Here is a 57,671-nt window from a genome sequence, read left to right as displayed (position 1 = left end):
ACCGCCGATTGCTGTAAAGATATAATCAACTGGTTTATCCATATCATGCATAATTTCAACTGCCACTGTTCCTTGACCAGCAATAACATATGGATCATCAAACGGATGAACGAACGTCATTCTATTTTCCTCACAATAGCGCTGTGCTTCTTGGAAAGAGCTATCAAATGTATCACCAACTAATACAATTCCCGCGAAATCACCACCGAAAAATTGTACTTGTGATACTTTTTGTTTAGGTGTCGTCGTCGGCATGAAGATTCTTGACGGAATCTTCAATAAATTACACGTATAAGCCACTCCTTGTGCATGATTACCAGCACTGGCACAAACAACGCCGTTTTGTAATTGTTCTTTCGATAAACTTTGAATTAAATTGTATGCACCACGAATTTTGAAAGAGCGAATTAATTGTAAGTCTTCTCTTTTTACATAAACGTCACAATCATATTTCTCAGATAAAACTGTATCACGTTGTAACGGTGTTTTAATAACGATATCTTTCATGCAATTATGAGCCATTAAGATATCTTCAATTTTCACTCTCTCCTTTACCTTCTGCACCATTTCATATCATCCTTATCTCTTTTAAATTGGCTCAATCGAAATTCGGGATTTTTAGAACTGCACCTGTATTCGCCGATGTTACCATTTGTGCATAACGTCCAAGCCAGCCAGTTTTCACTTTCGGTTCTGGTCGTTTCCATTCTTTTTTACGCTTATCTAATTCTTCATCACTAACTCTTACTTCTAACAATCTTTCCTCAACATCGATACAAACGATATCCCCTTGCTTGAGAAGTGCAATCGTTCCGCCCGCAGCTGCTTCTGGCGAAATATGCCCTACCGAAATACCACGTGAAGCTCCAGAAAAACGACCGTCCGTTAATAGCGCAACATCTGCACCTAATCCCATACCAGCAATCGCTGATGTTGGTGCTAACATTTCCGGCATACCAGGGCCGCCTCTTGGTCCTTCATAGCGAATAACAACTACATCGCCTTTCTTAACCTTTCCAAGCATAATGCCCGCAAGCGCCTCATCTTGTGAATTAAAAATAACGCAAGGTCCTTCAAATCGTTTTACTTCGGTTGCCCCACTTTTAATAACTGCCCCATCTTTCGCAAGGTTTCCTTTTAATATACGTAATCCCCCTTCTTCACTATGAGGGTTTTCGAGAGAATGAATAACTTCCTTATCTTTAATCTCTGCATGAGCAATGTTTTCTCTTAACGTCTGCCCAGTAGCCGTTATTCGGTCTAGATGAAGTACCCCTTCTTTTCGGCTCATCTCTTTCAAAATTGCACTAATCCCGCCCGCTCGATCAATATCTTCCATATGCCAATTGGAAGCAGGGCTTACTTTACATAAATGTGGTACACGTCTTGAAACGGCATCAATGCGGTTCATATCGTAATCTAAACTCGCTTCTTGTGCGAGAGCTAATGTGTGCAATACTGTATTCGTTGATCCACCCATTGCCATATCAAGCGCGAACGCATCATCAATCGCTTCTTCCGTTACAATGTCTCTCGGTTTAATATCTCTTTCAATTAAAATTTTTAATTTCTCTGCTGCTTGTTTAATTAATTCTTCACGTCTTGGATCGATGGCTAAAATACTCCCGTTACCCGGAAGCGCTAAACCTAACACTTCACATAAACAGTTCATAGAGTTTGCTGTAAACATACCCGAACAAGAGCCACAAGATGGACAGCCATGATCTTCAATATCCTTTAATTCTTCTTCTGAAATTTTACCAGATTGATAAGCTCCTACCCCTTCAAAAACGGAACTAAGGTCAACCACTTCCCCTTTAGAAGTTTTCCCCGCTGCCATCGGACCACCTGAAACAAAAACAGTTGGAATGTTAATACGAAGTGCAGCCATCATCATACCCGGTGTAATTTTGTCACAGTTTGGAATACAAATCATGCCGTCAAACCAATGTGCATTTACAACCGTTTCTACTGAATCTGCAATAATTTCACGACTCGGAAGCGAATAACGCATACCGATATGCCCCATCGCAATACCGTCATCTACTCCAATTGTATTAAATTCAAATGGAACCATACCTGCTGCACGCACTGCTTCTTTAACAAGTTTCCCAAACTCATTTAAGTGTTTATGACCTGGAATAATTTCAATAAAAGAATTACAGATAGCTATAAACGGTTTATCAAAATCTTCATCTTTCAAACCAGTTGCTTTTAATAAACTACGATGCGGCGCTTTATCAAAACCTTTTTTAATCATGTCACTTCTCATCTTGTCAAATCCCCTCTTACGTATTTTTCACTTACAATCACTTACTCTATTTCTTTACCAGTTCTTTCGGTGCATGAATCCAGCTCATCATTTCACGAAGCTCTTCCCCTACTTTTTCTAACTGATGATTTTGCTCTGCTCTTTTCATCGCATTATATGTTGGACGCCCAGCTTGATTTTCTAAAATCCATTTCTTCGCGAATTCACCTTGCTGAATTTCTGTAAGAACACGTTTCATTTCTTTCTTCGTTTCATCTGTAACAATTCTTGATCCTGTTACATAATCTCCGAACTCAGCCGTATCTGAAATAGAATGGCGCATGTTCGTTAAACCACCTTCGTACATTAAATCAACAATCAACTTTAATTCATGTAAACATTCAAAGTATGCAATTTCAGGACGATATCCACCTTCTGTTAATGTTTCAAAACCAGCTTTCACAAGTGCAGTTACCCCGCCGCAAAGCACTGCTTGCTCTCCGAATAAATCTGTCTCCGTTTCTTCTTGGAATGTCGTTTCAATTACACCTGCATGTGTACAACCTACACCTTTTGCATACGCAAGCGCTACACTTAATGCCGTGCCTGTTGCATCTTGATGTACTGCGATTAATGCTGGAACACCATTCCCTTCTTGGAATACACGGCGAACGAGATGACCTGGACTTTTTGGTGCGACCATCGCTACATCTATATAACTTGGCGGATTAATTTGTCCGAAGTGAATATTAAATCCATGTGAGAAAAGCAACATTTGTCCTTCACGGAGATTTTCTTCTACTTCTGCTTTATACACATGTGCTTGCTGTTCATCTGGCAATAACATTTGTACAACTTGCGCGGTTCGAACCGCTTCTGAAACAGACATTACTTCAAATCCATCTGCTTTTGCTACTTCAAAAGACTTACCCTGCCTAACACCAACTACAACTTCCACACCAGAATCACGTAAATTTTGTGCCTGCGCATGACCTTGAGATCCATAACCAATTACCGCAATTGTTTTCCCTTGTAATAACTCTACATTTGCATCTTTCTCATAATACGTTTTCATATTCCATACACTCCTTATAATTTATTTACTTGCAGTACATCAATTAATTTTTTCAACTGACCAACAAGTAATGTCGCTTCATTTTCAGTACAAACCGCTGTGAGTTTCATTTCAGAAACACCACTAGTATCTCTTTCGTTTAAATGTAAAGAAGAAATATAATAACCACGCCGAGCAAAAATCCCACTTATACGTAATAAGACGCTTGGCTCGTTATGAATAACGAGTGAAAAAGTATGACTCATTCTTCCCACCTCTTCATAATCATTTCGTTATTCCCTTTGTTTGGCGGAACCATTGGAAATACATTTTCACCTTCTTCTACACAAAAATCAACTACGACAGGACCCTCATGAGCAAATGCTTCTAACATCACTTGTTTCGCCTCGGTTGAATTTGTCGCTCTTAATCCTTTCACTCCATAAGCTTCTGCCACTTTCACAAAGTCTGGCGATCCAATTTTTGATTCTGACAAACGATTTTCATAAAACATTTCTTGCCATTGCCTTACCATCCCTAAAAATTTGTTATTTATAATAAATACTTTTACAGGGATGTTATTTTCAGCAATTGTTTGTAATTCTTGAATGTTCATTTGAAAAGAAGCATCGCCTGCAATACAAATGACGAGTTCTTCTTCTTTCGCAAGCTGAGCACCAACTGCCGCCGGGAAACCAAACCCCATCGTTCCTAGTCCGCCAGATGTTAGAAAAGTCCGTGGGTTTTTCGCTTTATAAAAATGCGCAGCCCACATTTGATGCTGTCCTACTTCTGTCGTAACAATCGCTTCACCGTTCGTTAATTCACTTACTAGACTAATAACATGCTGTGGTTTTAACTCACCTTCTTTTTGATTGTAGGAAAGAGGATATTCCTCCTTCCATTCCTCTATTTTCGTAAGCCATTCATTTGTTTGTGTACGAATTGGCATATGTAACAACATGTGTAACGCTTTTTTCACATCTCCAACAATCGGATATTCCACAGTTACATTTTTATGGAACTCCGAAGGATCTATATCAATATGTACCTTTTTCGAATGCGGAGAAAAGAGTTCTAATTTTCCTGTTACACGATCATCAAAGCGAACACCCAAAGCAAGTAGTAGATCACATTCTGTTACTGCCATGTTTGCAGCATACGTTCCATGCATGCCGAGCATTCCTAAAAATAATGAATCTCCCGGCGGATATGCACCAAGTCCCATTAAAGTGGAAACGACAGGAATACGGTTCTCCCTCGCAAATTTGATAAGTTCATCAGATCCACCCGAATGAATGACACCTCCTCCAATATAAAGAAGTGGGCGTTTTGCTTCGAAAATTACTTTAGCTACCTCTCTAAGCTTCCTACTGTCTGGCATAGGCTCTAATTTGTACCCTGGAATCTCAATTACTTCATTATAAAAACTTGTTACATTTTCATTTTGAACATCTTTTGGAATATCAATTAATACTGGTCCTGGTCGCCCGCTTTCGGCGATGTAAAAAGCTTCTTGTACAATACGTGATAAATGATTCACATCACGAACTTGGTAATTGTGCTTCGTAACAGGTACTGTAATCCCGACAACATCTGCTTCTTGAAATCCGTCTTTTCCGATGAGAGGTTTTGCAACTTGCCCTGTAATAACAACTAAAGGAATCGAATCCATATAAGCATCCGCTAAGCCCGTAACTAAATTTGTCGCCCCTGGTCCAGAGGTAGCAAAGACTACCCCGACCTTTCCAGAAGCTCTTGCATATCCTTCTGCCGCATGAATGGCAGCTTGTTCATGACGAGTTAAAACGTGCTTCAAACCACTTCCATATAACGCATCGTATACTGGCAAAATCGCTCCGCCCGGATAACCGAAAACAGTCGTTACACCTAAATTCTTCAAACATTGAATAACGTGTCCGGCACCTGTCACATCTTCACACTGTAATTTCTCACGTGTTGTATGCTGCTCCATTTTAATTAACTCCTCTCCCTATCTACAGTAAGCTCTCCGCCAGTCCTGGAAGACGTACGCCTCTTTCTCTCGTTAACTTTTTAAATTCCTCTGTCAATTGTTTCGTTACACTTCCTGGTTTTCCATCTCCAATTTCTCTTGAATCAACTTTTACAACCGGAATTAATTCTGCTGCCGTTCCCGTTAAAAATACTTCATCAGCTACATATACGTCATGACGAGTAAACGGTCTTTCCTCACACCGAATATTAAGTCGCTCACATAGCTCGATAACACTATTTCTCGTAATCCCTTCTAGCGCTCCTAAGTAAGAAGGAGGTGTTAACACTTTTCCATCTTTCACAACGAAAACATTATCTCCAGATCCTTCACAAACATATCCTTGTTGATTTAACATAAGGGCCTCTAACACTCCTGCTTGTGCCGCTTCAATTTTCACAAGTACGTTATTTAAATAGTTCATTGACTTAATACGTGGATCTAATGCATCTGGCGTATTACGTCTCGATGCAACAGATACAACGCTTAGTCCATTATCGTAAAATTCCTGTGGGAATAACTTTAATTGTTCTGCAATGATAATAACGCTCGGTTTCACACAACTTCTAGGGTCGAGCCCTAAGTCACCTTTTCCTCGTGAAACAATTAAACGAATGTAAGCATCCGCATACTCATTTTTTTGCAATGTTTGTAAAACCGCTTCTTCCATTTCTTCAACCGTCAGCGGGATTGTAAGTAAAATAGATTTTGCCGATTCATATAATCGTTTTACATGTTCTTTTAAACAAAATACATTTCCACCGTAACTACGAATCCCTTCAAATACACCGTCTCCGTATAAAAAACCGTGATCATATACTGAAACAACTGCTTTTTCTTTTTCTACAAATTCCCCATTCATATAAATGTACTGGTTTCCCATCTCACATCGCTCCTCTTTTTTCTCTCTATTTTTGCAATCTATTTCTAAATCGATTGCTGAGATGAGTATTTTAACAGAATATTCAGTATATATACCTTAAAAATATACTCGTCTCAGCAATCGATTACTTACATACTTGTAGCAATCCATTGCTGAGACGAGGGAATCGTGGTACCACTCAGCTTCCTTACACTTCTCACGAAATATAAGCTCTGCAAGTCCAATTAGACTTTTGTTTTTCTATCGGAAACAACTCCGCTACTTTTTACTTGTTTCAAAAGTAATGCTCCAAGGTGATCTTCAATGATTAAATTGTTACCACCCTCACAGCTTTTGGGCAGCTCTCTGAAACAATTCTTATCATTTACTCTCCTCTTCTACGCATTCTCTTATTCTATTTTTTAAAATAAAAACTCTCGCCTCAGCAATCAACTACTACAATTTAGTAGCTTTGATTGCTGAGGCGAGAGTTTCGCGGTACCACTCAGCTTCCTTATACTTCTCGCGAAATATAAGCTTTGTAGGTCCAATTAGACCCCCGTCCTTTTACCGGAGACGATGCCGTCGCCCTCTACTCAGTTTCCCTTTCGCAAGCGATGCTCCGAGGTGATCTCCAATGATTCGATTGTTACTACTCTCACAGCCTAGGAGTAGCTCTCTGAAACGATCATAACCATCTACTTTCCTCTTCTTTGCATATGCAACATATAAAGTTAGAAAATTCTTAATTCATTTTTATTTGTTAAACGTATTATAGGACGTTGTTCTTTTCATTGTCAACATGTTTTTAGAAAAAAATTAAAATTCATTCTATTTACTAGAAATCTATTTATTTTTTCTCAAAACAAAATCGGAATGAACTTCTTACACATACTCATATATTACTTAAGTATGTTCGCATTACTACATAAAGAAAAACTACTGACAAACATATAAAATTTATGGGGAGATGAGAAAAATATGTTAAAAGGAAAAGTGGCCTTAGTTACAGGAGCAAGCCGAGGAATTGGACGTGCTATTGCAAAACGTTTAGCAAACGACGGTGCATTAGTTGCTATTCATTACGGAAATCGAAAAGAAGATGCTGAAGAAACTGTTTATGAAATCCAATCAAATGGCGGATCAGCTTTTTCTATCGGTGCAAACCTTGAATCTTTACATGGTGTAGAAACCCTTTATAGTTCTTTAGATAGCGAATTACAAAAAAGAACTGGTAGTACTAAATTTGATATTTTAATAAACAACGCTGGAATTGGTCCTGGTGCTTTTATTGAAGAAACGACTGAACAATTTTTTGATAGAATGGTTTCAGTTAATGCAAAAGCACCATTCTTTATCATCCAACAAGCTCTATCTCGTTTACGTGACAATAGCCGAATTATTAATATTTCATCCGCTGCCACTCGTATTTCTTTACCTGATTTCGTTGCATATAGTATGACGAAAGGTGCTATTAATATAATGACTTTCACGCTAGCAAAACAGCTCGGAGCACGAGGAATAACGGTGAATGCAATACTTCCAGGCTTTATACAAACAGATATGAATGCGGAACTCTTGAGCGATCCAATGATGAAACAGTACGCTACTACTATTTCCGCTTTCAATCGCTTAGGTGAAGTTGAAGACATTGCCGATACCGCTGCATTTCTTGCTTCCCCAGACAGCCGCTGGGTTACTGGTCAATTAATTGATGTGAGCGGAGGATCTTGTTTGTAATTTTCTAATCTACTTACGCAAAAAAAGCCAGCATTTTTGCTGGCCTTTTTCACTGTGTAAAACGATATCCTACTCCCCAAATTGTTTCGATATATGATTTATCGAATGGATCGAGTTCAATTTTTTGACGAATATTTTTCACATGTACAGCAACCGTTGCTGCATCACCAATTACATCCATCCCCCATACAATTTCAAAGAGACGACCTTTACTAAATACTTGATTTGGATGTTCTGCCATACAAGTTAATAAATCAAATTCTTTTCCTGTTAGCATGATCTCCATCAGCTTCTAACTTAGGTGAAGGAGTATCTCCTACATTAAAAGAAGGTGTTGGATAGTCTCCATATCCATAAACTGGTGCTCCTCCTGTATGTCCATGTGCATAACTCGGAGACCATCCCTCTCCATGAGTATAAGATGGCGCTCCGCCATGATTTCCATGTGCATATGCAGGCGCTCCTCCTCCATCCCCTACTGAAGCCGCTTGAACAATACCTCCACCATTTCCATGAGTAAAACCAAAAATTCCAAATCCTAAAACAGATAAACCTACGACTGCTGTACCGATTTTTCTTTTCATAATCGCTCTCCTCTATGTGTATTTCATGTTAATTGACATATTATGGATATCAGTCGTGATGAAAATTCGACTCATTTCATTACCATATATTTATACTTCTATGTATTTTTTTGTAAAACCTTCTTGAAATCTGAAGGAAATAGTTATTTTTTGTAAAAACCCAAATGTAGTAACAAATCTGAAAGAACCCGAACTCCAGCGGGTTCTTTCTTTTATTCCTCTTCTTGTAAATCTATTTATTTAAATGTAAAATTATAAATAAGTTCTAAAAATTCGAATCGAGGTGAAAATCATGAGAAGTTTTGACTCATTAATGATTTCTACTGTCTGCTCAGTACTTCTTGTAATTTGGAATGCCTATGAATTCTATAACGGATTCACAACAGGGCGCACATACTACTGGATTAATGGCATCGGAGCTGTTATCTTCCTTCTATTCTTTATCCTCAACATGCGAGATTTCAAAAAGAAAAACTACAGAACCTCATAACAATAGGAGTTGATACATATGTGGAAAAAAATTAATAATTATAAGTTTCATCTAAAAGATTTGAAATTTATGACTTGGCTATTTCCAATTGTCGGTTTGTTATATGCCTATGAATTCTTCTCTGGGCTAATGTACCACCAGGAGGTTCGTTGGCTTAAGTTAATATGCATGGCGATAATGCTTATAGGATTTATGGATATTAGAAAAAAGCTTAAAAACAAAGATTAATTTCCCCATTTTTAACTAGGGTGTGTCTAAAAACTGTTGTTCATTGTGTTAATCGAAAAATGGCAGCGATATACACAAAGGCTAAAAAAGAAGATGCCAGCTTATCATAACGTGTTGCGATTCTACGGAAATGCTTGATTTTATTGAAAAAACACTCCACTAAATGGCGTTCTTTATATAAATACCAATCCACATTCCAAGGAGCTTTCGCATTTGACCTGGGTGGAATGGTATAGGTTGCTTCATGATCGGTAATATAGTTACGAATCGTATGAGAACCATAGGCCTTGTCACCAAGAATATTGCTGCCCTTAATCGGTATTTCATCCAAAAGCTCGCAAACAGGAGTGCTATCAAAAATATTTCCGCCAGTCAAATGAAATAAAATGGGGTTGCCTAAACCATCAACAATTGCATGGATTTTGGTAGTTTTTCCACCGCGACTCATGCCAATATGCTGATGACACTCATGATTTACAGCCTTTTTTTTGCACCAGCACTATGTTGATGCGCTTTGATACTGGTTGAATCTATGCTGAGGTTTTCAAGATCCGGTTCAGCATTTAATTCTTGAAAAATAGTCAGTAAGACACCTTCATCACGCCATTTGCAGAAGCGAGCATACACGGTTTTCCATAATCCGTAATGGTCCGGCAAATCACGCCAGGGAGCGCCGCTCCTAGCTATCCATAAAATAGCATTGAACATTTCACGATTACTCCTTTTAGGCGGACGACCAGTAAAATACGGTGGGAAAAAGTCTTTGATTTGTTCCCATTGTTCATTTGTAAGTTCGTAGCGGCGTGGCGTCATAGAAAATACCCCTCTCTAAATGATTTGAGGTAATCCTATCATAGAAATAGTTTTTAGACACACCCTAGTTAATAGAGAGAAATAAAAACAAAAGGAAGAAGTTCTTCTTCCAAGGTCAAGACCACTCTCAATCTTCTCGTTTATACTCCGTAGAGCTGGCTCAATACTTCGGCTACTTAATGTCATTTTCGCCTTGTTCCCCCTTGGAGATGGGCAGTTAGTTTTGGCTAACTGCTCCTTTATTTATAACAATGATAAAATTATTTCAAATGATTCTTCTTTATTTCTCAATATAAAGAGCCTTGGATTTCTATTAACACTCCTGTAGTATATAAACAAAGAGTAAGGTAAGAGTTACTCTTTGCCATTTTAGAAGAGGTTCTGTTGGAGACAACAGGACCTCTTTTCATATAGAGATTGTTTTGTTTAATTTTTTACCATTAGACACAAAAATATCTTATAATCCTTATATATAAAATTAAATTTAAGGATTAGGAGTAGATCAAATGCCAGTTACACTAGAACTTATTCTTTTCATTCTTCTAGCAATTTGTGCTGTTGGCTATTTAGTAAAAGAATTTCAAAAAACTAGGAAAAGAACACTTGGAATTTTACTAGAATTCATGGTTCTTTTCTGGTCAATATGGAGAATATCGACTATCATAATCTAATTTGTAAAATATAATCTCCCTTGGAGATGGGCAGTTAGCTTTTGCTAGCTGCTCTTTTATATGTAACCCCGTTAGACAAGTTTTCATATAATATAGTCATTCCTTTCTTATAAATTAAGCTCGTCACTTGAATTATAAAAATAGGAGTATCTCCTATAACCTTTTCAGAAACTATTCATATTTTATTTCTGAAAAAGTTGCTCTGTTTTTTAAAAAGGTGGTTGCGGAAACAACTGCCTTTTTATTTATGACAAAATGAAGTTTTTACCATAAAGTTAATTGTTAAATATTTAACGCATATGCACTATAATTGAATAGGTATTGTGTATTGGCATTAAGAGGAGCACCCTGATTAAGTGCTTCTCTTTTTTATAAAGTAGCGTTTTTATTCAAATTCACTTTCCAACCCTATAACCTCATACATTTGGAACTTTATAGAAAAAAACCCTTTACTTTCAATTTAATTATATTAATATATTAAATGAAAGGTGTGATCAACCAATGGAACAACTTGACTTTAGTTCTTTAGAACAACCACTATTTCTGTTAGCACTTCAATTAATTGCATTTGTATTAGCCATTTGTATCATATATGGAATCTTATACAACACTATATTAAAGTTAAATATGCCTAAATGGACTGCCCATGCGGTAGCTACGATATTTTCCCTCGGTAGTGCCTATCAAGCTTTTATGAATTTCATTTAAAAACCTTTTTCTTTATTTTCTCTCTTATTGAGAAATCTATTATTTACCATGCAAGAACGTAGCAGGCAACTTAATTGGTGGCCTGACGTTTTTGCAGTTATTTATTTTCAAATAACGCTTTTGTTCACTTTTGTAGCTTACTATTCCTCATAGTTGTGTTTTTCTTCTAGGGCTTTTATAAAGTTAAAGTGTCCATCGAGATAACAATCATTGATATAACCCCAAAAATATATTTCATTAACTTCGGTTAAAGTAAAATTTTCATTTTTTCATTCAACCAAGTTCATAACATATTCTTTTCCTCCGATAAAATAATGATTAGGTGCCCCATGCGCATTTTATCCACTGGAAATAATACCTTTCACGTACTTACGTATTAGAAACTTCATTTCTGCTTCTTCTGCAATAGCAATTTTGTTCACTTTTTTGATACATTTATGAAACATTCACATGTTATCTTCAATATGTTCTATTCTTTTTGAAGAACCATGTGAGAATACCAAAACAAGAAGCCCTAGAGCCCTAACTCTAGGGTCTTTTTGTTTCTAAATAAGGATTTTGTTTCAAATGTATTCACTCTTTATTTTCAACCTCCATATACTTATACGGACTATAAAAAATACACAATATAGTTCTTGGTCATAGAGCGTCATATGTCCTAATGTTGCTCTTTTCGATTCAAATAAGAATTTTATTAAAAACTTACATGTATATATTTTTCGTTATATAATTAGAGTATCGATATATTAGGAGTTTTAATTGTTTTAGGGACGATAATGATTTTGTTATACATTTGTTTCGGATTAAGTGCAGTTTTCAGCTTAATAAAAGAATTGAAAAAGCCACAGAAAAACCAGTTCTTGATTTTAGTTGATTCTCTAATTTTGCTAGGAGCCTTAATCCTAGCAGGTAGTATCTTCATCTAAATTACATAACTAGAACTCCAGTTGGGAGTGGAGCAGTTAGCGAAAGCTAACTGCTTTTTATAAATTAACTATTTTATTAAATTTCATTGTTCTATTTTTCTTATAAACCTTACAAATTTGTAATATTAATGTCACCTAAATGGATAGTTAATTGGTTAATCTTGGATTAACATACAGAATGACTAAACAAAACATCAATGAAAGGTGCCACTTGATGGAAAGAAAATTATTACGCTACGAAATTATAAGTATAGCTTTTCTCACTATCCCAATGATATTTATACTTTTGGTATCGTCTCAATCCATTCCCAAAGAATACGGTAAAGAATGGCCAGAAGTTAAAAGAACAGCAGAACTAGTAACTATCGGTTATTTTAAAAAAGAAAAAAATTTTGATATTGTAATTGATAAAATTAGTCCATCAGAAGAATATAGAACGCATGAAATCTTCCTATACGGACATGTCACTGATAACGAACTACAAAAAGTTTATGCTGTTGTAAATTTTAGTGAGCACTATTCGATTAAGGAAATTTCTGAATACGAATTGAAATCCAAGGGCAGTTAACTTAATGTTAGGTGCTCTTTTAATTAAAATAATGCTTTTGTTTAGTTTTAATCTTGCCATTTAGCCCAGTAATCCCAATCGAATCCTTCTTCCTTCGGTGTTGAAATAGCCATTTTTTTCCTCACCAACTACAACATGAGCTTTTTTAACTATTTCATAATCCTCAAAATCATTATTACTACTGACTAACTCTACATAGAAATCTTCCGTAACCCCTTCACCCATTGCCCAATCTTTTGTACGTTCGTACTCATCTGTAGCATCTTTCAGTTCTACAAATTCCTTACTTATCCAATATTCTGTTTGAACTCTATATTTTTCCAACGATAACCCCCTCACTTTTCTATAAAATTCAAATTTGGTCTTACTTTACACCTGTCAATCCATATCCATTTGTTCCGCGTTCACTATCCAATAGCTCGTCCACTTCAACAAAATGAGCTGTTATTACTGGCGCTATGACGCCTTGAGCTATTCGAGTTCCCTTTTCAATTACTTGCGCTTGCATATTAGCCGCTTTAGATACTTCAGCATTATCGACCAGCACCCCAACCTCTCCACGATAGCCACTATCCACCGCTCCAAGAACCACTCTTAACTTCGTATTACGCGTCATACCGCTACGCGGGCGCACCTGTAATTCGTATCCGGTTGGAATCTCAAATGCTAATCCAGTTGGTACAACCTTCGTTTCACCCGGCCAGATAACCGTGTCCTCTGCTGCTACTAAATCGAATCCTGAGTCACCAGGCTTCGCATATCGTGGCAACTCCACATCTTTCAATCGTTTAATTTTCACTCTTAACTTCATTTTCCCCGCTCCTTATAAATAACTTTTCAATTCTTCTTTCCGGTTCTTCAACTCTTCCAAAGAACGCTTTGTCTTACGTTTTTCGCTATCCAATCCAACCAAGTGATATTCCAACTTACGAATCTCACTTTCTACTACATCAAGTTCACTTTGCACCTGCACCACGGTTTCTTTTTTCATTACTTACCTCCCGCTCTGCTTCTTGCTTTCTGTAAAAATCCTTAATTGCTTGTTCCCAATACGTGTAATTGCAACTTGTTACGGCCATTACTCTGCAACTCCTTTCAATAGCTTTCTTAGTTCCTCACATGACCCTTCATATAAATCACGGCCATCAGGTAATTTAAATACCTGCCTAACAATTAGTCGTTCTATTAACCTGTCTTGCTCGCTCATGTTTCCTCCTAACTGATTTGTTTCTTTTTATACTTACGTGGTGACTTTGTAGCTGCTTCATATGGATCCACCTTCCTTTTAACTCTCTGGTAAAAGGTCTTATTACTAATCCCATTCGATTCCGCTAAAGGAATGTACTTTTCGAATCCTTTTGCCGAGGTAGCTGCCTCGTATGGCGTCATGCTGTTACGTTTTCGTCTGTAAAAGGTGGATTCACTAATCCTATTTTTCTCAGCTAATTTCAGTAACTTTGTATTCTTTTCATTTCCTTCCCAGCTCGTACCGACTGGTGTCGTTATAGTACCTTCCAAACTCCAATCCAGCCCCTCCCCATTCGTTGATCTACATTCTTCTTGCTAACGCCAATTTCAGCAGCCTTTGCATAATCCTTTAATGTTGGCTTCTCCATTTGCTCACTCCTAATCCAGTGACATAATTTCGTCTCGTGTACGATTTGAAATTCTTAGCCTAATCTTCTGAATACCTTTACCATGTTCTTTCACCGTCATGCTCCATGCTTCGTCTTCTGTTTCAACATCGAACCAGTCTATTAGGAAGACACCTTTAGGTGTCTTTTCTTTATATAATTCACATAAAATTAATTAAACCCTATAAACAGATGTAGTAAAATAAAATTGGTTGGAAACTCAGATATATTTGTGCTGTAAGAAAAATCTTATGTAGATCGGGGAAGGCATTTCAAAATGAGTGCTTTTTTCTGTGTTTGTACAAAGAAAGCTACATTAGAAGACACAATGAATTAATGAAAAGTAGGCTAAATTGAATATTATTGGGGGATTTAGTGATGAATCACGAAATAATTGAAAAGATTGATAAAGCTATAAAAAAGGTATGGAAAGAAGATTTGAAAATTAATTATGCTAACTACTTTCTTCTAAAAGAGGATTCATTAAAAAATGCTTTTTACTTTCATTTAAGAAACAGACTAGGAGAAGATTTTCTACACAGTAATAATTTGCGGATATTTACAGAGTACTATATTAATGGCGAAAGAATTGACTTAGCTATCGTTGAAATTGATTCAATAGCAGTTGAAGACTACCATTTAAGTGACTGTGTAACTAGAGTATTAGCAGCAGTTGAAATGAAATATAAGGGTGCCGCTGTAAGTGACGATGTATTCTACAAGGATGTTAATAAAATACTTTCTTTTATTAACAGTTGGGGGAATGAAACTAAACATTATTTGGCTTTCATTCAAGAGAAGTATTTTAAAACAGAAGATGTTATAAATTGGTTAGATGATGACCAAGCCAGCAAAGTGAAAGGAACAGTAACTGAGTTATATACCTATTGGAACCAAGAGAATGATGAAACTGTTTGGAGTGTTGTAGATCATTAAATATATCAAGTCGGAGGAAGGCACCTTTGGATGTCTTTTTTTTATACATTAAAAGGGAATTGACAGTATTCCATAGAAAAAACACGCTAAGAGTATGCAAGATTTTATACAGTTTTTCGGCTAATCCAGTAACAAATATTTTCTCCATAATTTCACCAAATATGATAAGAGAGCCATTTGGCTCTCTTATTTTTATTTATGGGGACGGTGGAAATACAATAGCATCCATTGACCTAGCTAATACTATAACACTATCTATATTAAATTCAAAAACACCTGTGCCACGACGAATTTCAAGCGAATAGGTATAGGTTCCTGGACCTGGAGGTATATCAGTCCACGTTAAATTATGGATATCAATTATAACGGAACTAGATCCTACTGGTTTAACAAAATTGATTACGTGTGAATCGGCCTCGATTATTTGTACATCCCCAGTTCGTGTGAACCTAAAAGTTAAACGACAGGTATACAATGTATCTTCGTTAAAAGTATCAATTACAGTTTCAATCATTGAATCTAGCCTTACTCTTTCCCCTGGTATAGTTGTAGTTACGTCAACTTGTAAAATAGTCTGAAAAGTAAAACCTGGATTTTCCGGAATATCCACTCTCTCTGTTGTTTGATTAAAAAAGTAAGAAGACCCTAAACCAATTGGACCTGTTGGGCCTGTTATTCCTGTAGTCCCTGTTGCACCTGTAAGCCCTGTGGCTCCTGTTGGGCCAGTTGGACCTGTTATTCCAATTCCAGTTTCCCCAGTCGGACCTGTAGCCCCTGTTGGACCAGTACTTCCAATTCCAGTAGGACCCGTTGGGCCAGTTGGACCTGTAGAACCAGTCGGTCCAGTTGGTAAAGTGAATGGCGGAATTGGTGGCAATGTAGGGCCCAACAAATTAGGATTAAATGCTGCTCCACTTAAAAACTCATTTTTTTCATTCATGTAAACACCTCCTTACAATACTTGTACTTATCATAATTATTAAATGCTCAATACTAGATAAATGATCTTCACATAAGCGGAATCTCTCTTTTTTTATTTTTGTTCGACAAAATATGACAAAATAGTTGTAACTGACTTTCAGTTCTGCTAAATTCGTTGAACCTAATGAATACATCAAACCCGAAAAAGGGAAAGTTCTAGAAATCGCGTTCAATGCTAAAAACAATGGAAAGAAGGATATATATTTCGGAACTTCTGAATTAAAAATCGCTAATGCTGAAGGTGACCAATTCAAAGAGTACTTCGGTGGAGAAAATACTTTCGTGAACGAAAATATTGCACCAGGTAATCAAATTACTAACAAAATGTCATTTGATGTTCCAGAAGGCGCTAAATTTGTTGGTACATTCAAACCAACATTTACATTTGGTGAAAAATCTGTCAAATTCGAATTTGACGTGGCTAAATAAGGAGAAATTAAAATGAAAAGAACAGCTGAATTTGTATTAGGACTTATTGGTGGGATTTTTGGAATCCTATGTGCATTTATCGCATTATTTATTGGTGGACTTGGATCTGCTCTTGAAGCTGATGGCGCAAACACTGTAATTGGCTTAGGATAGGGCGCTGTAGGCCTATCTGTATTAGGAATCGTTGGATCTGTTATGGTAAGAAGTAAAGTGAAAGTTGGTGGCATCATGATGACTGTTGCTGCTATCGGCGGATTTATTTGTATTTCTGTGATTTACTTATTACCAGGAGTATTATTATTAATCGGTGGATTAATGGGTATCTTCCGTAAAGATAAAGCTACAGTATCTGCTTATAAAATAGGCACTCGAAAGAGTGCTTTTATTTTGCTCTAAGAAATAAATAACATTAGGGGTGAAGTGCATGAGAAAGAGATTTGTTGTGGGATTACTACTTGCTGCATGTCTTTTTCCGCGGGCTGCTCAGCTGATATGAAAGTTGTAGAACAAGATGCTACAGAGAAATTGAAAGATAGCAAGGTGTCACCGTATATTGAAGAGGCTAGTTACAAAGCTGGTAACAGCAATAAAAATGAAACTTCAGTAAACATCAAAATAAATGCGGAGGAACGATTCTCTGCCCTAGAAAAAGTGGAGAAATATGAGGTAATGAGTGAAGCCATTACAAAATTAGTAGGGGCCTCTAACCTAATTAAATGTGGAGACGATAAAGTCTGTACTTATGATAATATACAGATATCTTATCATAATGACATTTATAAAATGAGTGTTATTGATAAGGAATTAGTTATTAATGATAAAGAAAGATACACAAAATCAGATTACAAAAACGATATGGATCACATAAACAAAACTGTTGGTTTAAAATAAAGCTTAATCAAAAAAGTATCACATCCCCATATTATATGGTAAATACAAAGACTCTATTTTGAAAAAAGTTTAATCAAAATAGAGTCTCTTGTTAGAAAGCTAAATTTAGTTTTTATAAAAAAGATTGATTAAAACCCATAATCTTATCTATTATAACAATTTACTTATACCTAACCTATTCTTCAAACCAAAACAGAACTTCAATAGGTGCTTTTAAAACCTTCGCAATATCATATGTAAGTTTGAATGAAGGATTATATTTTCCATTTTCGAGATTTCCAATTGTTTCCCTTCTAACACCTACCTTATTAGCTAAATCTTCTTGAGACATATTTAGCCTTACCCTATATTCTTTCATTCGAGTCTTAAGTGGCATCTTGCATCCCTTTCTTTTCTCTACGCTCAAATACTTCTAAATTAATTATGAATGTGCCTAAAGGTATGGAAAATGAAATTATAACGAATAACCGAATTATATGTACATTTTCAAATATAAAAACACTTAAGAGTAGTATACTGCCTAGTACTATTGCTACGAAAAAAGCTCTTGTAGCGGCGATCCGAACATGCAGCATAAAAAGCTCATCTGGTACTACTCTTGCATATGCGAAGAAGAAAAAGAAACCGAAAAAATAATATGCCCATAAAATATTACCTAAAAATGTAAGCGGACCTAAAAAGCCCAAAAAACCAAGAAATCCTAAATATGCTAATTTATTTTTCATATAAACCTTCTATGTGATAATAAAAAGGACAGAAAAAAGTACAACTGTTTTCTAAACGTCGCGAATTTATCTAACAGTTACATCAATATTACTTAACATGAGAAAATAATATTCAGATGGGAGTCCAATACATATTATTAAAATTAAGATGGTTCAAGTCGGAGGAAGGCACCTTAGGGTGTCTTTTTTTATACGTGGGGTCTCGCCACATGCCCATCAAGCTAAGATTTTAAGACACCCCCATAACGAGAACTTTACCTTTTCACAATTATTTATGAGAATTCGGTTCATTTTTTCCATTTTGGGGAAGAATCAACTTAAGGATTTAGACTATTCTTGAAGTTAAAAGCACGTTACTATTCTCTTATGTTAATGAGAAAGGGTGACGTGCTTTTTATGAATATCCATCAAAAACAAGAGTTGTCTTTATTTACCGAAGAGCTATATCGCTATATGTCTCCCGCTACACTTAATCAATTAGCTATAGACGCAGGCGGAATGAAACGAAAACGTAAGTGCCATGGGCACCATTTTTTATCTTTATGTGTATGGTTAAATCAACAAATCGCTACTACCTCTCTTACTCAACTTTGTAGTCAATTAGAAACTTCAACAGGAATTTTATTAAGTCCTGAGGGACTTAATCGGCGATTTAACTCGGCTTCTGTAGCCTTCTTTCGAACTGTATTTACTACACTTCTACAAGCTAAAATTGGGATTACCTAAGATTTCTCATGCTCTTTCTGCTTACTTTGAGCGTATTCTTATCCTTGATTCTACAACATTTCAAGTGCCGACTCGATTTGCATCTACTTATCCTGGTGCCGGAGGATGTAGTCATAAAGCTGTTGTAAAAATTCAACTAGAGTATGACTTGTTGAGTGGAGAATTTTCTGATGTGAAAATTGAACCCGGAAAACGAAGTGATCAGGCGTATGGTGCGACTCGAACAGGTATGGCACAAAAGAATGAACTATATATTCGTGACTTAGGATATTTTCGTCTACAAGACTTTAAGTCTATTCAAGACAAGCAGGGATATTATTTATCACGTCTTAAGTTACCAACTAAAATATATAGAAAAGAGTTCGAAACAGTGGTATTTAAAACAAAACCTGCTCAATTGAGACCAGTATATATACAAATTCATTTGGAAGACATCATGAAACAATTACAACCTGGCCAAGTGTATGAATTACATGATGTATATGTAGGGAGTAAAGACAAACTTCCTACTCGTATTGTGGTTTATAAATGTACGGAGGAGCAAAAACAAAAACGCCTACATGATCGAGCTATTCGTGAAAAGACCACGTTTTGTATAAAAATATACCTTAAGTTGAAGGATGTGTTGCCGTACCCCTATCATGGGGTACGGCAACCATTCCTTCTTTTTGGAGCCACTCATAAATAATTAAGTCAAGACAAATCGGAACAAACACAGATTAATCTTGATATACTTTTCAACATTCTAAAGGTGCATATTTAACCATAATTAGTGACTTAGTATGCACATTCGATTTTTTGGTTATTTTTTTGTAATTATAATTTTGTACATATGCGCTTTATATAGTGATCTCTAATAATAAGGAAGTAAATAATTTGCATACAAATAAAGCTTACTAATACAATAATTGAGCTTTGAATAACGGACATTTCCTTACTTACTGTCTGTCCTAATTGGTGAAAAGTTAGAAATGCAAAACTGCTGTGAACCATAGCTATTACAATCGGTAAGAAAAATAGTAACATCATCTTTCTTGTTACAATTTGCTTTAACTCTTTTTGGCTTAAACCTAATTTTGAGATTATCTGATATTGCTCTTGATCACGTTCTAGATCAGTAAATAGACGGAAATATAAAAAGCTAAGCATAAACACAAAAAATACTATTCCCACCATTACACTTGAAATAGAAAGTAATCCGTTTTGTTGTTTTAATTCAATCCATTTTAAATACAAAGATGAAAAGGCATAATAATCCTCTTGATTCGTACCAATGAACTTCATAAGGTTTGTAGAAATCGCACTTGTTTCAGACCAATTTTTAACGATAAAACCGTATATGGTGTAATCTCGGAGTACACCTTCTTGTTGAACATTTAGGACCTTATTGTAAACAGCATCAGAGACAATAACAGGTTTACCAAACGCGCTCGTTAATTCTGGGATATAAACTGTTTTTTGAACAGAAAGTGGTACTTCTAGTTCACCATGCCTTAATTCAAAAGGTTTTAGATCCTCTGCACTTTTGTGTTTTTTCTCTAATCGTATAACGATGCTTTCATTTTCATTTTTTAATTTCTCTATTTCATATCCTAATTTTTTAGCGTATTCATTATACGTAGAAAGATTAATTAAAACCGGCCCACTTTGTGCCCTTTTAAATTTTATTGCTACAAGTTTATAAGAAAATCCAGATTCTTTTAATTGCTTTTTTATCTCATCAATATGCGCTTTTTCTTGTATATTCCCCTTATCTGATCGATAGGTAAATGCATATGGGGTCTCATGTTTTGCCAATTCAGGATTTGCGATAGCCGTACAAACTCCAATTGCCGTAAAAGCAACTGCAGATATAATTGTAATGATAAAGAACGTTCTCGCATTATCTTTCATTCGATACATCAATTCTGAAATAACAAGGAGATTCGTTCTATTAAAGAATGTAGTTTCTCTATTTTTTAAAGCAGATAACACATATACACAAAATTGAGTAAAGAAAAAATAGGTTCCACACACAATTAATACGACACCTACTCCTACGAGTAGGAATAATTGATTTAAACGCATGTAATCGATAGCGGTGATACTATGGTGAACGCAGGAGTAACCTACTCCAAATAAAATAATGACCAACAAGGATATCCAAACAGACACTATTGGCTCAGTTTTTGGTTTTCCCTCTGATTTTATGAGTTCTACTAGCTCATTCATTTTCACCATTTTTGATGTAAACAATGAAATAAGTAGAAATAAAATAAAAAAGGACATTGCTGTTACTAGCATTGCCTCTAAAGGAAAGTAAAATGCTAACGTTTGCTCTACTCCTAATAAAGACCCACTAACTAGTAAAAATAATTTAGAAAAAACCATTCCAAGTCCGATGCCTACTACTATAGAAGGGATTCCAATCAACATATTTTCGAAAAAAATTAGTCGATGAAGCTGTTGATGAGACATTCCATGTAACATTAATAATCCAAACTCTTTTTTTCTATTTTTTAAAAATGCACTAACAGAATACAAAATAAATAAGAAAGAAAAGACAAAAATTAAGTAATAAGATAAATGAAATCCTATTTTCCCAAATGTACTCATAATGGTATTTACATGAGTCAGTTCGCCTTGTAGGTTCGGATGAAAGATAAGTAGTCCATAAGTGAAAAAAATCAATACCGCAAATGTACTACTAAAAAAATGACCTAGATATATTCGTTTATTCCGTAAAACATTATTGAATGCGAGCTGTCGAAAAGTCATGTTTATTCCCCCCTAACATAGAAAGACTATCCATAATATTTTTATAAAATAATGGGCGATCACCATTGTAGCAAACTTCATTGTATAAATGACCATCTTTAATAAAAAATTATACGGTCACAGTAACTTGCAGCAACTGGATCGTGCGTTACTAACATCATTGTTGTTTTTTCTTCTTTATTTAATAGTGTTAATATCTCCATTACGTCTTGAGAGGCTTTAGAATCTAAGTTTTCTGTTGGCTCATCGGCAAGAACCAATTTAGGAGAGTGAATGAGTGCACGGGCAATCGCTGTTCGCTGTGCTTGCCCTCCTGTTATTTCATACATCCGCATATTTAAAATTTCATTTATTCCTAATTTCCCCAAAATAGATTCTACTCGTTTATTTATTCTTTTCACATTCATGCCATCTAAAACAAGCGGAAGAAACATATTCTCTTTTACTGTTAATGTATGCAACAGATTAAAGGATTGAAAGACGAATCCTAATTCCTTTCTGCGAAATAAGGCCAAATCATTGGGTGAGAGTTGATTGATGATGCCCTTCTCCCCTATACATGCACTATACATAGAAAAAGCGAAGTCTTCAAACCGACTCCGCCTTTTCTATGTATCATGAATTATAGACAGTACTAGTAGCCTCTTCATAATATTTCCTCATACATTCATGTCTCTGTTTATTTCTTAAAAAATTTGCAACAGAACCAAATTTCCGTTATTTTCTTGCGGAAATAGGTTGCGACCAACTATCTTCTTCACTATCATTTAAATGTACTTCAAAAACATATATAGGTTGAGAGAAACCTTTTGTATCAGTGTAGTAATCTATATTATATTTTGTAATGAATAATGTATCACCTGCTTTGAAAGATCCTATAGGATCAAATTCTCCTTGTTTCAGTTTTTGAAATGCTTCCTTTGGAGAAAGAATTTCGACATCTCGAACATGTGATTTTTTTGTAACATAATCTTTGTAAACAGGCATTTTTTTCCCTTCGTCTTGTAACTCAATTGATGTTTTTATAGTAACATAAGACATATCAGTTTTTGTAATGGGATCAATAGGCATATTTCCAAATTCCTTCATTTGATACGAAATCATTATTCCGATTGCGACAAAACCTACTGTAATGGGAAGGTATAAATATTTAATTATTTTTGTATCTGATTCATTTTTTTTCAAAAATATAAGAACTATGTTTAGCACAGAATATCCTAGCATCATGCCTAAAGTATTATGAAGTAAATCGGCTAGTTCCATACTTCCACGTTGCAGTGTAAATTCAAGAATTTCAATTAATAAACTTGCTATAATTGAGATAATTAACATCCAATTTGTTTTTTGAAAAATCTTACTAAATAAAGGGAATAAAATTCCTAACGGAAACAGCATACCTATATTTAAAATAATATGGAAAAAAGAAGAAAACGAAAAGTTATTCCATGCTTTTTTATAAACACTAAGTACATCAAAATCAAACGTTCTTGCAAAAAACATATCATCTGAACGACCAAATGAAGTAGCTGATAATGCTAAGGAATAGTATCCTGCTATTAATACAAACAATATAATTTTTTGTACAGTAAGTTTTGTTTCTCCTTTACATATCTTTTTGTATACTACAAAATAGCTAAAAACAAATACAAGTAATAACAAGAATGTGAGTAGTATCGTAGGAATCGCATAACTAGCGATTAAATCGAAAATAAAGTTCATTTTACACCTCTGTTTTTATAAATAAAATATTTAATAGTTTTTATATACTATTCTAGATAGATTGTTACTCTTAATAAAAATTAACATAGGATTTTATACTGGTATCCTCACTCTATTGATTGCATATGCCCTTTCCTTTTAGAGTTATCTTTTTTAGGAATGTAATTTTGTACATATGCGTTTTATATAGTGATTTCTAATAATAAGTAAGTAAATAATTTGCATGCAAATTACTCTTACTAATATAACAATTATGCTTTGAATAACGGAGATTTTCCGATTTGTTTTTCGCCCTAATTGATGCAAAGTTAGAAATGCAAAAACGCTGTGAATCATAGTAACTACAATCTGTAAAAAATGGAATCATCATTTGTCTAGTCATTATTGATGGTCTAGTTTTGTATTTCCTCATTTAAACTGTAATACTTGGTCGAATATTTTAAGAACTAAAATAATTTGATATCCCAACACAGGGTTTTTTCGTGAATGTATCTGTTATTCATTGTAGTAGTGAGATTGTTTTTCTCATATTGAATTACCTTACATCTTTCTTACACGCTCGTAATGTTTCTGAAAATACAGTTTATACACCTCGTAGTAATGACTCTTTTTGGGAGATATAGTAAAGAGAGGTTTTTATATGTACATCACTATACCGAACTAGATTTCGGTATTTTTTTGCGTTTTCTTTACCAAACACGTATAAAAATCAATATCATGAACGTAAATCACTGGAAAAAATTACTTTTGTTTTTATTTAAACATCAAGTTCTTCCTCATATTAAATGTGTTCCTAAAATTAGATGTTTAATTTAGATACAATAAATCCCGTTTGACATCTATTTTTATGTATTACAAAAATATGAAAGGACTTTTTATTTTGAAAAGGAAAAGGATGCAAAAGAAGGATGAGTATTTAAGAGGTACAAGCTTAATACTTTTACAGGTAAATCATTGCAAATGAGATTAAAGAAGGAGTAACTCAAACAATAGCTTATCAATCATATAAACATCTTACATGTGCTTTAAACTATAAAATTTTAGCTGCAGAAGTATTGTTACCCCATATTCTCTTTACTTACACCAGTATGAAAAAGCTAGGAAAAAAACATATATTCTTGAAAGAGGTTGAAAATTTAAGTTCATATTAAGCAAGTTCTTTAACATTACACAAAGATTGTACCTGTTGTATTAATTTCATGTGTAACACTAATAGGCTGTTCCAATAGTAATACTCCATCTGAATCACCTAAACAAACGAAACAAATAAATCCAATTAAACAAGAAAATACTGGTGATGATTCTTTTGCTAAACTTGAAAAAGAATATGATGCCAAGCTTGGTATTTATGCACTGGATACTGGTACGAATCAAACTGTTTCTTATCGATCAGATAATCGTTTTGCATTTACCTCTACATCTAAATCATTAGCAGCGAGCGCTCTTTTACGCCAGAATTCAATAGAAGCTCTTGATGAAAGGATTACGTATACGCAAAGACCTTTCCAATTATAATCCAATTACTGAAAAGCATGTGGATACAGGAATGACATTAAAAGAACTTGCAGATGCTTCTATTCGATATAGTGACAGTACGGCACATAATTTAATTCTTAAAAAGTTAGGTGGTCCATCCGCATTTGAAAAAATCTTGAGGGAAATTGGTGATACTGTTACTAATTCCGAGCGATTTGAACCTGAATTAAATGAAGTTAATCCAGGAGAAACGCATGATACGAGTACACCAAAAGCACTCGCTAAGACATTTCAGTCTTTTACATTAGGAACTGTACTACCATCTGAGAAACGTGAACTATTAGTAGATTAGATGAAGAGAAACAAGAATGGGGATAAATTAATTCGTGCGGGCGTACCTTTTGATGTATATTGATAATCCTAAAGAAATGAATAATTCTTATCATAAAGGGTAGTTAATCTTAATTTGTTTTTGCAAAAGTTTTGATAACATACTTAAGCGCCATATAATAAGAAAATTATGAATTCAAATTTTCTATTTTTGGTACGTTTAATTTATAGAAAATAGATAATAACATAATTTTCTCAATAAGTAATATTCTTATTTCAATACAAAATTCTTACAATTGATGCTATACCTGTATTAAGGAGAGCGTTTTAGTTAATTAGGGAGATAAATTGTAAAAATGATATGGGAGGAACAAAAAATGTCATTGAAAAAGAAATTAGGTGTTGGAGTAGTTTCAGCTGCTCTTGGTTTATCTTTAATTGGTGGGGGAACATATGCATATTTTAGCGATCAAGTTGTATCAAATAATAAATTTGCTGCAGGTACATTGGATTTAGCTATGCAACCAACTACTTCACTTAACTTAGAAAATTTAAAACCTGGGGACAAAATATTAAAGAAATTCAATTTAAAAAATAGTGGTACATTAGATATTAAAGATATCATGATGAAAATAGACTATACTGTAAACGACTTAAAACAAAATAATACTACAGAAGATTTCGGTAAACATATTAAAGTACAATTTCTTTGGGATTGGGATCCTGCAAAAAACCCTGCATACGAGACAACCCTTGCAGAACTAAAATCACAAAGTTCAGAGATTGCCTCCAAAAAAGTATTTTATTCTAAGTGGAATGAAACAGGGGGATTAAAACCTGGGAAAATGGATTGGTTTTGGATAAAGTTTATATTTGAGGACAACGGAACAGATCAAAACGTTTTCCAAGGGGATAGTATTGCGCTAAAAATGGAGTTCCAAGCCAATCAAACAGAGGGAAAAGAAAGATAGCATTACAAAAATATTGTTGTGAAAATGTGAAACTGAGCTTGTAATTTTTTATAACTTGTAAAATTTACCATAAAATACCCATATAAAAAACCAGTGATATCAGTACATATGTATAATATTACTGGTTTTTTTGAGTTTAACATTTTGTATGTTTTGTAAAACTATTTTTCTTTCGGAAGTACAATTCTTTTATACAATTGAACTGTAATCAAGTAGTAAATTAAGTAAATCACTACGAAAATGACAAGTGGCAACCAAATTCGGAAATACGGATCAATCAAAAGCGGGCCGAACATGTTCATACCAACTAATATATGAGCAATACCCACAATTGCCGGTACAAAGAATATGAAGAACAGCTCTTTATAAATCGATTGTGTTAATAACCCCTGACGTACACCGATTTTACGAAGCATTTGATAACGTGTGCTGTCTTTCGATGCGCCAGATAGAATCTTAAACATTAGGCAACTTGCCATCATTGCTAAGAACGCAATTCCAACGAAGAAGCCCATGAACATGAATCCACTGGCCATACCATGGTTCAGATTATACATTTGATACGTACTACCTAATTCTTCCGCTTTCACATTTTTATATTTCGCTACCTGTAATTCATCAAGTTTTTTCCATTCTTTTAAATGTGCTCCAAAATCATCTGTTTTTCCAATAAACACAGTATTTTCTTTATCCTTCATACTATCGTATATGCTTTGGTCTATAATTTTTATTTCATGATCAGGATACATATAAGTTGGCTGGATTGTGAAGAAAGCTTCTTTCCATTGTTTTGTTTTCGTATCATCGTTATACAGATTATATAGTTGTTTTGGCAATGTAAATGCATCCTTAGGAAATTCCTCTGAAACTTTCATCATCTTCCTATTTTCACTATCTTGTGCTAAAGGACGATTTTTCTCTACATCTTCTTTTTTATAATACACATACTGATCATCTACTTTGTAGCGATATTCAAACTTCTCTTGAAATAAGATGCCACTCAAAATTTTCTTTTCTTCCGCTGTTGGATTATGAACAACTGAATCGTAAACTTTTGCTTTATCAGTCGTCTTTAGAACATTATTTTTAAATGCCATACCACACGCAATTCCACCAGCGCCAAGAGCCACTAGGATTGCTACCGTTGCAAGCACCCGTGTTAGGCTATTAATTCGGAAATTCAATTGTGCAAAAGTAAAAGCATTCAGCCCTTTTTCACGACGTTTTTTATTACTCTTTATCTTGTTAAGCATAACTGGGAGAAGTGATCCAAATAACATGTAAGTACCGACTGTTGCTGTGATTAATCCAATACCCATGAATTTAGGTACGGTTACTAACTCTTTTTCCTGTAAATGTGCTATATGGATCAGTGATGCATACCCAATACCTAGCAAAATCAGACCAAGAAATGCAACTATACCTTTCATTTTTCCTTTTACAGCGATACGCTCTGTTTTTGCATCTGCATGTACAAGTTGTAATACAGAAATACGAGATAATTTCATACTATTCATGATTGCTGATACTATAAATAGTGCAAAGAAAAAGAGGCAAGTAACAGTCATAGATGGAATATAAAATGCTTTATAATCTTCACCAGAGAATTCCAACTGCTTCATTAATAACTGACCAATACCTTCTGCAAGCCCTACACCAACTGCGATTCCGATTGCAAGAGATGCGGCACCTATTACGATTGTTTCGATAAACATAAGTAAGGTAACTTTATGCTTTTTTGCCCCTAACATCATGTACATACCAAATTCTTTTTGGCGAAGAGATAATAAGAAAGAATTTGCATATAAAATATAGAAAAACGTTACAATCGCTAATAAAAAGGAACCGATTTGGAATGCAATTGCAACCGCTTTAGCATGTGGATTGGATTCAAGGAACGCCTTATTGAGTGCTAATGTTTGAAACAAATAAAAAGTTGAAATAGAGACAATCAGACCAACAAGTAAGACAATGTAATCTTGCAACTTACTTTTTAGACCTGACATGGAAAGCTTAAATATCATAATTGAACTTCCTTCCTTACGCTTTTTGTGTACCTAAGTTTGCAAGCACGTCTAAAATTTCTTTATAGAACTCTTCACGTGTACCACCGCGATAAATTTCTTTATATAGCTCACCATCTTGAATGAATAAAATACGCTGACAGTAACTTGCACTATATGGATCATGAGTAACCATCATAATCGATACACCTTGTTCTTTATTTAAGTTTGTCATCGCATCAAGTAAACTTGTTGCATTTTTAGAATCAAGCGCTCCTGTTGGCTCGTCTCCTAAAATAATTGCAGGCTCATGCACTAAAGCACGCGCTGCTGCCGAACGTTGCTTTTGCCCACCAGATACTTCAGATGGGTACTTTTGAAGTATTTCTGTAATTCCTAACATACCCGCTACTTTTTCTACTTTCGGTCCAATATTACGTGATGCAACACCTTGAAGAGATAGTGGAAGTGAAATATTTTCATATATAGATAAATTTTCTAATAAATTAAAATCTTGGAAGATGAATCCTAACTTTTGCGAACGGAAATCTGAAAGCTCACCTTGTTTCATTTTCGTAATATCTGTTCCTGCAATTTCAACAACGCCGCCCGTTGCTTTATCTAACGTTGAAATTACATTTAATAATGTCGTTTTACCAGAACCAGATGGTCCCATAATTCCGACAAACTCACCCTCTTGAATTGAGAATGAAACACCTTTTAACGCGTGTGATTGGTTCTCACCTTTTTTACCGTACACTTTTTGGACGTTTTTCACGTCTACAACTGGTTTCGTCATATATATCCTCCTACGTTTGTTTCTTCATTTTTTTAAAATAAGTTGCTATTCTTATTTGCTACTAACAAAATAGTCATGTTGCATCCACCCTTAAGCTACAATGAAATCTTTCCTTTTATCTTCTTCACTCACCTCATCACTTTGAATACATCCATGATAAACTATGAAAATTAGGAAACACCCTGTAAAATTCTTAAGAATTCTTAAGCTTTCTACAGGATTTTGTCATAAGAATATATGAAGACTCTTGAAATGTTAGCTAAGTAAGGAGTACCGTCGCCTATCAGTCTAACATTTTAATAAAAGGGGCGATTTTTACGCCTTCCTTGTAAATTGTATGACATAAATAAATGCTCATTTCTTTTGATGTTTCGATTTTTCTTCAATAGGAATTTGCATATTCATAATTATCTGTCCTTCTGGATAAAACAGATTTAATTCATGTAAATCTGTTTCAATTACTTTACATGATCTAAACTGCAAATCATTTCTCTCTATATAGTCTGTAATTTTTGTATATATTTGACGTCTTACTTCATCCATATGGTCCTCTGTACATACGTAATCAACACAAAGATAATTACCTGCAGGTATACTAAGAATATCAACATGCTCTATCTCTGTATCATTCAAAACAGGATAATAAACTGATAGTCCCAGATCATCATTGAATAAATTCTTAATAGGACACATCGTTATAAATTGTTCTTGAAAAAATTCACCTTTCTTAAAAATAGAACGGAATTTATCAAAAAAGGATTTTACACTATTAAAATCTTCTCCTTTGATGTGATAATATTTTCTTTCCTTAAAATAGACACTCTGAATTTCATTGAAGTTTCTACTTCTATTTTGAAGGAGATTAAGGAGCCTAGTAATTTTCTTTTGCATTTCCATAAATCGATAAATTTCAGTTTCAATATCATCTTTTTTGTTCTGTAAGATATTTATATTGTTTATTATATTTCTCTTATTTATTACTAAATCAATTTCTTCAATTGAAAAACCTATATCTTTACAAAACAAGATTTGGCTAATTCTCTGTAGGTCTTCATTTCCATAAAGTCTATAGTTATTTTTCCCTATCTTTGGTTGAACTAATCCTTTTTCTTCATAGAATCGAAGTGTTTCTTTCGTTGTATTAAAAATCTTAATTACATCACTTTTAGTTAACTTATAGCTATCCATCTAATTATATTGCCTCCTATTAAGGAATAATATTAACACTATAAACTATGTGGTTACTGCATAGTCAATAAATAAAAAGAAATTCTTTTTACACCAAAAATGATCGTTCAATGAACTTTATTTATATCTATCAAAACCGACTGAAGTATGTTTAAATTCCAGTCCCAAAACTCATTATCCAAAGCAAAGTATCATAACAAACATCAAATACCGTTTATAGAACCTTCTTAAAGTACAGGGAATCGATTGATTTATGTCTAAATTGTATCTAAACGTACAATTTTCTCGAAATGATATGGTGACTCCATTACCATCAAGCTAAGAAATGCAATTACCTCAAAACGAAAAAGTGAGCATTTTGTTACAAGTGAGTACAAAATTTCGTTCTAGGGGTACTATAAAATTTTAGCTTGATAGCGATGTGGTGCTTCCCCTTATTACAGAAGCGCTATAAAGAGGTTTAATCGGATGGAAATGAAGCGATAAAGAATAATTGTATTGGGAATTGTGCCGTCAGTTTTACTGATAGCCTTTTTAAATAGTTTCATTACCTGTTCTGCTTTGCTATCTGCGTGTTCCAGCTTTACATCATTTTGTTCTTCTAATGCTTCTGAGAGTAATTGCAGAGCATCCCAGTAATTATCAATTGCCTGTTTTATCTTTTCTTGTTCGAAGCCAATTCATCTCCCACCTGTTCACTGGGCTGTGATCCTTCACGCTCCTTGAGGAAGGAGTCTTCTTGGCTAAAACGATAAAATATGCATAATTGCATATTTTATATTTGATTATCATGTTATATTTATCTATGTTTTATTACTATTTTCATCGTATGGAAGGTATGACGATTTTTGAAAGAAAAAGAAGTGAAAAACACAGACAACAAAGGGAAAATAGGTATTATACTATTTCTTGTCATTGTACCAACTCTGATCATATCTTCCTTACTAAATTATTTTCATGTAATGTATATTGAAGGTACAGTAACTGATAAATATATACAAAAAGTTGGAAAATCGGATAAATTTTATATCGTCGTCCAACAAAATAACGGTACAGAAAAGGTTATTGAAAATACAAATAGTATTCTCATGATGAAATTTAATTCGGCAGATATACAAGCAAATGTTAAAACAGGAGAAAAATATAAGTTAACTTTACGGGGGTATAGAGTCCCCATTTTATCTTTGTTCCCTAATATAGATTAGGCAACAAGAGGTTAAAATTTAAATTAATATTTTGCATAAGTGCGTTTCACAATTTTCACCACATAAAATACGCTATTCTTTCTTATGATTCTAAGAAAGAATAGCGTATTTTTTGCATTTAAAGGATATTTTGCTTTGTTAACTGATAGCAATGTGACTGTCCCCCTACTTAGGAGAACTACTTGGATTCACTAAAGAGTACATTGAACAAAAATGTTACTCCAAGATTTTTCGTTAAACTAAAAGCAAGTTCCAATATAGGATCATATTTATTATTTTCTATTGTATTAATCTTTTGTCTTGAAACTCGACATAATTTAGGTAAATACATTTCTATTATTTATTTTACCACTTGTACAGATGCTGGTTTCCAACCCTGATTCTCTACCCAATCAATATTAACCTTATATTTTTTATTACTTTGCTTATCTCGTACATTACCGTAGGCTTTATTATTACCATTATTTCCAATAAAGTCGAAAATCAATTGGCTCTCTGGAACATCAACAGCATAAGAGATTGCTTTTTTCATCTCACTCCAATCTACTGTTCCTTCTTTAAATTTCATTTCAGGTTTTGCTCCTTGCTCTGTACCAATTGGCTTCCATGAAGGATTAGTTTGAGAATCCTTTTCTTGAGATACCGTTTTTTCTTCCTCTTTATTATCATTTTCGTTCGTTTTTACCGATTTTTCTACTTTTTGTTTCCCTTCTAACTGTGCTGCTTCTTTATCTCCACTTTTATTTTCTTCTATCTTTGTTGCTTCTTTATCTTCAGTTTTCTTCTCTTCTACTTTTGTTGCTTCTTTATCTTCAGTTTTCTTCTCTTCTACCTTTGCTGCTTCTTTATCTTCAGTTTGCTTTTCTTCTATCTTTGATGTTTCTTTATCTTCAGTTTGCTTTTCTTCTATCTTTGTTGCTTTCTTTTCTTGAGCAATTGCTTTCGTTGATGTATTAGAAGGAATAAACAATTGGTATGTCACTATACCAACTGTCACTAATACCAAAGTAAATGCAATATTAAAAATTGCCTTTTGACGACGATTCTGTTGTTTTTCCTGAAATCTGCTTACTTGTCCCATTCCTCAAACCTCCGTGTTTACTTTCTCCTCTACTCTTTATGCATTATCCCTATAATTCTTAATATTTTTATTAAATGATAGAAATAAACTACACTTTCCATACAGGATTTTATATCATAATAAAATTTGTGTTTTTTCAAGCATCTGACATATGTTATTCAAAATAGTTTAATATATTAAAAATTGATAAGCTTCTGCACTTAAGAAACCTTCAATTTTATTCAAAGGTGATTCCAATTACGTCCACATTAGATCTCCTGTAGAAAGCTTTTTAACAATTAAACCTCTTCTTCCCTTATTTATAATTTTTAAATTAAATTTCCCTCTATGGTATAATAAAGATGTTTCGTTTTCTAATGGGGTATGTCGTAAAATCAAAAGGGATTTTATCTCTTTTACCTTCTTTTCAGAGTAAATTTCACCACTAGGAAATTCTATTATTCCTATTGTAATCCTTAATTCGCTCTCATCACAAAGCCATTCCTTATTAAGTTCCCTTATCTTTTGTATAAAGCTTCTTTTGGTTTGTCCTATATAGAGCAGTGTTACCTTCTTAGCATATACTCTAGAGATTGCAAATATCCCCTTCTTAGAAGCTTCTTCCCTATTATAAAAATCATTTATGCTATACATTCCATGCCATTTAATATGTACTGTTTCTATGAATTACACCTCATTTTTAGATAATATTATAATTTCTGAATGTTCAAATTATAATGGTTACATTGTCTTGATTACTTGAATTATAAATTGTGCTTTTCAATAATACATTTTATTATTACTAATTTCAATAATGCAGAAAAAATATAATATTATAGTTTAATTACAAAACTATATAAAAACAAAGTGATGTCGTACCAAATATTTTATTTTTTTCAATATCAGACTATCGTGAACAAAAGTTAGAGAGTTATGGAATAAAATATAATGTGTATTTACATGCATTGCTTTTTAAAAGATGTTTTGTAGTTTGCAACTGAATTAAAAAAATCTCTATTTTTTTGCAACTCATTGATTTTTTATTAAACAAGTATAAAAATCAATAGTGTGAAAATAAACTACTGGCTAAAAGTTTACTTTCGATAAAATAAAAAAAGAACCTGCAAATCTGCAGATTCTCCTGATAATGATTTATATAAGTAAGACTCGAAAATATAATACAATGATTCAAAAATAAGTTCAAGTAAATCAAAAGAACCCGCTGGAGTTCGGGTTCTTTCAGAAGTGATGATGTTTTCTCAGCTTTGCAAAGTGAGAAAATACAAGAATATAATACATCGAGATTTAGAGAATTTCAATACTTAATATAGGAGTTATTTTAATATGATGTAAAACCAACATTTTGAAGGAATAGCAATGAATATCCTATACATCTCCCGTCAACATAACGCATTATTATCGATAGAAAGAAAAAGGCAGATCCCTACTTTCACAAGAAATTCTCCTTTTTGGGGTAGCACCACATGCCCATCAACCTAAGAAAACAAATTAACCCCAAAACAAAAAAATCCTTCACATAATATATGAGAGAAAAGGATAGATAAAGGGATTTTAGCCTTATCTATCCTTTTCTGTATTACAAGTGATTACGTTTACTACTCAAAACTTCTATTACTATTTTTATACACCATAACAAATTTAATTAGGTTGTGGTGTACTTTAAAGGCGGTAAACTATCATATCTTAATAGTTCAGAATGTCTTCTAATAAAAGGAATAATCCACATTAATAAGTTTTACACTCTTTGTTTCTGGCATTTTAAAAACAAGGTCATAACGTTGTGCAGCTCCCATCGGAAGAATTGCTTTATCTAGCTCGTCCCCACCTTTTATATCACGACCATCTAATGCGATAATTTGAAATGGCGCCCCAACTAATGTCATTAAATGCGTATTATTCCCAGCATTAATTAAGCGAAGGCGTACTGTTTCACCTGGTTTTGCATCCAATCGTAGTCCCTCACTTGTATCATTTAATGTAAATACATCGTAATCATCTCCATCAGATAAATCTTTGAGTTGATCATTACTTGGCATCATTAACGGGCCTTCTAAAGTTTGCGCCTTTTCATTTCGAATATGATTGCTAGGGTAGCTATCCCAATCTTTATCTTGTTCGCCATTATGCTTACGGGTTTTTATGGCTCCTGTTTTCCATTCATGGATCGCCACTGTATAATCCTTTTCATATTTTACAGCTGGTTTATTCGGTTCAATAACAATGGTTCCAAATAGTCCCCGCTCCGTTTGTTTTGCACTTTTTTGATGTGAATGATACCAATATGTCCCCACCTGATCAGCATTAAATGCGTATGTATATGTTTCACCTGGTTTTATAGCATTTTGCGTAACACCTGGAACACCATCTACTGCCGAAGGAACATCTAATCCATGCCAATGGATTGTAACGGGTTCTGGCAATTCATTTTTCAAATTTACAACAATACGTTCACCTTGTTTAACTCGAATTTGAGTACCCGATGATGTTCCATCAAAGGTCCATGCATCTACCTTTTTCCCATTTCCTAAATCTACACTTGCTACTTTCGCCGTAATATTAAAAGTTTTTGCAACCCTTTTTTTGGCATCTGAATTAGCAATAGATGTAATTGATTCTGAAGTAGATGTTGCATCTGTTAACTTCTTTTTTTCATTTGTACCTGGGTAATTATTTATTAAAAAATATCCAAAAATAACTAACCCTAATAGTAAGCATGCCGCAATCAATATATTTCTGAAATCACTTTGTATAAATTCCTTTTTCATGTTAGTCTCTCTTTCAATTTTTCTTGTAAACTATTTATTTCTATACATGGAGTCATTACCTATCACCTCACATATTCACTTCGGTTTACATCTTAACACGCAGAAAAAAGAAACTTTGAAGGAATTTTAAAGACTTTATAAAGAAATATATTTCAATTTTTCTTTACTTCTAAATCTTTTTTATTGCGAAATAAAAAAGATTGTATAATACTATATAAAACATATATATTTAGGAGGATTACAACAATGTCCGAAAAAACATACGAACTCGCAACCTTCGCAGGCGGTTGCTTTTGGTGCATGGTAAAGCCATTTGATGAACTTCCTGGTATTCATAAAGTACTTTCTGGCTATGCAGGTGGTCATGTAGAAAACCCAACATATGAACAAGTAAAAGCTGGAACATCTGGTCATTTAGAAGTTGTACAAATTACATTCGATCCTTCTATTTTTCCGTATGAAAAATTACTAGATTTATATTGGCCACAAATCGATCCAACTGATGATGGCGGACAATTCTTTGACCGCGGTCCCTCTTATCGCACTGCTATTTTTTATCATAACGAAACGCAAAAAGAGCTTGCTGAAAAATCAAAACAAGCTCTTGCAGAAAGCGGTACGTTTAAAGATCCAATCGTAACTGAAATTCGCCTGGCTGCACCTTTTTATGAGGCTGAAGAATACCATCAACATTTCTATAAAAAGAACCCAGAGAAATATGCTACTGAGCAAAAAGAATCTGGCCGTGAAGACTTTATAAAAGAAAATTGGCAAAAAAAATAATAAAAACGCATTGCGCTTTCTTTTCAAAGTGCGATGCGTTTTTATCTTTGAAAAAGGTACCATACAATGATGAGAACAACCGCTGTTAATGTCCAAAGTGCTATTTCATTTTTCACTCTACTCTTTTTCCTAGTCATTCCATCTCCTCCTCATAGCTATTCAACAGATTCAAGATTTTCTTTGTTTGATTGTCCACCTTATATACGTGAATACATCCTTACATATTCTTATAACAAGACCACCGACGATTCCGATTGCCATTGAAATTACTAACATCTGTACAAAACTAAGAGTAGTTGTGTATGTTATGTAGATAACAATGCATACGAGTAAAACATCCGGTAAAGACAGCAAAAATTTTTTAAGCATTTCTTCAGCTCTCCTATGCTTTATTTGTAATTTATACTTTCTACTGTAACTTTGAAATAAAGTTTGTTCAAAAATTCCATTTAGACCCTCATTTTACGGAAAAAAAAATAAGAACCTCTTTTAAAAAGGGATTCTTATCTACATATCCTATTCCATAATTACTCCTAAACTAGAATAATATTACTAGTGATTTATTGTAAATTAACTATTTGCCAGGCAATCGGATGTTGCGCCAGCTACCTACATCGCATTGGCCATATTCATTATTACCCACTGCTACTACCGTGCCGTCTGATTTAAGACCGACCGTATGCGCACAACCCGCCGCTATTGCTACAATATCATGCCAATCGCTTACATTACATTGACCATGCACATTCCAGCCGACTGCCACCACGGTACCGTCTGATTTAAGTCCGATTGTATGATTCGTACCAGCTGCTATTGCCATAATATCTTTCCAGCTGCCTGCATCGCATTGACCATGTTTATTATTACCCACGGCCATCACTATGCCATCCGATTTCAGAGCAACTGTATGAAGATAACCAGCCGCCAATGCCACAATACCACGCCATCCACTTACATTGCATTGGCCATATCGATTATTCCCCACAGTCGTCACTGTTCCGTCCATTTTAAGACCAACTGTATGCCAGTCACCCGCCGTGACAGCCACAATATCACGCCAGCTACTTACATTGCATTCTCCTTCTTTATTTCGTCCCACTGCTATTACTGTGCCATCCGGCTTTAGGCCAATGGTACGACGCCACCCTGCCGCAACCGCTACAACATTATGCCAATCGTTTACATCACATTGTTCATGCTTATCCCAACCCACAGCTACCACAGTACTGTCACATGCAAGACCGATTGTATGTGTATTACCCGTGTTCGTCGCCATATGAACATTACCCGCTGCGACTGCTTCAATATTACCCCAACCGCTTACATTGCATTCTCCTTCTTTATTTCGCCCCACTGCCATCACTTTTCCATCCGATTTCAGAGCAACTGTATGACCACGACCTGCCGCTATCGTATCTTTAGGCCACCGTTTCACTTTTAATATCTCTTCGTAATTCATGTTTTACCTCCTTGCATATAAGCAAATGTATCCAAATAGATATTTTCATCTAATTTCATTATAAATGAACCGACTTTTTTTATAAATTTACAACTATAAAAGAAGCCTATTATTACTTCTTCAAAAAAAAACCTCCAGTTTAAATACTAGAGGTTCCTTCTTTATTTCTTTAATCGTTCAATAAAATCGTTCAATTTATTAAGTGATTTCATATTCTGATTACAAGCTACACCATCTTTGCAAATATAATTTCCCTTTCTAACGAAAGTTCCTGGTACATCACCTTTAATTTCAACTAAAAACATTCCTACTTCTTCATGCCCATGACATAAGGAACAAATGCTTTTTTTATTTAAACTTTGAAATGTTCCTTGCAGACCAACAAACTTATTTTGATCATTTTTCGCTATAATAAATTTCCTGCTTGATCCCTTGTCAATCCAGCTTAAATAAGATAATTCTTTCATATCCAGTTCTTCCATATCAGGAAGTTTTAATTTTTTTGCTTTAGGGAATAGTTTTTTTAACGTTTGTGCTGTAACTTCCTGAAACGGAATGACATACGGATTTATTTTCATTAAAAATGATTCTGCATCATCTCTATTTTGAACTGTTAATACCGTATCAATTAACTCTTTCTGTTCATCCGTTAAATTCTCAAATACATGTATTATCTTTTCAATCGCAAGTGATTTTAACGCTTGAATTACACCTCTATCATTTGCTGTTGCATGCCCGTTTGCTAAAATATAAGCTTGTGATTTTATAAAATTGTATTGATCACTTCTAATAAAAGCTTCCATCTTTATCACTCCATACAAATTGTTGATCTAGTTTTATTGTATACAAAGACTCAGCTTTTTGATATGTAAAAGATAACTTAGAAACGAATATTACATACTCCGATTATGTTCTACCGCTTCATTTCCTGACAAAAGAAACCATCGTCTGTTTTCCATTCTGCATATAATACATCCTCAAATTTAGTAATCCCTTTTTGCTTTATTTGTTTATAAAGCCATTCTTCATCAAAGCCCGCTTCCCTCAAATTATCTTTCACTACTTTTCCATCACTTATTAATGAAATCGGTAAGTATACAGGCTTATGTTTTAAACTTAAATCATTTATAGTAGGAGATTCATATTTACTTTTCTTCAGAACACTTATGTTTCCATTAGGTTCCAAAATCATATATTCAACTTCTCGGATTGAAAATATATCTTTTTGTTGTCTTAGCATTTGTTGTAATTGATTAATATCCAAATGATTTGAACTTAATTGTTCTCGGTCAATCTTTCCATTACGGATAATAATTGAAGGATATCCTTCAAAAAACCTTCTTGTTCCTCTTATTTTTTGTGTTATCACTTCTATTGTATAAATTAAAATTACCCAAACAAATACTGAATATAATATAGACCACACTTTAATTTTAGGATCATATATTGAATTTCCAACGAGCTCACCGAGGACGATAGCAGAAATAAAATCAAAAGGTGTTAGCTGAGATATTTGTGTTTTCCCTAATATTTTTGTAGCAATTAATAGAACAAAAAAACCAATTAAAAGCTCTATCGTTATTTGTCCAATATGATTCATATATGTTCACCTTTCTGCTTTTTACTCAAATGCTATGTAGCCTATTTAATAAAAAAACAGCACAATATCGCTATTATCATTCCCATTCATACGCAATATATCCAATACATACAAAGCAAAAAGAGTCTAGTTCAAAATAACATTTGAACTAGACTCTTTTATCTTCATTTAGAATACACAATTTTTTTAATCGTTTCTCCGGACAGAAAGTACTCCTCTGCAAGTTGATGAATAGCAATTCCGTTTTTAAACGCTTCTTTAATTGCTTTATTTCTTTCATCTAGTTGTTTTCTTCCTCCAGATCGTGTACCCCATTTATAATGTTTTGTTTCTTGTTTTGGAATGTAAATTGTTTCACCTTGTATATACTTTTGAATTTCAGTAATTAAACTTTCTGGTAAAACCGTCGCAGCTTTAACGTATTTCATTTCTGCTCGCCCCTTATTTTTTATGGTTCATTTCAATAAGGTGCAAAGCCAAATATAAAAAATGATACGAGCTCATTTAGGCGATTGTATATTACTTGTCTACCTCACGCAAAGTATCGCCATTTCCATACTTGGCTTTGCATGAGACGCTGCAGTGTCCGGCAATTGAATTGTAATCGCCATTTAAACACCTCCTAATATACCTTTTGTATTTTATTATATGATAAATTCCTTCCCCTTGCATCCACATCCTTTTTAAAGCGTGAAATTACTTAATTTGATATAATACTTTTTAGTCCAATCAAAAAATATAGTGAGGTTGCTTTATGAAAAAGAAAATAATCATTACAATCGTTACATTATTCATTATTACTGTAGCATTATTTGGAACATACAAATTAATGAACGCAAGAAGTTTTCAATTGTTTGGTGATTTAACAAACCGAGTAGAAACAAATGAAAAAGTGGTTGCTTTAACTTTTGATGATGGCCCTACGAACAATGTAAAACAAATATTACCGCTACTAGATACATACAATGCAAAAGCTACTTTCTTTTTAATCGGAAATGAATTAGAAAAAAACCTATCGTTAGGAGAAGCTATTGTACAATCTGGACACCAAGTTGGAAACCATACATATTCTCATAACAGAATGGTTTTAAAAACACCTTCTTATATTAAAGAAGAAATAGAAAAAACGAATTCATTAATCCGCCAAACGGGATTTACAGACGCAATTGACTTTAGACCACCAAACGGAAAAAAGCTACTTGGTCTGCCCTATTATTTAAATAAAAACAATATCGAAACAATTACATGGGACCTTGAACCTGATACTTTTTATAAATCTGCTGCTGACAAAATTAAATATGTTAATAAAAATGTAAAACCAGGTTCTATCATTTTACTGCACCCTATGTATGATGAGTCTAATGAAAATTTACAAACCATCGAAGGTATTTTAGACTCTTTATCTAAGAAAGGCTATCAGTTCGTAACAGTAAACGAACTGCAAAAAAGAGCAAAATAAGAAAGGTAGCGTATCATACAATGATACGCTACCTTTCTGTTTATATAATGCCAAGTACATTTAAGAATACGATAATAATCGCAATTGGTGCGATAAAGCGAAGTAAGAATAACCATAATACGAACAGTTTATAGCCTTTATTTTTACTTACACCAAGCTCTTTCATTAATACATCTTTCTTCATTTTTAAAGGAACGAAGATAGAAACTAATAAAACACCAAGCGGCATTAGTACGTTACTAACTGCATAATCCGCTAAATCAAAGACTGTCTTTCCGAAAATCTTCAGATCACTTAATATACCAAATGATAATGCTGATGGTACTCCAACAACAAAGATTAGTAATCCTACGATTAAAGCCATTTTTTCACGTTTTCCTTTACCTTTTGCAGTTAAAGATGCAACGCTAATTTCTAACATCGAAATTGCTGATGTAATAGTAGCAAAGAAGAATAGTAATAAGAAAACGATGAAGAATAATTTTCCGAATGCCATTTTACTGAAAATAGCTGGTAGTACGATAAATAAGAGTCCAGGTCCTTGAGATGGTTCCATTCCAAATGCGAACACTACTGGGAAAATTGCAAGCCCTGCAAGTAATGTAATCACAAGAGTTAAAGCTACAATTGAAAATGCTGAACGCGGTAAACTTTCCTCTTTCGGTAAGTATGAGCTATACGTTACCATAACAGCTACCCCGACAGATAACGAGAAGAACGATTGTCCCATTGCATATAATATGATTTCTGATGTTACATGTGAGAAATCAGGTTGTAAGAAGAAACGAACTCCTTCTCCAGCACCATCTAACGTAAGTGCACGAACGATTAAAACAAAGAATAAAACGAATAATGCTGGCATGAAATATTTATTTACTTTTTCAACACCATTTTGTACACCTTTACTTACGATAAAAATAGTAATAAGGATGAATAATAGCTGTGATCCAACTGCTAAATACGGATTGGAAATGATTTCACCAAACGTAGCTTCGTATGCCCCATTTCCTTCCCATAGTCTACCTGTAATTGCATTCCATAAATATAATAAAATCCAGCCTCCTACAACACTGTAGAAAGAAAGTAATATGAAACATGTTACAATCCCTAATTTCCCTAACCATGGCCATAATGTTTTTGGTGCGATTTCTCTATATGCATCAACGGCCTCTTTTTGTGTACTTCTTCCGATAACGAATTCAGCTAATAATAGCGGTAAACCAATTAATAATGTGAAACCGATGAAAATAAGGAAGAACGCGCCGCCCCCTCCAATTCCGGCCATATACGGGAACTTCCAAATCGCCCCTAAACCAATTGCTGAACCTGCTGCAGCTAATACGAAACCTAATTTCGATGTCCATTGCTGTGAATTCATCTGTTAATCTCCTCTCTTTATCTTTTTCTGTTTTATAATTCGGTAGTTATATTGTTCTATTAATACTCTTTTCTAATACGCTCACATCCTCCCTAGTAATAAAAAACGCCCCTACGTAAATACGTAGGGACGACAAAAATATCGCGGTACCACCCTAGTTATGAAGATACAACAAAGTAAGACCTAAATAAAAAACGTCCCTACGCAAATACGTAGGGACGATAAAATATCGCGGTACCACCCTAGTTATGAAGCCACACCAAAGTTAGGACCTAAATAAAAAACGTCCCTACGTAAATACGTAGGGACGATAAATATCGCGGTACCACCCTAGTTGTGAAACAATCTTCACCACTTTATTTGATAACGGTATAAACTACCGTCTTTCATTTCCTCATAATGTGAGATTTATGAAAGATGCTCCAGGACGAACTTCATGAATAATCTATATACTGATTCACACCAACCATCAGCTCTCTGAAATAGGGAGATATTCACTACTATACCCTTTCATTGCCCAAATATTATTTTCCGAATTGATTACTATCATTTTTATCATACATTAAAAATAGTGTCAACTTATATTTTGAATTTTTATGTATTACATTCTATTTTAAAGTGTAAAATATGACTTTTAAATGAATAATATTAGAATATTTATGTTTCATACTATGTTAACTTCTCTAACAGGTTTATAGTAATATACGATGAATGCAAGACAGCACGAGTAGGAGGAAAGAATTTTGTCTACTTCAAAAGTTTTAAAAGGAACTGCTTTATTAAGCGGTGCGACAATGATTTCACGTATATTAGGTTTTATATACTTCTTCCCTTTTCAATTATTAGTTGGGACGCAAGGGGTCGCTTTGTATGGATATGCATACTCTTGGTACGGTATTTTATTAAGCTTCTCAACAGCTGGTATCCCTATTGCCGTCTCCAAATTTGTTGCAAAGCATAATGCGCTTGGTGATTATAGTACAAACAAAAAATTATACAACTCTAGCGTAAAATTAATGTTGTTTATGGGCTTTTTAGGTTTTTTAATTTTATTTATTGGAGCACCGTACATATCACAATTTATTATTCGCTCGAAAACGCCAGATCCACAATTTATCGCCGACGTAACACTTACGATGCGAGCATTAAGTTTCGCACTTATTATCGTACCAGCTATGAGTGTTACACGTGGTTATTTCCAAGGATTTCAACATATGAAACCAAGTGCTGTTTCTCAAGTCGTAGAACAAATTGCACGCGTTGTTTTCATTTTAGTTGGTAGTTTTATCGTCTCAAAACTATTAGGGGGTTCAGTCGCCTCTTCTGTTGCAGTTGCTACGTTTGGCGCTGTTATCGGGGCACTTGCCAGCGTCTCTATTTTAATGATGTACTGGAAAAAGTATAACCGATTAAAACCTCCCGAAGGAGAATTAAAGTCAAGGGCATCCAATATTCCATTAAAAAATATTTATATGGAATTACTTCGATATGCAATCCCAATTGTATTTGTCGGTATTGCAATCCCGCTCTATACGTTAGTAGATCAATATACTGTAGCTGATGTCCTTAGGGCGATGGGAGAGCCTTTAGAAACAGCGAATGCAGTGTTCGCTTATATTACGAACTACGCTCAAAAGTTAATTATGATTCCAGCTTCACTTGCAACTGGATTCTCATTAACGATCATTCCAGCAATAACGAAATCGTATACAAGCGGGAAACTAGAAGAATTACAAGAACAAATTTCAAAGATATTTCAAGTCTTGTTATTCTTCACTATCCCAGCTGCATTCGGCCTTGCTAGCATCGCTTACGATGCATTCCGTATGGTTTATGTAAATCCTGAAATTGCACTTGGTGGATCACAATATTTAATTTCCTTTGCACCTTCTGCTATATTAAGTGCGATTTTCACAGTTTCAGCAGCTATTTTACAAGGAATCGATTATCAAAGAAAAACGATGATCGCTTTCTCAGTCGGTATTCTCGTTAAAGTTTTAGTAAATACACCACTCTTACATTTGTTTGGCGGGCACGGCGCTGTACTTGGAACAATTCTTGGATACCTCGTTTCCAATGTTATTATGTTGTACTGCATCGTTAAGTTTGCGAAATTCAAAATTGGTGAGACTGCAAAGACAGTATTTCTTATTACGATTTACTCCGCAGCAATGTCTGCTGTTGTAATTGCATTAAAAGCAATTTTAAAATGGTTAATTCCTGGACAATCTTATATGGAATCACTTCTCATTGTTGTTATATGCGGCGCTGTTGGAGGGATTGTTTACCTTTTATTCGTCCTAACGAGCGGACTTGCTTCACATATTCTCGGCGATAGAATTCAGCGATTACCCGTACTAGGTAAATTAATCAAATAAAAAGAAGAGATGTAACACATTGTTACATCTCTTCTTTTTTACTTCGCGTATTGCATACGTTTTTGTTGTTCAGTAATATTTAATTCTGGAGCATGATGTTCTACTAAATGTAATAGCTCTTCAATTAACACTTCTAATTCCTGTACACTATACTCCGGTTCCCCTATTAACGTATTCGCCATACGCCCGTATAGATTTTCAGGCTTAATAATCATTCGTTCCACATTATATGGCATCCATTTAAACGCTGGGTGATGTACATACATTTTATTCAAACCAAATAAGACCCCAAATATATTCCTTTGTGCTTCACAAATAACATCATATAACATAAGCCAGTCTTTTCGTTTTAAAAGTGCCTCTCGATTATGCCAGCGATTGCTTAACCAAAGATTTTCTGAAATCATCCGTTTCGCTAGGTCTTCCGGATATACTATCACTCTCTCTTTTAATTCATTCACTTTCTCTTCTCCATACAAACTAACACCATCATGAACGGATGATACGATACATTGTTTTTCATAACTTATATCATATTGATCCACCACATCCGAAATAACTTTCTCTACTGTTTCTGTTAAAAAGCTACTAATCTCTAATTTAATTCCCTCTTTTGTCAAATATGTTTCCGACCATTCTTCTTCCTCATAAGGGTGATATGACAAAATTGTTCCACCAATATAGTTAATAGGCCCTTTACGCTCCTCATCCTCTGGTGGCGTTGACCATAAAATATGTAATTCTATATCTGAATGTTCATCTTCTAGCTTTCTAGCTACTGAACCCGCTAAAATAACAGCTTCGATCTTCGGATTTCTCCTATAAATCTCCGACATTTCTATTGCTTTCTCTTTTAATCCCACTTCATTTCCCCCTACTAATTGCAGTACACACTTACTTTTTCATTTATCTATTTCGATATTGCGCGTTGTATTCCCTTTTCAATGTTCTACTAAATCATATTTCTACCCAATAACGCTGAACAATTTCCCCAGTATGAGAAGAAACTACTTCATTTTCTAACATACCGCCAACCTTTTGAATCGTTTTAGCCGAAGCAATGTTAACTTTATCGCAAGTTATTAACACTTTCTGCAACCCTAACTTTGGCGCTTCACCTAATGCAAGTTGTAGTTGTTTTGTAGCGTAACCTTGGCGACGTTTATTCGGATGAACACTATATCCAATATGACCGCTTTCCCGCAATAATTCTTCGTTTAATCGATGTCTAATATTCACAAAACCTATAAGTTCCCCGTTTTCAAAACTTAAAAATTGGCTAGACGGTACTCGATTACCTTGTAAGTTTTCTCCCAGTTCCTGTTTACTCACTTTTTCAAACCATTCATCGAGAGAATCAAAATTTTGTAAAGAACTGCTGCCGTGTGGTTGTTCTCCTGATTGTAAAAACGCATGTCTATATGCCGTAATTTCCCCACTATATTCATGTATTGGTCTTAATAGTTTCATTGTCATTCTCCCCTCTTTACAACCTAAAACAAACACCTTAATCGTGACAATTTCACGATTAAGGTATTTCTATCAATTTCATTCAAATAATCCCATACTCAAATAACGCTCACCTGTATCAGGTGCAATACATAAAACTTTTTTACCAGCGCCTAATCGTTTCGCTATCATAATTGCTGCGTAAACAGATGCTCCAGACGATGGCCCAACTAATAAACCTTCTTGCCTAGCTAATTTTCTCATTGTCGTTAAAGCCTCTTCGTCTGCAATTTGAATAATCTCGTTATACACTTCTGTATTTAAGTTTTTCGGGATAAATCCTGGACTTGTTCCTACTAATTTATGAGGACCTGGAACACCGCCTGATAAAACGGGAGATCCTTTCGGTTCTACTACTGCAATATATAAGTTTGGTAGTTTCTCTTTTAACGTTTCCCCGGTCCCTGTAATAGTTCCACCAGTTCCAGCCGTTGCTACGAATGCATCAAGTTCGCCATCCATTTGTTCATAAATTTCAAGTGCAGTCGTATAACGGTGAATATTCGGGTTTGCTGGATTTTCAAATTGTTGCGGAATAAAACTATTTGGTATTTGCTTTTGCAGTTCTAACGCCTTCGCAATTGCTCCTGGCATTCTTTGTTCTGCTGGTGTTAATACTACTTCTGCTCCGTATGCTTTCAATAAATTTATACGCTCTTTTGACATATTGTCTGGCATAATTAAAATCGCTTTATACCCTTTCGCAGCTGCATTCATTGCTAAGCCTATTCCTGTATTTCCGCTTGTCGGTTCAATAATTGTATCTCCTGGTTTGATGAGACCATTCTCTTCTGCAACGTGCAGTAAATTATAGGCAGCGCGGTCTTTCACACTGCGTGATGGATTAAACATTTCTAGTTTTACATACACATCCGCTGCGTCTTCTGGAATAAATTTAGATAATCGGACGACAGGTGTATCTCCTATTAATTCTGTAACATTTTCACATAATTTCATAGTGCATCCCCTATTCTATCGTTTTCTTATCACTTGGTAATAACCAAGAAGTAAGTCCAATTAATGGTAGACAACTACATAGTAACATAATGAATTGTAGACTATATATGTCAGCCAATTTCCCAAGTACTACAGATCCTAAAGCTCCGAGTCCAAACGCAAGCCCTACAATTAATCCAGATACCATCCCTACTTTTCCAGGAACAAGCTCTTGCGCATAAACAACAATTACACTAAAACTACTTGAACTAATAAAACCGATACATAAAAATAGCGGTACGACCCACATGAGCGAAACGTGAGGTAATAAAAGGGCAAGTGGCGCCGAACCTAGCATTGAAAATACAATAATTGTTTTCTTTCCAAATCGATCTGCTAACGGTCCACCAAAGAAAGTTCCTAATACACCGGCAATCATAAATGCGAATACGAAATACTGGGCATTTTTTATAGATAAACCGTAATGCTCAATTAAGTAAAATTGATAAAAATTCCCTATACCAGCACCGTACCAAGAACGTACAAAAGTAAGGAAAACAAGAAGTAGAATAACAAATTTAATATGTGTACTTACAATCGCATTTTCCGCCTCAAGCGCAGCCCTCTTTTTTCTTCTCACAGCGCCAGTTGCTAATTCATTCCTATACCAATTTGATACAAAAATTAATAATACAATTCCTACCGCTGCAAAGGCTGTAAAACCTAAAGAGCCAATTTGGCCGAGCGGAACGAAAATTAAAGCTGTAAAAATAGGCGCTAGGGAATTCCCTGTATTTCCTCCTACTTGATAAATCGCTTGCGCTAAACCTCGTTTTGCACCGGCTGCCATATAAGCAACTCGAGCCCCTTCTGGATGAAAGACTGCGGAACCTAATCCGATAAATAAAACAGAAATAATAACAATAATAAAGTTCGGTGCAAATGCAAGTCCAATCATCCCAAGCATACTCGAAAACATACCGAGCGGTAATAAAAATGGTGACGGCTTCTTATCAGAATACATACCAAAAACCGGCTGCATAATCGATGACGTCATATTTAACGCAAACGCAATCCACCCTACTTGCATATAGGATAAATTCATCGTTTTTTCCAAAATAGGAAACAATGCCGGCACAACTGCTTGCATCGAATCATTTAAAAAGTGACCGAAACTAATCGCAAATAGTATTCGATATATCGTCGGTGTTTCTATTGTATTTTTTTTCGAAACTGCCTGCATATATGAATCTCTCCTTCCTGTACAAAATATATATTTATTACAGCAGGTGTAATAAAGTAAGACTTTAATCTCGATAAATTCTGACTTTTGAAACATTTCTATTCTATACTGGTTTCATTTCTTTTTCCAGAAATATCACTTCTTAAATAATATATTTTTTCTATACGTTTTATCGGATTTATTTATAGAAATTTTCTATATTTTCTTTTATAATAGGACGGAGATGAATGGAAGGATGACTACTATGAAGAAAAAAACAAAAGGAATCGTTGCACTCTCAATCACATTATCTATGTTTTTAACAGCATGTGGTCAAAAACAAGAGGCAACAACTACCGGAGAAAAGAAAAAAGAATCTTCAAAACAAGTATTAAACATTGTAGAAGCTGGGGAAATTTCTACACTTGATTCATCTATCGCAACTGATGGGTTTTCTTACGCTGCATTAAACAACGTAATGGAGGGATTATATATGCCTGGTCCTGACAATAAACCTGTTCCTGCGGCAGCTGAATCATACAAACTAAGCGAAGACGGAAAAACATATACATTCACATTACACGATTCAAAATGGTCAAATGGCGATCCAGTGACTGCTCATGATTTTGAATATGCATGGAAACGTGCCGTTAATCCAGAAACTGCTTCTGAATACGCACATATTATGTTCGATATTAAAAACGCTGAAAAAATAAATAAAAAAGAATTACCAATTGATTCATTTGGTGTAAAGGCAATTGATAATAAAACGCTTGAAGTACAGTTAGAACACCCTGTTCCATACTTTTTAGGGTTAATGGGATTTGCAACATTTTATCCTCAAAACAAAAAGGTTGTAGAAGCGCAAGGGAAAAATTACGGACTTGAAGCTGCAAATGTAGTTTATAACGGGCCGTTTCAATTAAGTGAATGGAAACATGATACAAGTTATAAAATGACAAAAAACCCGAACTACTGGGATAATAAAACTGTGAAGTTAAGTGAAATTAATGTAAATATCGTAAAAGATACTTCCACAGCCGTTAATTTATTTGAAAGCAACAAGTAGACCGAATTACGATTAATTCAGAGTTTGTTGATAAATATCAAAAAGATCCGAGCTTAAAGAAAATGGAACGTCCTTCTATGACATTTTTCCGATTTAGCCAAAAGAATCCTTTATTAGCAAACAAAAACGCTCGAAAAGCTATTTCGCTTGCTTTTGATAAACAAGGAATCGCAACAACAATTTTAAATAATGGTTCTATACCGGCGAATGCATTCGTTCCGAAAGGATTCGTAAAAGGACCTGATAATAAAGATTTTCGCAGTACAAGTAATGTAAAAGTAGAAACAAATGTGAAAGAAGCTAAATCACTATGGGAAACTGCGAAAAAAGAAACAAATTTACAAAATGCTTCTCTTTCAATCATAACAACTGATGAGTCTAACGATAAAAAAATTAGTGAGTTTTTAAAAGGTGAACTGGAGAAAAACTTACCTGGATTAAAAATCACATTACAACCACTTCCAGTAAAAGCATTTTTAGATCGTGAAGGAAATGGCGATTTTGAAATTTCACTTTCTACTTGGGGACCAGATTATCCTGATCCTACAACATTTTTAAATATGTTTGTCACTGACGGACCGTTTAATAAGATGAGTTATTCAAACAAAAAATACGACGAATTAATTGAGAAAACGAGCTCTACTTTAGCAACTGATTTACCAGCACGTTGGAAAGCGTTCCAAGATGCAGAGAAAATCTTACTGGAAGATGATGCAGCTATCGCTCCAATCTTCCAATCAGGGCTTGTATATTTAGAACGTCCAACAGTAAAAGGTGTTGTTATTCGTCCATTTGCAGGAATTTATTCTTATAAGTGGACCTCTATTACAGAATAAGAAAAAGGCGATCCTAACATATATTAGGATCGCCTTCTTTATTAAATTGCAAAACGCTTATACTTTTCGTAATCACTCGTCTTACATTCTACTTCTAGTTTTGTACCTTCGTTTTCATAATTCGTAGATAAAACGTGCGCATTATTATTGAAATAAGAAACTACCTGCCCTTGATCATACGGGATTAACATTTCACACTTCGTATACTCTTTATAAATGTGTGAGCGAATCATTTCTACAAGTTCTTCCATTCCAACATGTTTCTTCGCTGATAAATAAACGCGGTCTTCTTGTACTTTCGGAATTTCAACATCTACCATATCTGATTTGTTATAAGCATAAATGGTTGGGATATTTTCTACTCCAATTTTCTTTAACGTTTCATTTGTAATATCAATTAACTGTTCATAATTTGGATTTGCGTAATCTACAACGTGAATAAGTAAGTCTGCTTCCGCTACTTCTTCTAACGTTGAACGGAATGCTTTCACAAGGTGATGTGGTAATTTACTTACAAATCCAACTGTATCTGTTAATAAAAATGATTTGTTATCTGGCAAATCAATATTTCGTACAGATGTTTCTAGCGTCGCGAATAACATATCTTTTTCAAATACTTGTTTTTCTTCTGTACCATTATAAATCTCAAGCATCGCATTCATCGTCGTTGACTTTCCTGCGTTCGTATAGCCTACTAATGCTACCACTGGTACTTCATTTTTCTTACGTTGCTTTCGCTGCGTTTGACGCTGGGCAACAAGTGCTTCTAGATCTTTATTTAAAACTGAAATCTGTTCTTCAATTTTACGACGATCTAACTCTAATTTCTTCTCACCGACACCTTTATTTTTCGTACCAACTCCGCCGCTCTGTCTTCCTAACGATTCACGAAGACCGATTAAACGAGGCATCATATACTGAAGGTGCGCTACCTCTACTTGCAACTGTGCTTCTTTCGTTTTCGCACGTTGCGCAAAAATATCTAAAATTAATATGGTACGATCAATAACTTTACAATCTAAATCCGCTTCTAAATTTCGAATTTGTGAAGGAGATAATTCGTCGTTAAAGATTACCATATTCGCATCTACTTCATTTACATACGCTGCTACTTCTTCAATCTTTCCTTTTCCAATATAATGGGAAGGATTTACTCGTTGTAAATTTTGCGTCACTTGCCCAATTACCTCTACATCACAAGCTTCTGCAAGGTTTGTTAGCTCTTCCATTGAATATGCAAAATCATCTTCATTACCTAAATTTACTCCAACTAAAACTGCTCTTTGTAATAATTCTTCCATATATTTATTCCTCCATTTCGATTACGTAAAATAAAAAACACAGGTTACTGTCTGTGTTTTCGTAAACGGATAAGGGTTCACCAAAGAAACAGGAGAACGCTATACTTTCATCCTATCTCAATAGTCAATAAGTCCCAAAATCATATACGTATCCACAATAAGTGTTCACCTATACGATCCCATTCTATTTATAAAGGCAAAACAAAAAGAGGGCGTATTCGTCCCTCCCTCTTTTTCACATATAAGCTTAATAAAGGGTTCCTTTAAAATAGGCAGACCAATCCCGTTCACTCTGCACACAGACAGAGCCTTTGAGCGCTATTCAATTATTGGCACAAAGTATTGAGACGTAATCTGATTAAGATCAAAGGAAGCCCCTCCGTTCATTTTAAGTTACATAAAGTGTAGCATAAGTAATTCGCTTTCACAAGATTAAACCACCTATAGAAACAGAAAGAAAATCCTTATATATCTACTTTAATCGTCATTTTTTGCGCGTTCTTCTTACAATAAAAATTACAAGGGCTACTATTAGTAACAGACCTATAGAAATGGTAACAACTTGCCACCAACTGAAACCGCTGACCATCTTCCCTTTTAAATCGACTTTCTTCATCGGAATAGACTCTTTTGCAATTTGACTTAAAGCCACTTTGTCCGCCCCTGCCTCATCTAATCTCTTCGTTCCACTACAACTATGTGTGTGTAATTGTTTTTCTGATCCTCTTTGGGAAGAATATACTAAATACTCTCCTCCTTCTACAAAGTGAAATACACAATCACCACCATTTGTATATACAATAATTTGCGAAGAAGTTGTCCCTTTCCAAATTTTCTTCACTTCAAATAATACTTCAATCCCAACCCCTTCTTTCCTTCCAACCTCAATTACCTTCCCCTCAAATACTACATCGTTTTTTTGAAATGCATCTTCTGCTGATACGTTAATACAATCACAAGCATAAGATTTCCCTGGAAAAATAATAAGAATAAAGCTACAAATAATGACAACAGGCAATATATACAAAATTCTTTTCAAAGAGCCCAACTCTCTTCATTATCAATTTTAAAAACTTATCGTATATTATTTTTTTACAACACTCGCCAAATTCCTTCATAGTAAGTTAAGCTTTTCGTTTCAATACAATAAAAGTCTTTATTGACATTTTTATAACCTAATAATAGTATCAGGTTATAAAAATAAGTTAGGAGATGTCCCATGCATTCTAAATCTCGTATTACTGCAATTGGTACTTATGTTCCAAATCAAATATTATCTAATAACGATTTAGAGAAAATGATTGATACGAATGATGAATGGATTGTACAAAGAACAGGAATGAAGGAAAGACGAATCGCGAGCGAAGACGAATATTCCTCACACTTAGCCATTAAAGCAATTGAAAATTTATGTACAACTTTTAAAAAGAACTTAGAAGATATAGACTGTATCATCGTCGCTACAACAACCGCTGACTATGTTTTTCCGAGTGTCGCGTGTCAAATACAACAACACTTCAGCATACCTCATACAATAGCATTTGATTTAAATGCAACTTGCGCTGGTTTCACATATGGCCTGCACGTCGGTAATAGCTTAATCACTTCTGGATCACACAAAAAAGTACTTGTCGTAGCGACAGAGACATTATCTAAAGCTACTGATTACACCGATAGAACGACTTGCATTTTATTTGGCGATGGTGCTGGAGCTATTTTATTAGAAAGAGATGAAAACAAACCAAGCTTTGTCGCTGTTCACATGGGAACAAATGGGCACGGTGGGATTCATCTATACCGAACAAACTTATCTACTACTATGAATGGCACACCACTGCAAACAAATGAAAAAATCGTTCAAAACGGGAGAGAAGTATATAAATGGGCAACTCGTACAGTGCCAGCAGGTATAAAAGAACTATTACATACCGCAAATATGCAAATAGATGATATAGACTGGTTCATACCACACAGTGTTAACTTACGAATGATTGAATCTATTTGTGAGAAAACTGAAATTCCAATTCAAAAAACTTTAACGAGTGTAAAATACATGGGGAATACATCTTCAGCTTCCATTCCACTCGCTCTAGATTTAGCTAGAAAAGAAGGAAAATTAAATAACGGAGACACACTTTTACTATACGGATTTGGCGGTGGTCTTACGCATTTAGGCCTTATTATGGAGTGGGATTTAAACTAACATTTTTCTTTTATACAACTAACTACAAAAAAGCAGCATCCAAAGATTGGTTACCCCACTTTGAACGCTGCTTCTACTCTCTTAATTTTATTTACCTGTCCGAGCCCATATCACAACAGGAATAAGCATGAAAGCTAATACTCCTCCTGCTAATGACAATGCCGCATAACTTGAATTCGCCACTACCATACCTGACATCGCTCCGCCTGAAGCTCCAGCTAGCGCAATAAACACATCTATTTTCCCTTGTGTTTTTGCACGTGTGGAAGGTATAGTTGCATCAACAATTTGAGCCGTTCCACTTATTAAACCGAGGTTCCATCCTAATCCAAGTAAAGATAAAGCAACAATTAATAGTATTAAAGAATCACTCGGCGCTATTGCAGCTATGACACCTGCTGCTAGTAAAATTACTCCGCCAGCTATACTCATCGTAGTTCTTCCAATTTTATCAATTAACATTCCTGTAACGAGAGATGGAAGATACATTGCACCTACATGAAAACCAATCACAAGTCCTACTGCACTTAATCCATGACCGTGATGCCCCATATGAACTGGCGTCATCGTCATAATCGCAACCATCACGATTTGTGTAAGTATCATTACAATAGCTCCAACAGTAATACCTCGTTTATTTTCTGTCGCTTCTTCTGTTACTGCTTGCCCTTTATATGTATGCTCTTGTTTATATGTTTCTATCATATTAGCAATAAGTAACGGATCTGGACGAAGCATAACAAATAAGACAATACCCGCAAGTATAAATGCTGCTGCCGATAATATGAACGGACCAGCAAGTTCAGGAATTCCAATTGAATGAGCAAACCTTCCCATTACACCTACTAAATTTGGACCTGCGACTGCACCAAAAGTCGTCATTACCATCGTAATACTAATAGCAGTTGCTCTTTGCTTCTTATTCGCTAAATCCGTTCCAGCATAACGCGCTTGTAAATTCGTAGCTGTGCCCGCGCCATATATAAGTAAAGAAACTAGTAAAAGAATAATACTATTTGTTAAAGCTGCCACCACAACTCCAATAGCCCCTAGTCCACCTACTATAAAACCTCCTGCAAGCCCTATGCGGCGACCATGTTTTTGTGATAACTTCCCAACAAAGAAAGCCGCTACCGCAGATCCCATTGTAAACATAGCTGCTGGCAATCCTGCATATGCATCTGTCCCAAGCATTTGCTGCGCAAGAAGTGCACCTACTGTAATGCCAGCAGCTAACCCTGCTCCGCCGAACATTTGTGAGATGCTGACGATTATTAATGTTCGTTTGTATAATTTTTGTTGGTCTTCTTCTGTATATATGTGATTACTTGTTGAAGCATCTGCTGTATCTATCATTTTCTCACCCTCTCTATAAAACTAATATCTCTTGTTAATGTACTATAGAACAACAAAATCCCCAAATTTAAAATGCTGAAATTTATTTATACATGTAAAGAACCCCACGGTTTATATTTTTCCCATTACCGAGGGGTTCCCAAACTTACAGGGTGGCTCTACTTTATATTTCATATACAAACTTTGTACTATTTTACAACTTCATCTTGATTAGCTTCAAAGCCTTCTTTCTTACCCTCTTTTATTTCATAATAATACGAAGGTAATTCTATATTATGTTCTAAAAGGTAATCCTCAATCAATGCAATAATCACTTTCAATGTTTTCAAACGTGCGTATAATTTATCATTGCTTTCAATAATATGCCATTTCGCATTTGGCTTATTTGTTTTTTCAAACATATCTTCCATTGCTTCAACATACTCGTCCCACTTTTCACGGTTACGCCAATCTTCGTCTGTAATTTTCCATCTTTTCAAAGGATTGTTCTCTCTATCTCTAAACCTCTTTAATTGTTCATCTTTACTAATATGATAGAAAAACTTCCCGATTATATAATGATCATCTGTTAATAGTTTTTCAAAATCATTAATCTCATCATACGCTCTCGTCCACTCTTCCTTTGTAGCAAACCCTTCAACACGCTCAACTAACACACGGCCGTACCATGAGCGATCAAAAATAGTAATTTGCCCGTACTGAGGAAGTTTTCGCCAGAAACGTTGCAAGTAATGGTACCGTTTTTCATGAGATGCTGGTGCTCCGATTGGATTTACTTGAAACCCGCGCGGATCAAGGTGTTCCGTCACTCGCTTAATTGCTCCACCTTTTCCAGCCGCATCCCAGCCTTCCATAACGAGTATAACTGCGATTTTTTCTTCTTTTACTATTTGCTGCAGTGCTAATAAACGTCTTTGGTATTTTTCAAGTTTCTTATTATACTTAGATTTCGATTCTATTCTTTTCATTAAAACCACTTTAGCAAGATATCCATTTTCCATAAAACAAATCCCCCTTGTTGTATGACAATGTTATTTTAACATATTATTGGAAAATTTTCACATTAGAAAAAGCTGTGTAGAAAAATCTCTACACAGCTCCCTTCTCTAATTGCACATCTACTTCAATATTTTCATTTTTATTTTTCTTAGCTTTTATAAAGAATACAGCAGTTAATATAAGCGTAATAACTGTACCTACAATATAAGATGTGTTTAACGGAATGTTAAAACCAATTTTTGCATTTAAAATGTAAATTACAGTCATGAGTGTCATGACTGTCACGGGAATTAAGAAAACAACATATAGTTTTCCTTTTATAAATACATCGTTCCAATCCATAACGCAATTGCTGTAGGCAATTGGTTAGCCCAAGAGAAATATATCCATCTTATTCACAAAGAGAGACTATATTTTTTACAATTGAATTATGGTATACCTTCTCAAAAAAAGAAGATAATAACAAATAAATTCGTTACAGAATGGGAGTACTTTAAAGATGAAACGAAAAATACTTTCTCTCTTTACACTAATCTGTTTAGCACTACCAATACAAGCTAGTGCATACACATTTCACTCACTACCAATTGAATCAAAGTCTAAACAGTGGTATATCGAAATTGATAAATCCCATAACGCAAACAAGCAAGCAGCGCAGCCAAAACAGGGTGTATACGATACATATCGCTTACTCGTAAAAAACATCGGTAATGACGTGTCAAACGTAGCTGTAGAAATAGTTGATAACACTCCTACCTCTAAAGCTACTTTTAATCCTACTACATTACATAACAACGTTTCAAAAAGTCAGACAAACTTTGACTACATCGTATTCCCTTTAGACTTTAATAGCCATAATTTTAAAGTCGTCATTACTTGGGAAGAAAAAAATTTCTCATACAACGGTCATCCGGTAAATGAGGGGGAACAAATGAAACAAACATTTGTGTTTAATGAAGAATAAGCCCTAATTTGATTAGGGCTTATTCTTCATTTACAAAACCAGATTGAATCGCTTCCGTCACTTCTTCTGTGATTTCTAGTTCTGTTGCTTCCGTACTAATTTTCTTGTCCCAAATATGTACGGAAGGCTTTTCGTTACAAAGATGTTTTATTAATACTAGTTGGTTATATGTTAGCTTATTTTCTCTATGGGTGGCGATATAGACTGTGAAATTTTTTGCTTCAAAGACCTTTTCTCCAAAAATGTATTTACATCCCAACTTATGTCTTAGTAAATCATGTAGATTTTCTATATTCATATACCATATCCCCCTTTTAATCTACATAATTAATCGAACCGCCTAATACTTGGTACAGCTAACGCTAGTCCAATTGTTACAAGTACTAAAATAGCTAGTGCTATAATCGTTATCTCGCCACCTATGACAGTAGCTAACCATCCTACAACCACATAACCTAGTGGCAATAAAGCAAATGAACCTAACATATCAAGGCTTGCCACTCTTCCAAATGCTTCTTCTGGCACAAGCTCTTGTAAACTTGTTTCCCAAATGAGTCCAAATATCATTATACCGAAACCTTCAATTGCCATTAATCCAATTAAAGCAGGTGCCCAAGCAATAAACGGCATTATTAAAAGCGCACAACCACTTATTAAAACACCACCATAAGCAAGTAATCCACGCTTATGCCAC

At 34.6% G+C, this 57,671-nt stretch carries 55 protein-coding genes, 10 pseudogenes and 2 other annotated features (2 of these 67 cut by a window edge); of the genes and pseudogenes, 20 read left to right on the top strand and 45 right to left on the bottom strand.

Translation table 11 applies throughout. From position 1 onward, the window contains the following. The 6 genes in view from ilvA to ilvE are tightly spaced (at most 46 nt apart) and all read right to left on the bottom strand, a layout consistent with a single transcriptional unit that may run on beyond the window. Positions 1 to 567, bottom strand: partial view of a threonine ammonia-lyase IlvA gene (gene ilvA / locus QCI41_RS27775; RefSeq protein ID WP_353836137.1) — the 5' portion only. 696 nt of this gene lie to the left of the window's left edge; only the first 567 of its 1,263 coding nucleotides appear in the window; the start codon lies at positions 565 to 567; its stop codon lies beyond the left edge, outside the window. A 31-nt stretch (positions 568 to 598) separates the two neighbouring features. After that, on the bottom strand, positions 599 to 2,272 hold the full coding sequence (gene ilvD, locus QCI41_RS27770; RefSeq protein WP_353836138.1) for a dihydroxy-acid dehydratase: 1,674 nt from the start codon (positions 2,270 to 2,272) through the stop codon (positions 599 to 601). A gap of 46 nt (positions 2,273 to 2,318) precedes the next feature. Next, a complete protein-coding gene (gene ilvC, locus QCI41_RS27765) occupies positions 2,319 to 3,326 on the bottom strand; it encodes a ketol-acid reductoisomerase (RefSeq protein WP_353836139.1) in 1,008 nt (335 codons plus the stop codon). A 14-nt stretch (positions 3,327 to 3,340) separates the two neighbouring features. Beyond that, on the bottom strand, positions 3,341 to 3,571 hold the full coding sequence (locus QCI41_RS27760) for an ACT domain-containing protein (RefSeq protein ID WP_000019914.1): 231 nt from the start codon (positions 3,569 to 3,571) through the stop codon (positions 3,341 to 3,343). Further along, positions 3,568 to 5,280: an acetolactate synthase large subunit gene (gene ilvB / locus QCI41_RS27755; RefSeq protein WP_353836140.1), complete on the bottom strand. Its 1,713-nt coding sequence runs from the start codon at positions 5,278 to 5,280 to the stop codon at positions 3,568 to 3,570. Before ilvB ends, QCI41_RS27760 begins: the two co-directional genes overlap by 4 nt. 22 nt (positions 5,281 to 5,302) lie before the next feature. Then, positions 5,303 to 6,202, bottom strand: coding sequence for a branched-chain-amino-acid transaminase (gene ilvE / locus QCI41_RS27750; RefSeq protein WP_353836141.1), 900 nt, complete (start codon positions 6,200 to 6,202; stop codon positions 5,303 to 5,305). 150 nt (positions 6,203 to 6,352) lie between these two features. Then, positions 6,353 to 6,591, bottom strand: a binding site (T-box leader). A 571-nt stretch (positions 6,592 to 7,162) separates the two neighbouring features. On the opposite strand from ilvE, the gene QCI41_RS27745 reads away from it, so the two are divergent. Beyond that, positions 7,163 to 7,921 carry an SDR family oxidoreductase gene (locus tag QCI41_RS27745; RefSeq protein ID WP_353836142.1) on the top strand — a complete coding sequence of 253 codons (759 nt, stop codon included), beginning with the start codon at positions 7,163 to 7,165 and terminating at the stop codon, positions 7,919 to 7,921. A gap of 49 nt (positions 7,922 to 7,970) precedes the next feature. Here the strand turns inward: QCI41_RS27745 and QCI41_RS27740 are convergent. Together QCI41_RS27740 and QCI41_RS27735 are read right to left on the bottom strand one after the other, a co-directional pair. Beyond that, positions 7,971 to 8,204, bottom strand: a pseudogene (locus QCI41_RS27740) (winged helix-turn-helix domain-containing protein); the annotation flags it as partial. Then, a pseudogene (locus QCI41_RS27735) lies at positions 8,197 to 8,505 on the bottom strand (hypothetical protein); the annotation flags it as partial. The pseudogenes QCI41_RS27735 and QCI41_RS27740, both read right to left, overlap by 8 nt. Before the next feature lie 292 nt (positions 8,506 to 8,797). On the opposite strand from QCI41_RS27735, the gene QCI41_RS27730 reads away from it, so the two are divergent. Both QCI41_RS27730 and QCI41_RS27725 read left to right on the top strand, forming a co-directional pair. Continuing rightward, positions 8,798 to 8,995 carry a hypothetical protein gene (locus tag QCI41_RS27730; protein ID WP_353836143.1) on the top strand — a complete coding sequence of 66 codons (198 nt, stop codon included), beginning with the start codon at positions 8,798 to 8,800 and terminating at the stop codon, positions 8,993 to 8,995. A gap of 18 nt (positions 8,996 to 9,013) precedes the next feature. After that, complete coding sequence (locus QCI41_RS27725; protein ID WP_353836144.1) at positions 9,014 to 9,223, top strand: hypothetical protein; 210 nt, start codon at positions 9,014 to 9,016, stop codon at positions 9,221 to 9,223. 40 nt (positions 9,224 to 9,263) lie between these two features. On the opposite strand, the gene QCI41_RS27720 is transcribed toward QCI41_RS27725, so the two are convergent. Further along, positions 9,264 to 10,036 (bottom strand): IS5 family transposase gene (locus QCI41_RS27720; protein ID WP_483299041.1). Its coding sequence is split into 2 segments (ribosomal slippage): positions 9,264 to 9,706 and positions 9,706 to 10,036, totalling 774 coding nucleotides; the frame shifts between segments, so codons are not numbered across the junction. A 506-nt stretch (positions 10,037 to 10,542) separates the two neighbouring features. Here QCI41_RS27720 and QCI41_RS27715 point away from each other — a divergent pair. The 3 genes from QCI41_RS27715 (at position 10,543) to QCI41_RS27705 (ending at position 12,909) form a co-directional block, all read left to right on the top strand. Beyond that, on the top strand, positions 10,543 to 10,707 hold the full coding sequence (locus tag QCI41_RS27715) for a hypothetical protein (protein ID WP_076542668.1): 165 nt from the start codon (positions 10,543 to 10,545) through the stop codon (positions 10,705 to 10,707). A 501-nt stretch (positions 10,708 to 11,208) separates the two neighbouring features. Next, positions 11,209 to 11,415 carry a hypothetical protein gene (locus tag QCI41_RS27710; protein ID WP_353836145.1) on the top strand — a complete coding sequence of 69 codons (207 nt, stop codon included), beginning with the start codon at positions 11,209 to 11,211 and terminating at the stop codon, positions 11,413 to 11,415. 1,140 nt (positions 11,416 to 12,555) lie between these two features. Continuing rightward, positions 12,556 to 12,909, top strand: a complete 354-nt coding sequence (locus QCI41_RS27705) for a phosphoglycolate phosphatase (RefSeq protein ID WP_353836146.1) — start codon at positions 12,556 to 12,558, stop codon at positions 12,907 to 12,909. Positions 12,910 to 12,969: 60 nt separating this feature from the next. Here QCI41_RS27705 and QCI41_RS27700 read toward each other — a convergent pair whose 3' ends face one another. From QCI41_RS27700 to QCI41_RS27675, 6 genes are read right to left on the bottom strand one after another with little or no spacing between them, the layout of a single operon-like run. Then, positions 12,970 to 13,233 carry a hypothetical protein gene (locus QCI41_RS27700; protein ID WP_353836147.1) on the bottom strand — a complete coding sequence of 88 codons (264 nt, stop codon included), beginning with the start codon at positions 13,231 to 13,233 and terminating at the stop codon, positions 12,970 to 12,972. 40 nt (positions 13,234 to 13,273) lie between these two features. Beyond that, entirely contained in the window at positions 13,274 to 13,720 is a 447-nt protein-coding gene (gene dut / locus QCI41_RS27695; protein WP_353836148.1) for a dUTP diphosphatase, read from the bottom strand. Between the two features lie 12 nt (positions 13,721 to 13,732). After that, positions 13,733 to 13,900 carry a hypothetical protein gene (locus QCI41_RS27690; protein WP_186305756.1) on the bottom strand — a complete coding sequence of 56 codons (168 nt, stop codon included), beginning with the start codon at positions 13,898 to 13,900 and terminating at the stop codon, positions 13,733 to 13,735. After that, positions 13,866 to 13,988: a hypothetical protein gene (locus QCI41_RS27685; protein ID WP_001985755.1), complete on the bottom strand. Its 123-nt coding sequence runs from the start codon at positions 13,986 to 13,988 to the stop codon at positions 13,866 to 13,868. Before QCI41_RS27685 ends, QCI41_RS27690 begins: the two co-directional genes overlap by 35 nt. After that, positions 13,988 to 14,116 carry a Fur-regulated basic protein FbpA gene (gene fbpA, locus QCI41_RS27680; RefSeq protein ID WP_283885217.1) on the bottom strand — a complete coding sequence of 43 codons (129 nt, stop codon included), beginning with the start codon at positions 14,114 to 14,116 and terminating at the stop codon, positions 13,988 to 13,990. The genes QCI41_RS27685 and fbpA overlap by 1 nt, the downstream gene beginning before the upstream one ends. Before the next feature lie 8 nt (positions 14,117 to 14,124). Beyond that, positions 14,125 to 14,427, bottom strand: coding sequence for a hypothetical protein (locus tag QCI41_RS27675; protein ID WP_483299549.1), 303 nt, complete (start codon positions 14,425 to 14,427; stop codon positions 14,125 to 14,127). A gap of 494 nt (positions 14,428 to 14,921) precedes the next feature. Here QCI41_RS27675 and QCI41_RS27670 point away from each other — a divergent pair, with 494 nt between their 5' ends. Further along, entirely contained in the window at positions 14,922 to 15,479 is a 558-nt protein-coding gene (locus QCI41_RS27670) for a hypothetical protein (protein ID WP_353836149.1), read from the top strand. Between the two features lie 196 nt (positions 15,480 to 15,675). Here QCI41_RS27670 and QCI41_RS27665 read toward each other — a convergent pair whose 3' ends face one another. Continuing rightward, entirely contained in the window at positions 15,676 to 16,419 is a 744-nt protein-coding gene (locus QCI41_RS27665; protein WP_353836150.1) for an exosporium leader peptide-containing protein, read from the bottom strand. A gap of 131 nt (positions 16,420 to 16,550) precedes the next feature. Between QCI41_RS27665 and QCI41_RS27660 the strand changes: the two are divergent. The 3 genes and pseudogenes from QCI41_RS27660 to QCI41_RS27650 form a co-directional block, all read left to right on the top strand. Continuing rightward, positions 16,551 to 16,889, top strand: a pseudogene (locus QCI41_RS27660) (DUF4352 domain-containing protein); the annotation flags it as partial. Positions 16,890 to 16,901: 12 nt separating this feature from the next. Further along, positions 16,902 to 17,285, top strand: a pseudogene (locus tag QCI41_RS27655) (DUF4064 domain-containing protein). A 96-nt stretch (positions 17,286 to 17,381) separates the two neighbouring features. Further along, on the top strand, positions 17,382 to 17,780 hold the full coding sequence (locus tag QCI41_RS27650) for a hypothetical protein (protein WP_353836151.1): 399 nt from the start codon (positions 17,382 to 17,384) through the stop codon (positions 17,778 to 17,780). 175 nt (positions 17,781 to 17,955) lie between these two features. Here QCI41_RS27650 and QCI41_RS27645 read toward each other — a convergent pair whose 3' ends face one another. Both QCI41_RS27645 and QCI41_RS27640 read right to left on the bottom strand, forming a co-directional pair. Then, positions 17,956 to 18,156 carry a helix-turn-helix transcriptional regulator gene (locus QCI41_RS27645; RefSeq protein ID WP_001128820.1) on the bottom strand — a complete coding sequence of 67 codons (201 nt, stop codon included), beginning with the start codon at positions 18,154 to 18,156 and terminating at the stop codon, positions 17,956 to 17,958. Beyond that, positions 18,146 to 18,505 (bottom strand): DUF3796 domain-containing protein, encoded by a 360-nt coding sequence (locus QCI41_RS27640; RefSeq protein WP_016089759.1) that lies wholly within the window; start codon positions 18,503 to 18,505, stop codon positions 18,146 to 18,148. Before QCI41_RS27640 ends, QCI41_RS27645 begins: the two co-directional genes overlap by 11 nt. A gap of 396 nt (positions 18,506 to 18,901) precedes the next feature. On the opposite strand from QCI41_RS27640, the pseudogene QCI41_RS27635 reads away from it, so the two are divergent. After that, a pseudogene (locus QCI41_RS27635) lies at positions 18,902 to 19,814 on the top strand (IS4 family transposase); the annotation flags it as partial. Positions 19,815 to 20,047: 233 nt separating this feature from the next. Here the strand turns inward: QCI41_RS27635 and QCI41_RS27630 are convergent. The 4 genes and pseudogenes from QCI41_RS27630 to QCI41_RS27615 form a co-directional block, all read right to left on the bottom strand. Beyond that, the gene (locus tag QCI41_RS27630) at positions 20,048 to 21,988 is read right to left on the bottom strand and encodes an FtsX-like permease family protein (protein WP_353836152.1); all 1,941 of its coding nucleotides are present in this window, start codon (positions 21,986 to 21,988) and stop codon (positions 20,048 to 20,050) included. Beyond that, positions 21,960 to 22,521 (bottom strand): annotated as a pseudogene (locus QCI41_RS27625) (ABC transporter ATP-binding protein); the annotation flags it as partial. The gene QCI41_RS27630 and the pseudogene QCI41_RS27625, both read right to left, overlap by 29 nt. A 184-nt stretch (positions 22,522 to 22,705) precedes the next feature. Next, entirely contained in the window at positions 22,706 to 23,707 is a 1,002-nt protein-coding gene (locus tag QCI41_RS27620) for a VanZ family protein (RefSeq protein WP_353836153.1), read from the bottom strand. 153 nt (positions 23,708 to 23,860) lie between these two features. After that, positions 23,861 to 24,092 (bottom strand): annotated as a pseudogene (locus QCI41_RS27615) (ABC transporter permease); the annotation flags it as partial. A gap of 791 nt (positions 24,093 to 24,883) precedes the next feature. Here QCI41_RS27615 and bla point away from each other — a divergent pair. Continuing rightward, positions 24,884 to 25,532: pseudogene (gene bla, locus QCI41_RS27610) on the top strand (class A beta-lactamase); the annotation flags it as partial. 358 nt (positions 25,533 to 25,890) lie between these two features. After that, on the top strand, positions 25,891 to 26,484 hold the full coding sequence (locus tag QCI41_RS27605; protein ID WP_353836154.1) for a TasA family protein: 594 nt from the start codon (positions 25,891 to 25,893) through the stop codon (positions 26,482 to 26,484). Between the two features lie 161 nt (positions 26,485 to 26,645). Here QCI41_RS27605 and QCI41_RS27600 read toward each other — a convergent pair whose 3' ends face one another. The 3 genes from QCI41_RS27600 to QCI41_RS27590 all read right to left on the bottom strand — a co-directional run bounded on the left by QCI41_RS27600 (position 26,646) and on the right by QCI41_RS27590 (position 30,474). Next, complete coding sequence (locus QCI41_RS27600; RefSeq protein ID WP_353836155.1) at positions 26,646 to 28,508, bottom strand: FtsX-like permease family protein; 1,863 nt, start codon at positions 28,506 to 28,508, stop codon at positions 26,646 to 26,648. Positions 28,509 to 28,524: 16 nt separating this feature from the next. Continuing rightward, positions 28,525 to 29,286: an ABC transporter ATP-binding protein gene (locus tag QCI41_RS27595; RefSeq protein ID WP_353836156.1), complete on the bottom strand. Its 762-nt coding sequence runs from the start codon at positions 29,284 to 29,286 to the stop codon at positions 28,525 to 28,527. A 354-nt stretch (positions 29,287 to 29,640) separates the two neighbouring features. Beyond that, on the bottom strand, positions 29,641 to 30,474 hold the full coding sequence (locus QCI41_RS27590) for a MerR family transcriptional regulator (protein ID WP_353836157.1): 834 nt from the start codon (positions 30,472 to 30,474) through the stop codon (positions 29,641 to 29,643). A gap of 848 nt (positions 30,475 to 31,322) precedes the next feature. Here QCI41_RS27590 and QCI41_RS27585 point away from each other — a divergent pair. Continuing rightward, positions 31,323 to 31,679: a hypothetical protein gene (locus tag QCI41_RS27585; protein ID WP_283885202.1), complete on the top strand. Its 357-nt coding sequence runs from the start codon at positions 31,323 to 31,325 to the stop codon at positions 31,677 to 31,679. A gap of 340 nt (positions 31,680 to 32,019) precedes the next feature. Here the strand turns inward: QCI41_RS27585 and QCI41_RS27580 are convergent, their stop codons facing one another. The 3 genes from QCI41_RS27580 to QCI41_RS27570 all read right to left on the bottom strand — a co-directional run bounded on the left by QCI41_RS27580 (position 32,020) and on the right by QCI41_RS27570 (position 35,525). Continuing rightward, positions 32,020 to 32,760, bottom strand: a complete 741-nt coding sequence (locus QCI41_RS27580) for a YrrS family protein (protein WP_353836158.1) — start codon at positions 32,758 to 32,760, stop codon at positions 32,020 to 32,022. A 237-nt stretch (positions 32,761 to 32,997) separates the two neighbouring features. Then, positions 32,998 to 33,393 carry a sodium:proton symporter gene (locus QCI41_RS27575; protein WP_283885197.1) on the bottom strand — a complete coding sequence of 132 codons (396 nt, stop codon included), beginning with the start codon at positions 33,391 to 33,393 and terminating at the stop codon, positions 32,998 to 33,000. Between the two features lie 1,070 nt (positions 33,394 to 34,463). Next, on the bottom strand, positions 34,464 to 35,525 hold the full coding sequence (locus QCI41_RS27570) for a multicopper oxidase family protein (RefSeq protein WP_353836159.1): 1,062 nt from the start codon (positions 35,523 to 35,525) through the stop codon (positions 34,464 to 34,466). A gap of 246 nt (positions 35,526 to 35,771) precedes the next feature. Between QCI41_RS27570 and msrA the strand changes: the two genes are divergently transcribed. Beyond that, positions 35,772 to 36,308, top strand: coding sequence for a peptide-methionine (S)-S-oxide reductase MsrA (gene msrA / locus QCI41_RS27565; protein WP_353836160.1), 537 nt, complete (start codon positions 35,772 to 35,774; stop codon positions 36,306 to 36,308). A gap of 168 nt (positions 36,309 to 36,476) precedes the next feature. Here the strand turns inward: msrA and QCI41_RS27560 are convergent, their stop codons facing one another. The 5 genes from QCI41_RS27560 to QCI41_RS27540 all read right to left on the bottom strand — a co-directional run bounded on the left by QCI41_RS27560 (position 36,477) and on the right by QCI41_RS27540 (position 39,795). Continuing rightward, positions 36,477 to 36,677, bottom strand: a complete 201-nt coding sequence (locus QCI41_RS27560; protein ID WP_353836161.1) for a hypothetical protein — start codon at positions 36,675 to 36,677, stop codon at positions 36,477 to 36,479. 205 nt (positions 36,678 to 36,882) lie between these two features. After that, positions 36,883 to 37,767, bottom strand: a complete 885-nt coding sequence (locus QCI41_RS27555; RefSeq protein WP_353836162.1) for an RCC1 domain-containing protein — start codon at positions 37,765 to 37,767, stop codon at positions 36,883 to 36,885. A gap of 161 nt (positions 37,768 to 37,928) precedes the next feature. Then, the gene (locus QCI41_RS27550; protein WP_353836163.1) at positions 37,929 to 38,570 is read right to left on the bottom strand and encodes a FusB/FusC family EF-G-binding protein; all 642 of its coding nucleotides are present in this window, start codon (positions 38,568 to 38,570) and stop codon (positions 37,929 to 37,931) included. A 110-nt stretch (positions 38,571 to 38,680) separates the two neighbouring features. Next, positions 38,681 to 39,367 carry a YetF domain-containing protein gene (locus QCI41_RS27545; RefSeq protein WP_353836164.1) on the bottom strand — a complete coding sequence of 229 codons (687 nt, stop codon included), beginning with the start codon at positions 39,365 to 39,367 and terminating at the stop codon, positions 38,681 to 38,683. A 164-nt stretch (positions 39,368 to 39,531) separates the two neighbouring features. After that, on the bottom strand, positions 39,532 to 39,795 hold the full coding sequence (locus QCI41_RS27540; RefSeq protein WP_353836165.1) for a CD3324 family protein: 264 nt from the start codon (positions 39,793 to 39,795) through the stop codon (positions 39,532 to 39,534). A 326-nt stretch (positions 39,796 to 40,121) separates the two neighbouring features. Between QCI41_RS27540 and QCI41_RS27535 the strand changes: the two genes are divergently transcribed. Further along, positions 40,122 to 40,826: a polysaccharide deacetylase family protein gene (locus tag QCI41_RS27535; protein ID WP_353836166.1), complete on the top strand. Its 705-nt coding sequence runs from the start codon at positions 40,122 to 40,124 to the stop codon at positions 40,824 to 40,826. A 40-nt stretch (positions 40,827 to 40,866) separates the two neighbouring features. Here QCI41_RS27535 and QCI41_RS27530 read toward each other — a convergent pair whose 3' ends face one another. Next, positions 40,867 to 42,204: a sodium-dependent transporter gene (locus tag QCI41_RS27530; RefSeq protein WP_087968130.1), complete on the bottom strand. Its 1,338-nt coding sequence runs from the start codon at positions 42,202 to 42,204 to the stop codon at positions 40,867 to 40,869. Between the two features lie 300 nt (positions 42,205 to 42,504). Continuing rightward, positions 42,505 to 42,727 (bottom strand) — a binding site (T-box leader). A gap of 220 nt (positions 42,728 to 42,947) precedes the next feature. On the opposite strand from QCI41_RS27530, the gene QCI41_RS27525 reads away from it, so the two are divergent. Then, the gene (locus QCI41_RS27525) at positions 42,948 to 44,582 is read left to right on the top strand and encodes a putative polysaccharide biosynthesis protein (protein ID WP_353836167.1); all 1,635 of its coding nucleotides are present in this window, start codon (positions 42,948 to 42,950) and stop codon (positions 44,580 to 44,582) included. Between the two features lie 38 nt (positions 44,583 to 44,620). Here QCI41_RS27525 and QCI41_RS27520 read toward each other — a convergent pair whose 3' ends face one another. From QCI41_RS27520 to QCI41_RS27505, 4 genes are all read right to left on the bottom strand, one after another. After that, on the bottom strand, positions 44,621 to 45,445 hold the full coding sequence (locus tag QCI41_RS27520) for a DUF4037 domain-containing protein (RefSeq protein ID WP_353836168.1): 825 nt from the start codon (positions 45,443 to 45,445) through the stop codon (positions 44,621 to 44,623). Between the two features lie 94 nt (positions 45,446 to 45,539). Then, positions 45,540 to 46,052, bottom strand: coding sequence for a GNAT family N-acetyltransferase (locus QCI41_RS27515; protein ID WP_353836169.1), 513 nt, complete (start codon positions 46,050 to 46,052; stop codon positions 45,540 to 45,542). Positions 46,053 to 46,130: 78 nt separating this feature from the next. Next, a complete protein-coding gene (gene cysK / locus QCI41_RS27510) occupies positions 46,131 to 47,048 on the bottom strand; it encodes a cysteine synthase A (protein ID WP_046959062.1) in 918 nt (305 codons plus the stop codon). A gap of 10 nt (positions 47,049 to 47,058) precedes the next feature. Further along, on the bottom strand, positions 47,059 to 48,270 hold the full coding sequence (locus QCI41_RS27505; protein ID WP_088121830.1) for an MFS transporter: 1,212 nt from the start codon (positions 48,268 to 48,270) through the stop codon (positions 47,059 to 47,061). A gap of 244 nt (positions 48,271 to 48,514) precedes the next feature. Between QCI41_RS27505 and QCI41_RS27500 the strand changes: the two are divergent. Beyond that, a pseudogene (locus tag QCI41_RS27500) lies at positions 48,515 to 50,154 on the top strand (peptide ABC transporter substrate-binding protein). Between the two features lie 41 nt (positions 50,155 to 50,195). Here the strand turns inward: QCI41_RS27500 and hflX are convergent. Together hflX and QCI41_RS27490 are read right to left on the bottom strand one after the other, a co-directional pair. Then, positions 50,196 to 51,455, bottom strand: a complete 1,260-nt coding sequence (gene hflX / locus QCI41_RS27495; RefSeq protein ID WP_353836170.1) for a GTPase HflX — start codon at positions 51,453 to 51,455, stop codon at positions 50,196 to 50,198. 484 nt (positions 51,456 to 51,939) lie between these two features. Beyond that, on the bottom strand, positions 51,940 to 52,494 hold the full coding sequence (locus QCI41_RS27490) for a cobalamin biosynthesis protein CbiN (RefSeq protein ID WP_353836171.1): 555 nt from the start codon (positions 52,492 to 52,494) through the stop codon (positions 51,940 to 51,942). Between the two features lie 180 nt (positions 52,495 to 52,674). Here QCI41_RS27490 and QCI41_RS27485 point away from each other — a divergent pair, with 180 nt between their 5' ends. Continuing rightward, positions 52,675 to 53,658, top strand: coding sequence for a ketoacyl-ACP synthase III (locus QCI41_RS27485; RefSeq protein ID WP_353836172.1), 984 nt, complete (start codon positions 52,675 to 52,677; stop codon positions 53,656 to 53,658). Positions 53,659 to 53,745: 87 nt separating this feature from the next. Here the strand turns inward: QCI41_RS27485 and QCI41_RS27480 are convergent, their stop codons facing one another. The 3 genes and pseudogenes from QCI41_RS27480 to QCI41_RS27470 form a co-directional block, all read right to left on the bottom strand. Beyond that, positions 53,746 to 55,014 carry an MFS transporter gene (locus QCI41_RS27480; protein ID WP_353836173.1) on the bottom strand — a complete coding sequence of 423 codons (1,269 nt, stop codon included), beginning with the start codon at positions 55,012 to 55,014 and terminating at the stop codon, positions 53,746 to 53,748. A 188-nt stretch (positions 55,015 to 55,202) separates the two neighbouring features. Beyond that, entirely contained in the window at positions 55,203 to 56,015 is an 813-nt protein-coding gene (locus tag QCI41_RS27475; RefSeq protein WP_353836174.1) for a polyphosphate kinase 2 family protein, read from the bottom strand. Between the two features lie 88 nt (positions 56,016 to 56,103). Then, a pseudogene (locus QCI41_RS27470) lies at positions 56,104 to 56,402 on the bottom strand (carbon starvation CstA family protein); the annotation flags it as partial. Positions 56,403 to 56,512: 110 nt separating this feature from the next. Here QCI41_RS27470 and QCI41_RS27465 point away from each other — a divergent pair. Continuing rightward, complete coding sequence (locus tag QCI41_RS27465) at positions 56,513 to 56,977, top strand: hypothetical protein (protein WP_353836175.1); 465 nt, start codon at positions 56,513 to 56,515, stop codon at positions 56,975 to 56,977. 19 nt (positions 56,978 to 56,996) lie between these two features. On the opposite strand, the gene QCI41_RS27460 is transcribed toward QCI41_RS27465, so the two are convergent. Next, positions 56,997 to 57,275: a hypothetical protein gene (locus QCI41_RS27460; RefSeq protein ID WP_001019602.1), complete on the bottom strand. Its 279-nt coding sequence runs from the start codon at positions 57,273 to 57,275 to the stop codon at positions 56,997 to 56,999. Positions 57,276 to 57,304: 29 nt separating this feature from the next. Next, a protein-coding gene (locus QCI41_RS27455) for an MFS transporter (protein ID WP_353836176.1) crosses the window boundary here: on the bottom strand, positions 57,305 to 57,671 show its 3' portion. The gene runs 896 nt beyond the window's last position; 367 of the gene's 1,263 nt are visible here — the last part of the coding sequence; its start codon lies beyond the right edge, outside the window; its stop codon occupies positions 57,305 to 57,307.

The organism is Bacillus cereus group sp. MG4, from assembly GCF_040460055.1.
In the GTDB taxonomy this organism is placed as follows: Bacteria; Bacillota; Bacilli; order Bacillales; family Bacillaceae_G; genus Bacillus_A; species Bacillus_A wiedmannii.
Note: the sequence above shows the minus strand (reverse complement) of the source record. Positions and strands in the feature narration are given on the sequence as shown.

What these genes read in the sequence shown, in the direction of transcription:
- ilvD (WP_353836138.1), bottom strand. Translation starts at nt 2,272, where the DNA reads ATGAGAAGTGACATGATTAAAAAAGGTTTTGATAAAGCGCCGCATCGT.
- ilvC (WP_353836139.1), bottom strand. Translation starts at nt 3,326, where the DNA reads ATGAAAACGTATTATGAGAAAGATGCAAATGTAGAGTTATTACAAGGG.
- QCI41_RS27760 (WP_000019914.1), bottom strand. Translation starts at nt 3,571, where the DNA reads ATGAGTCATACTTTTTCACTCGTTATTCATAACGAGCCAAGCGTCTTA.
- ilvB (WP_353836140.1), bottom strand. Translation starts at nt 5,280, where the DNA reads ATGGAGCAGCATACAACACGTGAGAAATTACAGTGTGAAGATGTGACA.
- ilvE (WP_353836141.1), bottom strand. Translation starts at nt 6,202, where the DNA reads ATGGGAAACCAGTACATTTATATGAATGGGGAATTTGTAGAAAAAGAA.
- QCI41_RS27745 (WP_353836142.1), top strand. Translation starts at nt 7,163, where the DNA reads ATGTTAAAAGGAAAAGTGGCCTTAGTTACAGGAGCAAGCCGAGGAATT.
- QCI41_RS27730 (WP_353836143.1), top strand. Translation starts at nt 8,798, where the DNA reads ATGAGAAGTTTTGACTCATTAATGATTTCTACTGTCTGCTCAGTACTT.
- QCI41_RS27725 (WP_353836144.1), top strand. Translation starts at nt 9,014, where the DNA reads ATGTGGAAAAAAATTAATAATTATAAGTTTCATCTAAAAGATTTGAAA.
- QCI41_RS27715 (WP_076542668.1), top strand. Translation starts at nt 10,543, where the DNA reads ATGCCAGTTACACTAGAACTTATTCTTTTCATTCTTCTAGCAATTTGT.
- QCI41_RS27710 (WP_353836145.1), top strand. Translation starts at nt 11,209, where the DNA reads ATGGAACAACTTGACTTTAGTTCTTTAGAACAACCACTATTTCTGTTA.
- QCI41_RS27705 (WP_353836146.1), top strand. Translation starts at nt 12,556, where the DNA reads ATGGAAAGAAAATTATTACGCTACGAAATTATAAGTATAGCTTTTCTC.
- dut (WP_353836148.1), bottom strand. Translation starts at nt 13,720, where the DNA reads ATGAAGTTAAGAGTGAAAATTAAACGATTGAAAGATGTGGAGTTGCCA.
- QCI41_RS27690 (WP_186305756.1), bottom strand. Translation starts at nt 13,900, where the DNA reads ATGAAAAAAGAAACCGTGGTGCAGGTGCAAAGTGAACTTGATGTAGTA.
- QCI41_RS27685 (WP_001985755.1), bottom strand. Translation starts at nt 13,988, where the DNA reads ATGGCCGTAACAAGTTGCAATTACACGTATTGGGAACAAGCAATTAAG.
- fbpA (WP_283885217.1), bottom strand. Translation starts at nt 14,116, where the DNA reads ATGAGCGAGCAAGACAGGTTAATAGAACGACTAATTGTTAGGCAGGTA.
- QCI41_RS27670 (WP_353836149.1), top strand. Translation starts at nt 14,922, where the DNA reads ATGAATCACGAAATAATTGAAAAGATTGATAAAGCTATAAAAAAGGTA.
- QCI41_RS27665 (WP_353836150.1), bottom strand. Translation starts at nt 16,419, where the DNA reads ATGAATGAAAAAAATGAGTTTTTAAGTGGAGCAGCATTTAATCCTAAT.
- QCI41_RS27650 (WP_353836151.1), top strand. Translation starts at nt 17,382, where the DNA reads ATGAAAGTTGTAGAACAAGATGCTACAGAGAAATTGAAAGATAGCAAG.
- QCI41_RS27645 (WP_001128820.1), bottom strand. Translation starts at nt 18,156, where the DNA reads ATGCCACTTAAGACTCGAATGAAAGAATATAGGGTAAGGCTAAATATG.
- QCI41_RS27640 (WP_016089759.1), bottom strand. Translation starts at nt 18,505, where the DNA reads ATGAAAAATAAATTAGCATATTTAGGATTTCTTGGTTTTTTGGGCTTT.
- QCI41_RS27630 (WP_353836152.1), bottom strand. Translation starts at nt 21,988, where the DNA reads ATGACTTTTCGACAGCTCGCATTCAATAATGTTTTACGGAATAAACGA.
- QCI41_RS27620 (WP_353836153.1), bottom strand. Translation starts at nt 23,707, where the DNA reads ATGAACTTTATTTTCGATTTAATCGCTAGTTATGCGATTCCTACGATA.
- QCI41_RS27605 (WP_353836154.1), top strand. Translation starts at nt 25,891, where the DNA reads ATGTCATTGAAAAAGAAATTAGGTGTTGGAGTAGTTTCAGCTGCTCTT.
- QCI41_RS27600 (WP_353836155.1), bottom strand. Translation starts at nt 28,508, where the DNA reads ATGATATTTAAGCTTTCCATGTCAGGTCTAAAAAGTAAGTTGCAAGAT.
- QCI41_RS27595 (WP_353836156.1), bottom strand. Translation starts at nt 29,286, where the DNA reads ATGACGAAACCAGTTGTAGACGTGAAAAACGTCCAAAAAGTGTACGGT.
- QCI41_RS27590 (WP_353836157.1), bottom strand. Translation starts at nt 30,474, where the DNA reads ATGGATAGCTATAAGTTAACTAAAAGTGATGTAATTAAGATTTTTAAT.
- QCI41_RS27580 (WP_353836158.1), bottom strand. Translation starts at nt 32,760, where the DNA reads ATGGGACAAGTAAGCAGATTTCAGGAAAAACAACAGAATCGTCGTCAA.
- QCI41_RS27575 (WP_283885197.1), bottom strand. Translation starts at nt 33,393, where the DNA reads ATGTATAGCATAAATGATTTTTATAATAGGGAAGAAGCTTCTAAGAAG.
- QCI41_RS27570 (WP_353836159.1), bottom strand. Translation starts at nt 35,525, where the DNA reads ATGAAAAAGGAATTTATACAAAGTGATTTCAGAAATATATTGATTGCG.
- msrA (WP_353836160.1), top strand. Translation starts at nt 35,772, where the DNA reads ATGTCCGAAAAAACATACGAACTCGCAACCTTCGCAGGCGGTTGCTTT.
- QCI41_RS27560 (WP_353836161.1), bottom strand. Translation starts at nt 36,677, where the DNA reads ATGCTTAAAAAATTTTTGCTGTCTTTACCGGATGTTTTACTCGTATGC.
- QCI41_RS27555 (WP_353836162.1), bottom strand. Translation starts at nt 37,767, where the DNA reads ATGAATTACGAAGAGATATTAAAAGTGAAACGGTGGCCTAAAGATACG.
- QCI41_RS27550 (WP_353836163.1), bottom strand. Translation starts at nt 38,570, where the DNA reads ATGGAAGCTTTTATTAGAAGTGATCAATACAATTTTATAAAATCACAA.
- QCI41_RS27545 (WP_353836164.1), bottom strand. Translation starts at nt 39,367, where the DNA reads ATGAATCATATTGGACAAATAACGATAGAGCTTTTAATTGGTTTTTTT.
- QCI41_RS27540 (WP_353836165.1), bottom strand. Translation starts at nt 39,795, where the DNA reads ATGAAATACGTTAAAGCTGCGACGGTTTTACCAGAAAGTTTAATTACT.
- QCI41_RS27535 (WP_353836166.1), top strand. Translation starts at nt 40,122, where the DNA reads ATGAAAAAGAAAATAATCATTACAATCGTTACATTATTCATTATTACT.
- QCI41_RS27530 (WP_087968130.1), bottom strand. Translation starts at nt 42,204, where the DNA reads ATGAATTCACAGCAATGGACATCGAAATTAGGTTTCGTATTAGCTGCA.
- QCI41_RS27515 (WP_353836169.1), bottom strand. Translation starts at nt 46,052, where the DNA reads ATGAAACTATTAAGACCAATACATGAATATAGTGGGGAAATTACGGCA.
- cysK (WP_046959062.1), bottom strand. Translation starts at nt 47,048, where the DNA reads ATGAAATTATGTGAAAATGTTACAGAATTAATAGGAGATACACCTGTC.
- QCI41_RS27505 (WP_088121830.1), bottom strand. Translation starts at nt 48,270, where the DNA reads ATGCAGGCAGTTTCGAAAAAAAATACAATAGAAACACCGACGATATAT.
- hflX (WP_353836170.1), bottom strand. Translation starts at nt 51,455, where the DNA reads ATGGAAGAATTATTACAAAGAGCAGTTTTAGTTGGAGTAAATTTAGGT.
- QCI41_RS27485 (WP_353836172.1), top strand. Translation starts at nt 52,675, where the DNA reads ATGCATTCTAAATCTCGTATTACTGCAATTGGTACTTATGTTCCAAAT.
- QCI41_RS27480 (WP_353836173.1), bottom strand. Translation starts at nt 55,014, where the DNA reads ATGATAGATACAGCAGATGCTTCAACAAGTAATCACATATATACAGAA.
- QCI41_RS27475 (WP_353836174.1), bottom strand. Translation starts at nt 56,015, where the DNA reads ATGGAAAATGGATATCTTGCTAAAGTGGTTTTAATGAAAAGAATAGAA.
- QCI41_RS27465 (WP_353836175.1), top strand. Translation starts at nt 56,513, where the DNA reads ATGAAACGAAAAATACTTTCTCTCTTTACACTAATCTGTTTAGCACTA.
- QCI41_RS27460 (WP_001019602.1), bottom strand. Translation starts at nt 57,275, where the DNA reads ATGAATATAGAAAATCTACATGATTTACTAAGACATAAGTTGGGATGT.